Source organism: Hyphomicrobiales bacterium (assembly GCA_030688605.1).
Classification (GTDB): Bacteria; Pseudomonadota; Alphaproteobacteria; order Rhizobiales; family NORP267; genus JAUYJB01.
This window is the reverse complement of sequence record JAUYJB010000015.1, coordinates 1-54,850: the sequence shown is the minus strand read 5'-3', so window position 1 is coordinate 54,850 and position 54,850 is coordinate 1. Positions and strand designations below refer to the sequence as shown.

The following is a 54,850-nucleotide window of genomic DNA, read 5'->3' as shown; positions in this document are numbered from 1 at the left end:
GCCAACTCGCCGCGCGAGGCCATGTCGCGTCTGGAAGGCATGATCACCATGGGCGGCTATTCCCTGCCGTCAAGGACCATTCGGGAAATGATCGTCTCCTCCGTCGACGTGGTCATACAGGTGGAGCGTCTGCGCGACGGCAACCGGCGGATCACCCACATCTCGGAAGTGATCGGGCTGCAGGGCGACGTGATCACGATGCAGGATATCTTCGTCTACGACATTCTGGGCGAGGACGAGAATGCCCATCTCATCGGCCGTCACCGCTCGACCGGCATCGCCCGGCCGGCGTTCTGGGAGCGGGCGCGGTACTTCAACGAGGAGAAGAACCTCGCCGCGGCTCTGGACTCCGCGGAGGTGATGGACATAGACGGTGGAGGCAGGCGTGATTGATCAGTCCGCCCTTCAATACATCCTTGTCGCTTTGATCGCGCTTGCGGTCGGCGGCATCACCTATGTTTTCGCCGCGCCGTTTCTGTCCGGGGAGCGGCGCGCGACCAAGCGGGTACGCAGTGTCTCCGGCCACGCGGACGTGCAGGTCCAGCGCGGCAAAGGGGCGGACAGCGCAAGCCGGAGGAAGCTGGTTCAGGAGACTCTCAAGGAGATTGAAGGCAAGCGCAAAAACCTGAAGAAACGGCTCACCGTCAAGCAATCGATCGCGCAGGCCGGCTTCACGTTCAAGGTCCGCAGCTTCTACCTCGCAGGCTTGGCGCTGGGCCTGGTCGTGGCCCTAGGCCTAATCTTGGTGGCCGGCGGTTTGCTGCTGCCCGTCGCCGTCGCCTTCGTCGCCGGCTTCGGCCTGCCGCGCTGGTTCCTGTCATTCATGCGCAAGCGGCGCCAGAACAAGTTCCTGGAAGACTTCCCCAACGCCATCGACATCGTCGTGCGCGGCGTCAAGGCCGGTCTGCCGATCAACGACACGCTGCGCACCATCGCGGCGGAGTCCGCCGAACCGGTGCGCTCGGAATTCCGCGAAGTGATCGAAGCCCAGGCGTTCGGGCTTCCGATCGGCGAAGCGCTGGGGCGCTTAAATGAGCGGGTGCCGCTGCCCGAGGTCAATTTCCTGCACATCGTCATCACCATCCAGTCGCAATCCGGCGGCAACCTAGCCGAAGCGCTCGGCAACCTGTCGAAGGTGCTGCGCGACCGCAAGCGACTCAAGGGCAAGATCCAGGCGATGAGCCAGGAGGCCAAGGCCTCGGCGGCGATCATCGCCGCCCTGCCGATCGCCGTCATGGTCCTGGTTTACGTCACCACCCCGGGCTACATCTCGCTGCTCTGGCAAACCCAAATCGGCCAGGTCATGCTGGCCGCCTCGGCGTTCTGGATGACCTCCGGCGTGATGGTGATGCGCAAGATGATCAACTTCGATTTCTGACGGTGCCGGCGCCATGACTTCGATCGTTCGGTTTTTCGAGGAACTTAAGCTTCTGTATCAGCCCGAGCTGCTTTTCATCGGCTTCGTCGGAATTGCCGTGTTCGCCACCATCCTCACCTTGGCGCTACCGATGTTGCAGGGCGACAGGTTGCACGCGCGCATGAGAGCGGTGGCCTCGGAGCGCGTGGCGATGCGCAAGAAGGAGCGCGCCCGGATGTTCGAAGAAGCCGCGCGTCCCAGTTTGCGCCGCTCGCCGAAAAGCTTCATGAAGATCATCGTCGAGCAGTTCAATCTGCAAAGGCTGTTCGAGGCGGAAGACCTGCGCGAGAAGCTGCGCATGGCCGGCCTGCGCGGTCAGGCGCCGCTGGTCACGTTCCTGTTCTTCCGCCTGGTTATGCCGCTGATCCTGTTCCTGGCGGCGCTGTTCTATCTTTTCCTCGTCAACGACTTCAACCGGCCGCCGCTGGTGCGGCTGCTGATCGCGACGGGCGGCGGATATCTGGGATATTTCCTGCCCAACTTGTTCATCGTCAATCGCATCCAGAAACGTCAACTGTTGCTCTCGCGCGCGTTTCCCGATGCGCTTGATCTGCTGCTTATCTGCGTTGAGTCCGGCATGTCGATCGAAGCCGCGTTCGCCAGGGTGGCCGATGAAATCGGCACGCAATGCATCGAGCTCGCCGAGGAGCTGATGCTGACGACCGCCGAACTGTCCTATATTCAAGACCGCCGCCAGGCCTATGAGAATTTCGGCAAGCGCACCGGCCTTTCCGGCATCAAAGCGGTGGCGACGACCTTGATCCAGGCCGAGCGCTACGGCACGCCCTTGGGCCAGGCGTTGCGCGTCATGGCGCAGGAGAATCGCGACATGCGCATGCAGGCGGCGGAAAAGAAGGCGGCCGGCCTGCCGCCGAAGCTGACCGTGCCGATGATTCTGTTCTTCCTACCGGTCCTGTTTGTCGTCATTCTCGGCCCTGCCGCCATCCGCATGATGGAGACGTTCAGATGAAGGGGACGCTCTGAAGCGGTTCCCGGCCGCCCCGGTTGGATCTGGAGCGGTTCCCTATAACCAGGAACCGCTCTAGCGGCTCTTTTCCGTCTTGTTCCTGGCTTCCAGCTCCTGCAGCTTGGCCCAGTTCTTCGGCTGGCTGAGCAATTGCTTCAGATAGGTCGTGTTGCTCGACACGGTGGCCTCCGGCAGGGCCGCGCGCGCAACCTGTTCGGCGTCGTCGAATTTTCCCTGCAGGCCGAGGATAAGGGCGAGGTTTTCGGCGACCTCGCGGCTTGCTTGCGGCTGCTCGGCCGCCTTGCGCAACACCTCTTCGGCCTTGGGCAGGTTGCGGTCGAGCGCGTAGGACAGGCCGAGATTGTTCAAGACCGACGGCTCGTTCTGTACCAGGGCAAGCGCCCGGGCATACTCCTCGCGCGCCTTCTTGTGCTGGCGCAACTGGTCGAGCACGGCGCCGTGCGCCGACAACAGCTGCCAATCAGGCTCCCCCGCCGCCAGCGCCGTCACCAGGGCTTGCTCGGCGTCCTCGTGGCGGCCGGCCTCGGCGAGCCCCTTGCCGAGCTCGGCGAGCACCTCGCGGTCGCGTGGATATTGGACCTCCACCTGGCGCATGGCGAGGACCGCCTGGGGCGCCTTGCCCTGCGCCCGCAGCATCCGCGACAGGTTGATGGCGGCGCTCTTGTCGGCGGGGTTCTGGGCGAATTTCTTCGACCAATAGTCGGTGGCGCTCTGCAACTGCTCCGGGCCGGCGCTGGCATCCGGCAGCGACCCGCTGAAGTCGCTCTCGGCCATTTGGTTCTTTGAGGCGCAGCCGGCCATGATGAGCGCCAGCGTCACGGATGCCACCGCCACAAGCCGGCGCCTGCGGCCCCGCCACCGATGGGCCTCCGATAGGGGCATGTCGGCCTCCAAAATGTCAAAGCGGGGAAAGCCCGCTTTTCGTACCGCTGACCATGCTAGCCCATCCGTCAATAAATGATTAACCATAATCTTGCGTCATTCACCGCTTACCCAAGGACCGTTGCCCGTGCACCACGCATTGCTTTCTTCCACCAGCCGTGCCGCGACGGCGGCGATCGTTCCCGTGGCCAAGCGGCAATTGGCCGAAGCGCTCGACCGGCTCGATGCGGCGGCAGCCCAATGGGCGCGCGTCAACGGGTTTGCCGCCTCGCCGGGCGAGATCGCGCTGGTGCCGGCCCCCGACGGCCGCCTTGCCAAAGTGCTGTTCGGCCTCGGCGACGCAGGCGGCGCGGCCGACCCCTTCATCTACGGCACTCTGCCCAAGGCGCTGCCGGCCGGGCGCTACCGCTTCGCCCCTGCGCCGGAGCGTGGCGATCTTGCGGCGCTGGCCTGGGTGCTCGGCACCTATGCCTTCGGCCGCTACCGCAAAACGGACGCGCGCGAGGTACACCTGAAGCTTCCCGCCGGGGTCGACGGCACGGATGTCACGCGCATTGCCGAGAGCGTGTTCTTGGCCCGCGACCTGATCAACACGCCGGCCAACGATCTCGGGCCGGCCGAGCTGGAACAGGCCGCGCGCGAGCTCGCCAAGCAGTATCGGGCGCATGTCGCGGTCACCGCCGGCGCCAAGCTCGACGAACGCGGATTCACGCTGATCCGCGCGGTCGGCCAGGCGAGTACGCGTGTGCCGCGGCTCATCGACCTTAACTGGGGGGACCGGAAGCACCCCAAGGTGACGTTGGTCGGCAAGGGCGTGTGCTTCGACTCTGGCGGGCTCGACCTCAAGACGGCGACCGGCATGGCGCTGATGAAAAAGGATATGGGCGGGGCGGCCAATGCGCTGGCGCTTGCCCGCATGGTCATGGACGCCGGTCTGCCGGTGCGGCTGCGCGTGCTGGTGCCGGCGGTCGACAACGTCCTTTCCGGCGATGCCTTCCGTCCCGGCGACGTCTATCGCAGCCGCAAGGGGATCACCGTGGAAATCGGCAATACCGACGCGGAAGGCCGGCTGATCCTCGCCGACGCGCTGGCGCTCGCCGACGAGTCGGCCCCGGACCTGCTGATCGATTTGGCGACCCTGACCGGTGCGGCCAGGGTCGCGCTCGGCCCCGACCTGCCGCCCTTCTACACCGACGATGACGGACTTGCCGCCGACCTTGCGCGCCTAGCGACCGAGACCAACGATCCATTGTGGCGCATGCCGCTGTGGCCCGCCTATGCCGGAGAGCTCGACTCCGAGATCGCCGACGTCAATCACATCACCAAGAACGCCTTCGCCGGCTCGATCACCGCCGCGCTGTTCCTGAAGCGCTTCGTCGAGCGCGCGCGCTCTTGGCTGCATCTGGATATCTACGCCTGGACGCCGAAAGCCCGCCCGGCCCGGCCCGAGGGCGGCGAGGCGCAGGCCATCCGCGCGCTTTACGCCCTGTTCAAGGAGCGCTTTGCGCGCTGACCCCTTGGCTTTCGCGCCAGCAAGAAAGAGCTTAGAATGATACGCATCCGAAACGAGTTCTTGGAAGCAAGGAGATGGCCCTCGAGCTCTCATCGTTCCAGGCGCTCAGGCTCCTGCACGACGTCAACTTCGCGCTGGTGCACGACGACAAGCCGGACCTGACCCTGCGTCAACTCGCCATTCTGCTCGCCGTCTATCTCGACCCGCCGCCGCACACGGTGCGCGGGCTTGCCGCCAAGCTCGGCGTCGCCAAGCCGGTCATCACCCGCGCGCTCGACACCATGGCCGGGCTCGGCCTGGTGGCGCGGCGCCGCGACAATGCCGACCGCCGCAACGTGCTGGTCCAGCGCACCGTTGGCGGTGCGCTCTATCTCGAAAGTCTCGGCGATGTGCTGTCGCGGAACGCAAGGGCGTTGCCGGCGTGACAGCGCCCGATCCGCGCCTCAATGCCTATCGGGCCGATCTTGCCGCGAGCAGCCTGAAGGGCGTGGTCGAGGCGCCGCGCTATGCCGAGGGTGCGCTGCGTCAGGTCACCGCCTCTGCCGCCTGGCTCAGGCGGGCGCCGGGCGAGGACCAGCCGATCGACACGGAAATGCTGTTCGGCGAGACGGCGCGGGTATTCGACGAGCACGAGGGCTGGGCCTGGGTGCAGCTTTCCGGCGACGGCTATGTCGGCTATGTGCCGGCCGCAGCCCTCGGCGAGTTGCTCTATGAGCCGACGCACCGGGTCAGCGTCTTGCGCAGCCACGTCTATCCAACTGCCAATATCAAGGCGCCGCCCATCGCCGCCCTGCCGATGAATGCGCAAGTTGCGGTCGTTGGCGTCGAAGGCGGCTTTGCGCGTCTTGCCAGCGGCGGCCATTTTTACGCCGGGCATCTCGCCGCAATTGACGCGCCGGAAAGCGATTTTGTGACCGTCGCCGAACATTTTCTCGGCGCGCCCTATCTCTGGGGCGGCAAGACCGGTCTCGGCCTCGACTGCTCGGCGCTGGTACAAATTCCGCTCAACGCCGCCGGCCTTGCCTGTCCCCGCGACGGCGACATGCAGGAAGCGCGGCTGGGAACCCCGCTGCCCCTGTCTAACCCTGCGAAAGGGTTGCGCCGCGGCGACCTCGTCTTTTGGCCCGGCCATGTGGCGATCATGACCGACGGCAAGACATTGCTGCACGCCAGCGCCCATCACATGATGGTGGTACGTGAGGCCTTTGACGCGGCGCGCCGGAGGATCGCCGATGTCGGGCTTGAGATCGCCGCCGTCAAGCGCCTGGTCGTGCGGGCTCTAAAAAACGTCGAACAGGTAGAGCAGGATGATGACCGGGATCGGAATGCCGAGCAGCCATAGCAATATTCCGCGCATCACACGAACTCCTTGATTGGTGTGGCTGTCAACGCGGCTGCATGAACGGAGTTCCACTGCCGGGACCTCAATATCCGCGTTTGGAATCGACCAGGTTTTGCAGCGGCTTTCCCGCCTCGAACGCCTCGATCTGATCAGCGACATTGCGCGTCAGTACCTGCGGGTCGCTGAACGCGGCGACATGGGGCGTCACCACCACCCGCGGGTGGCGCCAGAATGGGCTGTTCTCGGGCAGCGGTTCGGTCTCGAATACGTCGAGGCTCGCCGCCTTCAATTCGCCGGCGTCAAGCGCCGCCAATATGTCGGCGCCGACCTGCAACTCGCCGCGTCCCGCATTGATCAGAACGACACCGCCCAGCGGCCCGTCGCGGCGCAGCCTGGCGAACAGGGCGCGGTTCAGAATGCCCCGTGTCTCTCGGGTCAAGGGCAATAGGCAGACGAGAATGTCGGTGCGGGCGAGAAAGCCATCGAGCTCCGCTTGCCCGGCGAAACAGGCGATGCCCTTCAGTGTCTTCTGTGTCCGGCTCCAGCCGGCGACATCGAAGCCGAGCCCTGAAAGTTTGCGTGCCGCGTCGCGACCCAGCTCGCCGAGCCCCATGACGCCGACCTTGACCGCCGAGGCCGGCGGCTGGTGCAGCGCCTTCCAGCGCCTTTGGCGCTGCAAGTCCTGATAGTCGAGATGCCGGCGATGATGCAGCAGCACGTGCAGAACGACATATTCACCCATGCGCATGGTGAGGTCCGGGTCAACGATGCGCACGATCGGAACGTCCGGCAGATCGGCGTCGCGGAGCGGGATGTGATCGACTCCGGCGCCGAGCGAGAAGACGATCTTCAGATTGGGCAGCGATTTCAACAGCCCCGGCTCCGGCTTCCAGACCAGGGCGTAGGCGATGTCGGCGGCCTTTCCGAGGTCGGGGAAGCTGCGGATGTCGCGCCCCGGCATCCGTGCCGCAAGATGCCTGGCCCAGGTCTCCGGCTCCCACCCCGTAACCGCAATAAGGATGCTCAACGCCGGCAACCGTTCTATTGCGAGACCACGCCCTCGGGCGCCGTCTCGATCTCGAATGCGGCGGCGATCAGCGCCTTGGTATAGTCGCTCTTCGGGTGCTCGAAGACCTCAATGGACGGCCCCTGCTCGACCGTCTTGCCGTGGCGCATGACGACGACCTCGTTGGAGAGCGCGCGGATCACCTTCAGATCGTGGCTGATGAACATGTAGGCGAGATTGTGCCGGCGCTGCAGCTCGCGCAAAAGGTCGACGATCTGCGCCTGGACGCTCATGTCGAGCGCGCTCGTCGGCTCGTCGAGCATGACGAAGCGCGGCTCCAGCACCATGGTCCGGGCGACGGCGATGCGCTGGCGCTGTCCGCCGGAGAACTCGTGCGGATAGCGGTCCATGGTCGCCGGATCGATGCCGACCTCCTCGAGCGCGCGGGAGACCCGCTCGCGCCGCTCTTCGTAGCTGAGGCCGTGGCCCTGGACGATGAGCCCCTCGCCGACGATCTGGGCGATCGAAAGCCGCGGGCTGAGCGAGCCGTAGGGGTCTTGGAAGACGATCTGCATCTCCTTGCGCAGCGGGCGCATGTCGCGGAAGGAATATTTCTCGATCGGTTTGCCGAGATAGGCGATCCGGCCCTCGCTCGAGATCAGCCGCAGCATGGCAAGCCCGAGCGTCGTCTTGCCGGAACCGGATTCGCCGACGACGCCCAGCGTTTGGCCTTGGCGCACGGTGACGTCGATGCCATCGACCGCCTTGATGTAACCGACGGTGCGGCGCAGGAACCCGCGCTTGATCGGGAACCAGACCTTCAAATCGTCGGCCGCCATGACCACCGGTGCGGTGGGATCGGCCGGCGGCGGCTTGCCCCTCGGCTCGGCGGCGAGCAGATGCTTGGTATAGGCGTGCCGCGGGCGCTGATACACCTTCCCCGTGTCTCCTTGCTCGACGATCTTGCCCTGGGTCATGACGCAGACCCGCTCGGCGACCTTGCGGACGATGCCGAGATCGTGGGTGATCAGCAGCATCGACATGCCGAGGTCGCGCTGCAGTTCCTTCAAGAGCTTGAGGATCTGCGCCTGCACCGTGACGTCGAGAGCGGTGGTCGGCTCGTCGGCGATCAAGAGGTCCGGCTCGTTGGCGAGCGCCATGGCGATCATCACCCGCTGGCGCTGGCCGCCGGAAAGCTGGTGCGGGTAGCTTTCGAGCCGCCGTTCCGGCTCCTGGATTCCGACCTGGTTGAGTAGCTCCAGGACCCGCGCGCGGGCGGCCTGATCGCTCATGCCGCGGTGCAATTTCAGGATCTCGCCGACCTGCCGCTCGACCGAGTGCAGCGGGTTGAGCGAGGTCATCGGCTCCTGAAAGATCATGGTGATGTCGTTGCCGCGCACCTCGCGCATGGTGCGCTCGCTGGCGCCCATCAGCTCCTGGCCCTTGAACAGGATCGAACCGGACGGATGTTCGGCCGCCGGATAGGGCAGCAGCTGCATCACCGAAAGGGCGGTGACCGACTTGCCGGAACCGGATTCGCCGACGAGGCCCACGGTCTCGCCGCGCTTGATGTCGAAGGACACCTTGTCGACGGCGAGCGTCTTGCGGCCGGCCGAGTGGAACAGCACCGACAGGTCGCGCACCTGAAGCAGTGTCTCGTGGCTCTTGGACTTGGCTGCGCTGCTCATCGGAAGATCTTTCGCGGGTCGAAGGCATCGCGCACCGCCTCGCCGACGAAGATCAGGAGGCTCAGCATGACGGCGATGACGAAAAAGCCGGTAATCCCGAGCCACGGCGCCTGCAGATTGTTCTTGCCCTGGGCCAACAGCTCGCCGAGCGAGGGCGAACCCGGCGGCAGGCCGAAGCCGAGGAAATCGAGCGAGGTGAGTGTGGTGATCGAGCCGTTGAGGATGAACGGCATGAAGGTCAGGGTCGCGACCATGGCGTTGGGCAACAGGTGCTTGAACATGATCGTGATATTGGAGCGGCCGAGCGCGCGGGCCGCGGCGATATATTCGAAATTGCGGCCGCGCAGGAACTCCGCCCGCACCACGCCGACCAGCGCCACCCAGGAGAACAGAAGCAGGATTCCGAGCAGGATCCAGAAGCTCGGCTCGACCACCGAGGCGATGATGATGAGCAGGTAGAGCGCGGGGATCGCCGTCCACACCTCGATGAAGCGTTGGAAAAGGAGGTCGGTCCAGCCGCCGAAATAGCCCTGCACGGCGCCGGCGACGACGCCGACGATCGAGGAGATGATGGTCAGGACCAGGCCGAACAGGACCGAGATGCGAAAGCCGTAGATCAGCCGGGCGGTGACATCGCGGCCCTGGTCGTCGGTGCCGAGCCAGTTCTCCGCCGAAGGCGGCGCCGGCGCCGGCACCGGCAGGTCGAGATTGATGGTGTCGTAGGAGTAGCGGATCGGCGGCCACAGGATCCAGCCGCCTTTCTCGGCGATCAGATCCTGGACGAACGGGTCGCGATAGTCGGCCTCGGTCTGGAACTCGCCGCCGAAGGCGGTCTCCGGATAGGCGTCGAGCACGGGGGTATAATATTCGCCCTCGAACTTGATCAGAAGCGGCTTGTCGTTGGCGATGAATTCGGCGAACAGGCTCGTCACGAACAGGATGAGGAAGATCCACAGCGACCAGTAGCCGCGCTTGTTGGAGTTGAAATTGTTCCAGCGGCGCTGATTGATCGGCGACAGCGAAAACAGCGACCGGCGCGGCGGCTGCAGCGTCGCCTGCTTGGCCAGATCCGGCTTTTCCAGGACCCGCGTCATCGCTCACACCTCCCGGCGCTCGAAATCGATGCGCGGATCGATCCAGGTATAGGTGAGATCGCTGATGAGATTGATGGCAAGGCCCATCAGTGAAAAGATGAACAGGTTGGCGAAGACCACCGGATAGTCGCGGTTGACGATCGATTCGAACGATAAGAGCCCGAGCCCGTCGAGCGAGAAGATCGTCTCGATTAGGAGCGAGCCGGCGAAGAAGGCGGCGATGAAGGCGCCCGGAAAGCCGGCGATGACGATAAGCATGGCGTTGCGGAAGACGTGGCCGTAGAGCACCTCGCGCTCGGCCAGTCCCTTGGCGCGGGCGGTCATCACATATTGCTTCTTGATCTCGTCGAGGAACGAGTTCTTGGTCAGCAACGTGGTCGTGGCGAAGGCGCCGAGCGCCATGGAGATGATCGGCAGCGTGAGGTGCCAGAAATAGTCGGGTACCTTCTGCCACCAGGCAAGCTCGCTGAAATTGTCGGAGACGAGGCCGCGCAGCGGGAACCAGTCGAGATAGCTGCCGCCGGCGAACAGCACGATCAGCAGCACCGCAAACAGGAAGCCCGGAATGGCGTAGCCGACGACGACCACGGCGGAGGTCCACATGTCGAAGCGCGATCCATCGCGCACCGCCTTGGCGATGCCGAGCGGGATCGAGATGCCGTAGGAGATGAACACCATCCACAGGCCGAGCGAGATCGACACCGGCAGCTTCTCGGCGATCAGCGACAGCACCGAGATGTCGCGGAAATAGCTCTCGCCGAAATCGAACCGGATATAGTTCCACATCATCAGCGCGAAGCGCTCATGGGCCGGCTTGTCGAAGCCGAACTGCTTCTCGAGGCTCTTGATGAATTCCGGGTCGAGCCCCTGGGCGCCTCTATATTTCGAGGTCACGCTCTCGCCGGCGCCGCCGGGCGCGCCCGCCCGTGCGCCGGCGCCGCCCACGTCGCCGCCCTCGCTGCCGGCAAAGCGCGCGGTCGCCGCCACGTCGGTGCCGGTGAGTTGGGCGATCACCCGCTCGACCGGGCCGCCGGGCGCGAACTGGATCAGCGCGAAGGAGACCAGCATGATCCCGAGGATGGTCGGGATCATCAGCAGCAAGCGCCTGAGAATATAGGCCGCCAAATCCTTCCTCTATTGTCCGACGCGTAATCGTTCGGCCTTTGCCTCGTCATACCACCATGTGTCGAGAACGCCACGGTCGTATTTGGGCTTGGTCGCCGGACGCGAGAACCTGTCCCAAAAGGCGATGGTGTGGCTCGCCTTGTACCAGTGCGGCACCCAATAGTGACCGGCGCGCAGCACCCGGTCGAGCGCGCGCGCGGCGACGGCAAGCTCCTTGCGGTTCTTGGCGGCGATGACCCGCTCGATGAGTTTGTCGACTGCCGGATCGGCGATGCCCGACAGGTTTAGGCTGCCGTCCACCGCCGCGGCCTGCGAGCCGAAATAGCTGCGCAGCTCGACGCCCGGCGTCGTGCTCATGACGTAGCGCTGGGTGGTCATGTCGAAATCGAAGCTTTTCATGCGCCGCTCGAACTGCGCCGGATCGACGATCCGCATCGAGGCGTCGATCCCGAGCAGCTTCAGATTTTTCACATAGGGCGCGTTGACGCGCTCGAAGGTCGGCTCGAACATCAGGATCTCAAGCCGCAGGGGCTCGCCCTCGGCGTTGACGCGCCTGCCGTTCTTGATGGTCCAGCCGGCGCCTTCGAGCAATCGTGCGGCCTGGCGAAGCAATCCGCGGTCCTGGCCGGAGCCGTCGCTCACCGGCGGAGACACGGCCTCTCCCAGCGCTTCCGTGCTCACCGGCGTGCCGAGCCCGTCTAAAAGGGCGCGCTCGTCGGCGGCCGGTGCGCCGGTCGCCTTCATCGCCGAATTCTCGAAATAGGACTGGGTGCGCTCGTAGAGTGAGTAGAACAGGTTCTTGTTGGTCCATTCGAAATCGAAGGCGAGCGCCAACGCCTCGCGCACGCTCCGGTCGGCGAGGACGGGCCGGCGGCTGTTGAGGAAAAAGCCCTGGGTGCCCGACGGCGTCTCGTCGGCGAGCGTCTCGCGCTTCACCCGCCCGTCGCGGACGGCCGGGAAATTATATTCCGTCGCCCAGACGCGGGAGGTGAACTCCTCGCGGAAATCGTAGGTGCCGGCTTTGAAAGCCTCCATCGCCGCCGTGCGGTCGCGGAAATATTCGTAGCGGATCTCGTCGAAATTCCAGCGCCCGCGATTGACCGGCAGGTCCTTGCCCCAATAGTCCGGGTTGCGGCGATAGGTGATGGTGCGGCCCTGCTTGACGTCGGCGACGACATAGGGACCGGAGCCGAGGGGAGGGTCCAGCGTCGTCTCGTCGAACGGGCGGTCCTGATAATAGAGGCGTGAAAAGATCGGCAGGGCGGCGACGGTGAGCGGCAGGTCGCGCACCTGATCGCCGGAGAAGGTGTAACGCAGCGAATGCGGCCCCAGCACCTCGACCGTTTCGACATCGCGCAGGGTCTGGCGGTAGATCGGGTGGCCCTTTTCCTTGAGCACGTCGAAGGAAAAGGCGACATCTTCCGCGGTCAGCGGCGAGCCGTCGGAAAAGCGCGCCTCGGGCCGCAGCGCGAAAGTGACGGAGTGACGGTCGTCGGCAAGGTCGGCGATTTCGGCGATCAGCCCATAGACGGCGTCGGGCTCGTCCTGGGCCCGGGCCATCAGCGTGTCGAAGGTCAGATCCATGCCCTGCGCCGCGTCGCCCTTGAGAATGAGGGCGTTGAGCGAGTTGAAGGTGGTCACGCCGCCCCAGCCGATGAGCGAGAAGGCGCCGCCCTTGAGCGCGTCGGGGTCGGCATAGGCGAAATGGGTGAAGTCGGCCGGATAGGCGAGGTCGCCGAAAGCCGACAGGCCATGGCGGGGCTCGGCGGCGGTGCCGGTCAGCGCCGGCAGAAGCAGGGCCGTCGCCCAGCCGATCGCTCTCAACCTTGCCTTCATCCTGACCATCGGCCTACTTCGCCGTCGCTACGGCCGCCGCCTTGGCTTCGTCCCACCACCAGATGGTCGGGAAGCCGATCGAATAATCGGGCATGGTGCCGGGCCTGCCGAAACGGTCCCAGCGGGCGATGCGGTCATAGGGGACGTGCCATTGCGGCACCACGTAATGATTCCACAACAGCACCCGGTCGAGCGCACGGCAGGCGGCGACCAATTCCTCGCGGTCCTTGGCGAAGATGATCTTGTCGATCAGGTGGTCGATCGCCTCATTCTTGATGCCGACCAGGTTGCGGCTGCCGTTGCGGTCGGCCGCCGCGCTGCCCCAGAAATCGCGCTGCTCGTTGCCGGGAGACAGCGACTGCTGCCAGTTGGCGACGACGATGTCGAAATCGAAGGTATCGAGCCGGCTTTGATACTGCGAGGCGTCGACGGTGCGTACGCCGGCCTTGATGCCGAGCCGGCCAAGGCTCTGGACATAGGGCAGCACGATGCGCTCGAAGGTCGGCGAGACGAGCAGAAACTCAACCTCCATCGGCGCGCCAGTCTCACTGTTGGCCAGAGCGCCGTCCCTGATCTCCCAGCCGGCCTCCGCCAACAGGTCACGCGCCATCCGCAGATTGGCGCGTTGCTCGCCCGGCGAGCCGTTGACCGGGTTCTCGTATTCCTCGGTGAAGACCTCTGGCGGGACCTGGTCCTTGATCGGGCTCAAGATTTCCAGCTCCTCGGGTCCCGGCAGGCCGGTTGCCGCCAGCTCGGAATTGGCGAAATAGGAGTTGGTACGCACATACTCGCCATAGAACAGGTTCTTGTTGGCCCATTCGAAGTCGAAGGCGAGATTGAAGGCGCGGCGCACCCGCGGATCCTGGAACTTGTCGCGGCGGATGTTGAAGGCGAAGGCCTGCATGGTCTCGGCATTCTCGAGGTGGAACTTCTCCAGCACCACGCGGCTTCTCTTGACCGCCGGGAAGTCGTAGGCCGTGGCCCAGTTCTTGGCGCTCGATTCCGGGCGCCAGTCATATTGGTCGCCCTTGAAGGCTTCGAGCGCAATCGTGTCGTCGCGGAAATATTCCAGGCGGATCTCGTCGAAATTGTTCTGCCCCACATTGACCGGCAGGTCCTTTCCCCAATAGTCATCGACGCGCGCAATCGCGATCGACCGGCCGGGCTTGACCTCGCCGACGCGGTAGGGACCGCTGCCGAGCGGCACTTCGAGGGTCGATTCTCCGACCTCACGCGGTGTTCCATCAGGGCGATTCGTGGTCCACCAGTGCTTGGGCAGGATCGGCAACTGCCCGGTGATCTGCGGCAGCTCGCGATTGCCGGCCTGGTCGAACGTGAAGGTCACCTCGCGCTCGCCGGTTTTTTCCGCCTTGACGATGTTCTTGTAATAGGCGGCATAGAAGGGATGCGACTTCTTGAGCGCCGCGAGCGAGAAGATCACGTCGTCGACGCCGACGGGAACGCCATCGTGCCAACGCGCCTCGGCGTTGAGACGATAGGTCACCGAGGAAAAGTCCTGCGGATAGGTGACGGCTTCGGCAAGCAGTTCATATTCGCTGCTCGGCTCATCGAGGCTCGGCGTCATCAGCGTCTCGTGGATCAGGCCGATGAGCCCCGCGGGCCGGCCCTTGAATGTGAACGGGTTGAGGCTGTCGAAGGTTCCGATGGTGTAAAGCCGCGCCGTGCCGCCTTTCGGCGCCTGCGGGTCGACATAGTCGAAATGGGCAAAGCCCGGCTCGTATTTGAGGCTTCCGAACAGCGACAGGCCACGGTGCCATTCCAAGTCCTGGGCCACGTCCTGCGCCATGTCCTGGGCCACGGTTTGGGCTACAGGGCCGGAAATCCCCGCGATGAGCGTCAGGCCACACAGGCAAGCCGCGACCGTCTTGGCCCCCCGTCGGCCGATTTCGCCGATAACTCCAATCCACACCATGGTTTTCCGCAATCCTTGTTTCGCTCCGCCGCAACCGGACGCGGCGCACGAAGGTTAGGTTCGAGCACCCCATTGACCGTCTTGTAGCCGCGTTCCCGTCATAATCACTCAGATGGCGTCAAACGCAAGACCGCCGGGGAAACGATCTCCGGCGGGCAGCGGCGCCGATTTTCAAGAAAATCCGCTATTGCGGCAGCGGCGGCGCGTCCGGGCTGATGCTCTTCAGATACAGAATGATGTCGGCCCGGTCGCCCGGTTTCCTGAGGCCGGCAAAGGCCATGGCGGTGCCGGGAAGGAATTTTTTCGGTGCCTCGAGAAAGCGGTCGAGCTCCTCGTAGGTCCATGAGCCGCCCTCACTCTTCATCGCTTGGGAATAGGCAAAACCCTGGTGGCTGGCCAGGTCGCGGCCGACGATGCCGTGCAGGTTCGGTCCGACCCGGTTCGCCCCGCCGGCATCGAAAGTGTGGCAGGTCGCGCATTTCTTAGCGACGGTTTCGCCCTTTTCGGCGCTGGCCGCGGCCAGGCGCTCGCCAATCGGCGCTACCGCCGCGGCCTCCGTGGGCTTTTGCGCAGGGGCCTCTTCGGCGGCCTCGATGGCGTAGCCCGGCGTTTCCGGCGCCTCGACGTCGAAGATCGTGTCGGAGACGACGCCGATACCGAGCATCAGCAAGAGGGCGAAGAGAACGGCGCCGATTATCTTGTTCAGTTCAAAGGCATCGAGCATGTCCGGCTCCGGCAACGGCTTGGACAACGCCAAGGCGCGCGGAGACTATTGATTTGCGCGGCACATGGCAACACGCGCGCTTAATGGCGGGAAGCCCATCGATATCGGCCTCGTTGACACGCCTCCGGACGGTGTCGATACTCGCGCCGCTTGACCGGACCCGGCGCAGTCTTGCCGGGTCTCGACGGTCTCTTGCCGGCGGAATGACCGCTTCTTGCCGGCAGGATGACCGGCTCTTGCCGGCAGGATGACCGGCTCTTGCCCGCTTCTGCCGGCACTTGACGGCGCGGGCGGCCCACCGACGGACGGATGACCATGGCGGACATGCAGAGAATCGCCTTTCAGGGCGAGCCGGGCGCCAATTCGCACATCGCCTGCCGCGAGGTGTTTCCCGACATGGAGGCGATGGCCTGCGCCACGTTCGAGGACGCGCTCGCCGCCGTTTCGGACGGCTCGGCGCAGCTCGGCATGATCCCGATCGAGAACTCGGTCGCCGGCCGGGTCGCCGACATCCATCACCTGCTGCCGGATTCCGGCCTGTTCATCGTCGGCGAGCATTTCCTGCGGGTGCGCCACTGCCTGCTCGGAATCAAGGGCGCGCGCCTGGCCGATCTGAAGGAAGTGCACAGCCACACCCAGGCGCTCGGCCAGTGCCGCGCCATCCTGCGCGAGCTCGGCCTCGAGGCGGTCCCGACCGCCGACACCGCGGGCGCCGCCCGCCGCGTCGCCGAGCGCGGCGACAAGAACCAGGGCGCCATCGCCACGCGCCTTGCCGCCGAAATCTACGGTCTTGCCGTGTTGAAGAGCGACATCGAGGACGAGGACCATAACACCACCCGCTTCATCATCGTGGCGCGGGAGCGCAAGGACCCGCCGGCGGGCGAGACCGACGTGATCACCTCATTCATCTTCCGGGTGCGCAACGTTCCCGCCGCGCTCTACAAGGCGATGGGCGGGTTTGCCACCAACGGCGTCAACATGACCAAGCTTGAGTCCTATCAGCTCGGCGGCACCTTCAACGCCACCCAGTTCTACGCCGACATCGAGGGGCATCCTTCCGAGCACGGGGTCAAGCTCGCCTTCGAAGAGCTCGAATTCTTCACCACCAAGTTCCGCGTTCTCGGCGCCTACAAGGCAAGCCCCCTGCGCCGCGGCCTCAGCCTTGGCGGCGACGGTTAGCGCGGTCTTGAAATGGGCCGTTTCGGCACGAGCGCCGTGGGTCGCACGACCCCCACCCCGACCCTCCCCCTTGCCGGGGGAGGGAGAGGCGCGCGGCGCGCGCCCGGCTTCCTCTCCCCCCTGCAAGGGGGGAGCCGCAGGGGGGTCAAGTCGAAGCCCGCTCGAACGCGACCGATCCCGCACTGACCCCGACCGCCGCTCCGCGCATGGCTTTCCCGCATCTCTTTACGCCCATCCGGGCAGGCCCGTTCAAGCTTGCCAACCGCATCGTCATGGGCTCGATGCACACCGGTCTCGAAGGGCGCGAGGACGGCTTGCGGCGGCTTGCCGCCTTCTATGCCGAGCGGGCGGCGGCCGGCGCGCCGCTGATCGTCACCGGCGGCTGGTCGCCGGACGAAGCCGGCCAGATCGGCGCGCAACCCAACCTGTTCGATAAGGCCGAAACCGCCACCGGCCACCGCATCGTCACCGGCGCGGTGCACGAGGCAGGCGGGCGCATCCTGTTGCAGCTTCTCCATGGCGGCCGCTACGCCACGCGCCCTGAGCTGGTGGCGCCGTCGGCGATCCGCGCGCCGATCAGCCGCCTGACCCCGCGCGCGCTCACCGGCGCCGAGGTCAGGGCGACCATCGCCGCCTTCGCCAACGCCGCCGCGCTTGCGCTTGAAGCCGGCTATGACGGCGTCGAGGTGATGGGCTCGGAAGGCTATCTGATCACCCAGTTTCTCGCCCCGTGCACCAACCGGCGCGAGGACGAATGGGGCGGGCCGCTCGAAAACCGGGCGCGTTTCGCAGTCGAGACGGTAAAGGCGGTGCGCGCCGCGCTCGGGCCCGAGCACATGCTGATGTATCGCATCTCGGTGCTCGATCTCGTCGAGGACGCGTTGGCGCAGGAGGAAATTCTCTGGCTTGCCCGCCGACTGGAGGCGGCGGGCGCAGATATCTTCGATACCGGCATCGGCTGGCACGAGGCGCGGATCCCGACCGTGGCCCAGGCCGTGCCGCGCGGCGCCTTCAGATGGACCGCGCGTGCCGTCAAGGAGGCGGTCACGGTTCCCGTCATCGCCACCAACCGCATCAATACGCCCGAGCTTGCCGATGAGATCATCGCCGCGGGCGACGCCGACATGGTTTCGCTCGCCCGGCCGTTCCTCGCCGATCCCGAATTCACCGCCAAGGCGGCGCGCGGCGAGGCGCACCGCATCAATAGCTGCATCGCCTGCAACCAGTCCTGCCTCGACCGGATTTTCGTCGGCAAGGTGGCGACCTGCCTGGTCAATCCGCGCGCCTGCCACGAGACCGAGATCGTGATCGGGCCGGCCGCGGCGCGGAAACGTATCGCCGTCGTCGGCGCGGGGCCGGCGGGGCTCGCGGCGGCGGTAACGCTCGCCGAGCGCGGCCATGCCGTCACCCTGTTCGAGCAAGCCGACCGCATCGGCGGCCAGCTCAATCTCGCCCGCAACGTGCCGGGAAAGGAGGAGTTCGACGAGACGCTGCGCTATTTTTCGCTGCGGCTCAAAGAGACCGGCGTGAACTTGCGCCTTTCGACGCGCGCCGACGCGGGCGCGCTCGAAGGCTTCGACGAGGCGGTGCTGGCGGCCGGCGTCAGCCCCCGCCGCGGCGTCGTCGAAGGCGAGGATCACCCGAGCGTGGCGAGCTATGCCGACATCCTGTCGGGAGCGCGGACGGCCGGCGAGCGGGTGGCGATCATCGGCGCCGGCGGCATCGGCTTCGACGTCGCCCTGTTCCTCACCGACCCCGGCGACCGCGCCCACCGCGACCCGGCCGCCTTCCGCCGCCATTGGGGCATCGGCGTCGAACGGGCGGCCCCTCGCCCGCCGCGCAAGGTCACCATGCTGCAACGGTCGCCCGGCCGCATGGGCGAGACCCTCGGCAAGACCACCGGCTGGGTGCACCGCATGGAGCTGAAGCGGGCTGGCGTCGCGCAGATCTCAGGCGTGACTTACGAGCGCATCGACGATGAAGGGCTGCACATCCGCGTCGACCGGGAGGCCCGGACCATCGCCGCCGACAGCATCGTGCTCTGCGCCGGCCAGGTCGAGCGCATCGAGCTTGCCGCGGCGCTGAATGGCGCCGGCATCCGCGTCCATGTCATCGGCGGCGCCAAGCGCGCGGTCGAGCTCGACGCCCAACGCGCCATCGACGAGGGGGTCAGGCTGGGCGCGGGGGTTTGATTGACTGGCGAACTACCTTGTCCGCTTTGGGGTTGAGGCCGGACGCAAGGAAGTGCGGCAGACCGCTGCCGGTTGGTGCCATGACAGGACATTTAAGCGCAAATTGCGCAAACGATCCGCCGCCGAGGCGGTCATCGGCCACATTAAGAATGAACGCCACAGGAAGCGCATCTATCTAAAGGTCGATACCGCGAAGCGACCAACCAAGCCGCGCGGTAGCGCAAAACGCATCGACTAACCTGTTACTCAGCTGCCACCCGGCATGGCGTGCGTAACGCGCCGGAAGCTTCTTCGGCTGCGCGCACCTAGGCGACACAAGGTCGCGTTTGCTATGTAGCGACCCAAGGTAATTCTAAATAAATAATAGTGAAAAATAGAAACTAAACGTACTCCATAAATATGAACTAGAATATAGTATACATCGACAATCTAAACATATATCTTATCAACGTTCAAAAACGTGTGGTCCAGAGTTCTCCCTAGGGCAATTGTATCCAGACCAATGCGTAAACATTTTCGAGCTCGTCAGATCTTCAATTTTGACGGAACATCGTGACCCATTTCTCCAATACAAATCAAATAAATCGTCTGTCAAACAGACCCAGCCGATTGGTCCATCCGCATCTTTATAATCTGAATTGATCCAACTAAGAGTACCATCTCCAGAAAAATGATAAAATGAATTTGTACCCAACAACTTCCACTCAACCCACTGTATATCGTCGCAGCCCTCTTTCGCATGGATAGAGGCGGCAGCAAACAATGTTGCTAGGACGGTGAGCGCCCCCAATATTGCCGACCTGTAATACATTCTGACCTCGCCCCATGCTTTAAATTAGCTCGAACCAGACTGCGGACCGTTAAAGGGAATTCCCAAATCGCTAGCGATTTGAATCAGATTCCCTGAACAAGGGATCCCTATTAGCCGGAATTCCCCGGATAAACCGGTATAGAGGGCTCAGATTGGAGCGTTTCGCCTTTTCTGGCAAGGCTGAAAATGTCGGTTAAGGGTCAGGAAGCGAAGTCGACGGCCAACGCGCAATTCGTCCGCTTTGCGGCCCTTAACAGTCGGACCCCACCGCCGCGCCGGATTTTGAAAAATGCGCGGCGAGCCACACGGTGGGCTCCCGATCGCTCGTCCAGATCACCCGATGGCGGCAATGGGCGGGAAGCAGCAGCCAGTCTCCCGGCTTAAGGCATCGCTCCTCCGCCTCGCCCTCGATGAGCAGCCGCGCGCCGCCGCTGAGCAGGGCGACCCATTCCGATTGCTCCTGATCGAGCCATGCGCCTTGCGGCGTCGCCTGGCCGGTCGAGACGATCCGCTCGATGCGCAGCCCGCGTGCTTCGGCCAAGGGCTCGAACATCTCATCGGATTGGCGTCCATCGGGCAGACCCGAAAAAAGATTTCCCGAATGCGGCATCAGAAAAGGACCTCCAAGATTGTACGGCGCCGAACGGGCGGCCCCTCGCCCGCCGCGCAAGGTCACCATGCTGCAACGCACGCCGGGGCCGATGGGAAGGAGCCTCGGCAAGACCACCGGCTGGGTCCACCGCATGGAGCTGAAGCGGGCCGGCGTGGCGCAGATTCCGGGCGCCCGATACGAGCGCATCGACGATGAAGGCCCGCACGTCCGGGTCGATGGGCAGGCCCGGACCATCGCCGCCGACACCATCGTGCTCTGCGCCGGCCAGGTCGAGCGCAATGCGCTTGCCGCGGCGGTGAAACCCGCCGGCGTGCCGGTCCACGTCATCGGCGGCGCCAAGCGCGCGGTCGAGCTCGACGCCCAGCGCGCCATCGACGAGGGGGTGCGGCTGGGGGCGCGGCTTTAGAGCGCTTTTCGTGAAACCGGGGTCACTCTAAGCGCTCTAACTTCTTTATTTTACGCGCATTTTTGTCCGAAAACCGGTTCCCACTTTTCGGAATGCGCTCTAGAGCATGTCCCCAAGGCCCCACACTCTTACGGACGGGGCAAGCGCCGGTCAACCGGCGCCGCCCTCAAAACTCGATTCCCGCCTGCGCCTTGACGCCGGAGCGGAACGGGTGCTTGACCATGGTCATGTCGGTGACGAGGTCGGCGGCTTCGATCAGCTTGTCCTTGGCGTTGCGGCCGGTGACGATGACATGCGTCCCTTGCGGGCGCTTCTTCAATGCCTCGACCACCTCATCCAGCGGCAGATAGCCGTAGCGCAGCACGATGTTGAGTTCGTCGAGCAGCACCATCTTGTAGCTCGCGTCGGCCAGCATCTCCTTGGCCTTGTCCCAGGCGGCGCGCGCCGCGGCGATGTCGCGCTGCCGGTCCTGGGTCTCCCAGGTAAAGCCCTCGCCCATCGCCTTGATGGTGACGAGGTCCGGGAAGCGCTCCAGCACCTTGCGCTCGCCGGTCTCCCAGGCGCCCTTGACGAATTGCACGATGCCCACCTTGAAGCCGTGGCCGAGCGCGCGCATGACCAGCCCGAAGGCAGCCGTCGACTTTCCCTTGCCCTTGCCGGTATGGACAATCAGCAGCCCCTTCTCGATCGTCTTGGTGGCCAGGATCTTGGCCCGCGCCTCCTTCTTGCGGCGCATTTTCTCGGCGTGCCTCGCATCGAGCTCGGCTTCCGTCATCTGTTCCTTCTTGTCGCCCATGTCACTCCCTCGCCCCGGCCAGCGCTTTCAATTCACGATAGGCGGCGTTTGATTTCGGCGTCCACAGGCCGCGGTCGATGGCCTCGAGGAACCGGTCGCTGATCTCTTCGAGCGCCGCCGGGTTGGCCTCGGCGATGAAGGCTCGCACCGCCAAATCGGCGATAAAGGCGTCATAGGCGAGCTCGAAATGGTGCGGGCGCACGGCGCCGGTGGTGGCGGCGAAGGCGAACATGTAATCGAGGGTCGCGGCGATTTCGAAGGCGCCCTTATAGCCGTGGCGCATGACGCCGGCGATCCATTTCGGGTTGACGACGCGGGCGCGCACCACCCGCCCGACCTCTTCTTCAAGGGTGCGGATCACCGGGCGCTCGGGCAGCGAATGGTCGTTGTGGTAGACGACGGGCCTGGCGCCCGAGACGTGCTCGACCGCCGCGCTCATGCCGCCCTCGAACTGGTAGTAGTCGTCGGAATCGAGCAAATCGTGCTCGCGATTGTCCTGGTTGTGGACGACCGCCTCGACGCCGGAAAGCCGCCGGCGAAAGCCTTGCGTGTCGCGCGCGCCGGCCGCACCCGCGCCATAGGCATGGCCGCCCCAGTCGATATAGGCGCGGGCGAGATCCTCGCGGCTCGCCCACAGCTTCTCGTCGATCAGCGCCTGCAGGCCTGCGCCATAGGTGCCGGGCTTCGAGCCGAACACCCGGTGGCCGGCGCGGTGTTGCGCTTCCTCCGCCGGGAGGCCTGCCGCCCGCAATTCCTCGGCTTCGGCGGCGACGCGCGCGGCGATCGGATTGTCCGCCTGCTCCTCGTCGAGCGCCGCGACGGCGCGCACGGCTGAATCGAACAGGTCGATCTGCATCGGAAAGGCATCTCTGAACAGGCCGGAGATGCGCAGGGTCACGTCGACGCGCGGCCTTGCCAGTTTCGCAAACGGAATGACGTTGAAGCCGGTCACCCGTCCGTTGGTCCGGTCCCATGCCGGCTCCGCCCCGATCAGCGCCAGGGCTTGCGCGATGTCATCGCCGCCGGTGCGCATGTTCGAGGTGCCCCAGACCGACAGGCCGAGGCTTTGCGGGTAGCGGCCATGTTCCTGGAAATGACGCTGAAGGAGCCGCTCGGCCGATTTCCGTCCGAGCCGCCAGGCCGAGGGCGTCGGCACGGCGCGGGTGTCGAGCGAATAGAAGTTGCGTCCGGTGGGCAGCACGTCGAGGCGGCCGCGGGTCGGCGCGCCCGCCGGCCCCGGTGCGACGAAGCGGCCGTCGAGACCGGCAAGAAGGCCGGCGATCTCGCGTTCGCCGCAGGCACGAAGCGCCGGGCGAATCGTCTGCTCGATTTCGCTCAAGACGGCGGCGGTCGCGCGCCATTCCGGGTCGAACCTGGCCGTGCCGGCGACGAGATCGGCCGCAAGCCGCTCCAGCCGCTCGACCGTGTCGCCGGAATTGCGCCAGGGATCGTCGATAAGGGGTTTCAGCGCGGCTGGGCTCGGCCCCTGCCAAGGGGTGCCGAGGTCACAATCGAGCGGGTCGAAATCGTCGAGCTTCAGGTCGGCGGAAAGCGCGCGGATGAGGGACCGGTCGCCCCCTTCGCCCATGGCGCGCGGAACGCGGGTCAGGGCAACGAGGATGTCGGTTTCCAGCCGCCCCTGCGGCGCCTCGCCGAGCACATGCAACCCGTCGCGGATCTGCGCCTCTTTCAATTCGCAGAGATAGGTGTCGAGCCGCGCCAGCGCGGTGTCCTCGTCAGCCGCGTCGCCCATTCCGGCGTCGACGTCGAGGCCGCTTGCCCGCGTCAGATCGAGGATCTCCGCGCGTAACAGCGCGCGCCGGCGCGGGTCGAGGCCGGAGGCGAGATAATATTCGTCGATCAGCGCCTCGAGGTCGCTGAGCGGCCCGTAGCTCTCCGCCCGGGTCAGCGGCGGGGTCAGATGATCGACGATGACGGCACTGGTGCGGCGCTTGGCCTGGCTGCCCTCGCCGGGGTCGTTGACGATGAAGGGATAGAGGTTGGGCAGCGCCCCGAGCGCGGCCTCCGGGTAGCACGATGCCGAGAGCGCCAGCGCCTTGCCCGGCAGCCATTCCAGATTGCCGTGCTTGCCGTTGTGGACGACCGCATGGGCGTCGAATGCGTGCCCCAGCCAGAAATAGAAGGCGAAGTAGCCGTGCGGCGGCACCAGCCCCGGATCGTGATAGGTCGATTTCGGGTCGATATTGTAGCCGCGCGCCGGCTGGATCGCGACCACGGCGTTGCCGCAACGCAGCACGGGCAGGCGGAAGGCGTCCTCCCGCATAAAGGGATCGTCCTCGGGCGCCCCCCAACGCGCCGTGACCGCGTCGCGCACCGCCTGGGGCAGTGATTCGAAATACCGGCGATAGTCGGCAAGCCGAAGCGCGGCATCGCTCCTGTTGTCGGCGCTGCCGAGGCGGTTGGTGACGCCTTGGGTCAGCGCGCGCATCAGCGCCTGGCCGTCTGCGGGAATCGCATCGACCGCATGGCCCGCCGCCTTCAGCGCCCGCAGGATATTGATCGTGCTCGCCGGCGTGTCGTAGCCGACGCCGTTGCCGATGCGCCCGTCGCGGTTGGGATAGTTGGCAAGAATGACGGCGAGGCGGCGATCCGCGGGCGCGGCTTCCTTGAGCCGCACCCAGGCCTTGGCGAGGTCGGCGACGAAGGCGATGCGGTCTGCTTCGGCCCGATAGGTCACGATATTCATTTCGGTCGCCGCGTGACGCACCGCATCCGCCTTGAACGAGACGGCGCGGGAAAGGATGCGACCGTCGAGCTCCGGCAGCACCACGTTCATCGCCAAATCGCGGGCCGAAAGGCCCTGACTGCCGTCGGCCCAGGCTTCGCGGCTCGAGCCCGAAAAGACGATCTGCAGCACCGGCGCGTCCGGGACGATCAGCGGATCGTCGCCCTGTCCTGCGACCGCGAAACCGGTGGCGTTGAGCACCAGGCTGGGCGGGGCGGCTTCGAACAGCCGCGCGAGCGTTGCCGCGCTCAACTCGTCCTTCAAGCTGCCGACGAACACCGGCAGCGGATTGAGGTCCCGTTCGCCGAGCGCCGCGATCAGCGCATCGAGCGGCTCCAGATTGCCGCCCTCGATCAGCGCCCGGTAGAAGACGAGCGCCACGATGGGCGCGCCCTGGCGCCATTCCGTGCGCAGCTCATCGAGCGCGGGCTCGGCGCAAGCCGGCCAATAGAGACCCGCTTTCAACAACGGCCTGGCCTCCGTCGGCGCTTCGCCACGGCCGATCAGATGGGCGCAGAGGCGCAGGAAATTTTCCGCGTTTTCCGGCCCGCCCTCGGCGAGATAGCCGCGCAGCGTCTCGACCGCGTCGGGGGGAAGCGTCGAGCGCGCCTGCAATTCCTCGTCGCGCACGGTGCCGCCGGGCAGCACCGCGAGCTTGACGTCGCGCTCGCGGCAGGTCGCCTCGATCCGTTCCAGGCCGTAGGCCCAATAGCCGGCGCCGCCGAGAAGCCGCAGCACGACGAGCATCGCGCTCGCCACGGGGCATTGCATGTAGAGATCGACGGACAGATTGTGTCCGAGCGACATGATGTTGGCGAGCCGCAGCGAGGGCGCCTCGGGCCCAAGCCCGTCATGGGCGCGGGCGAGTGCGGCCAGCTCGGAATCGGCGGCCGACAGCACGACGATGTCGGCCCGGGTCTGGGCGAGATCGACCGCCTCGGTCCCGTCGGCGATGACGCCCGACTGGGCGGCGAGGAGGTGCATGGCCTAGCTCTGCAAATCGCGCGTGATCGCGGCGCGGTCAAGGCCCTGCTCGCCGATCACCACCAGCGAAGAGGCGCGCGGTTCGTCGGGCCGCCACGGGCGGTCGAAATAGGCGGAAATGCGCGGGCCCACCGCCTGCACGACGAGGCGCGCCGGCGCGCCGTTGACGGCGACGAAGCCCTTCACGCGCAGAATGTCGTGGGCGCGGATGGCCTCGGCAATGCGGCCGAGAAGGTCGGTGCGGTCGCCGACCGGCCCGAAGGCAACGGAGAAGCTGTCGAAATCGTCGTGATCGTGCTCGCCCTCGCCGTTCATCTCGTGATGCGAATTGCGGGCGTTGAGGTCGGCCTCCGCCGCGGCGCCGAGGCCGAACGCGATGGCCGGATCGACGACCCCCTCGCGCGCGCGCACGAAATGCACGCCGGCGCGCACCGCCCCTCTCAAGTCCTCTTCAATGCCGGCAAGCGCTGCCTCTTCGACGAGGTCGGCTTTGTTCAGGAGGATCATGTCGGCACAGGCGAGCTGGTCTTCGAACAGCTCGGAAAGGGGGTTTTCATGCTCGAGCGCCGGGTCGGCGGCCCGTTGCGCCGCCACCGCCGCTTCGTCGTCGGCGAAGCGGCCCTCGGCGACGGCCGCGCTGTCGACCACCGCGATCACCCCGTCGACGCTGATCCTGGCGGATATCTCCGGCCAGTTGAAGGCCCGCACCAGCGGCTGCGGCAGCGCCAGCCCCGAGGTCTCGACGACGATGTGCTGCGGCGGCGCCTCGCGCTCCAGAAGCCGCGCCATGGCCGGCAGGAAATCGTCGGCCACCGTGCAGCAGATGCAGCCGTTCGCCAGCTCGACGATGTCGTCTTCCCGGCACAGCGGCTCGCCGCAGCCCTTGATCAGCTCGGCATCGACGCCGACATCGCCGAACTCGTTGATGATGAGCGCGATCCGCCGCCCACCGGCATTCTTTAGAAGATAGCGGATGACCGTGGTCTTGCCGGCGCCGAGAAACCCGGTGATCACGGTAGCCGGTATCTTCTGCGAGGCGTCCATCGGCCACCGCCCCTCAGCTCACCTTCAAGGTGCCGCCACGGCCGAGCAGCCAGCCGGTCGCGGTGCCGAGCACCAGCCAGAAGACCGCCGATGCGCCGATGGAGACAGCGGCAAAGGCGGCGGCAAGAGCGGCGGGCACCGCGCTCGCGTGGCTTTCCGGCTGCGGGGCGCCGACAAGGTGCGGCAGCGCGACGAGTGCGATCCCCAACGCCTTGAGCGCCATACTCCGGCCGAAGACGATGAGACCGCCTCCGGCGGCACTGGCCGCAACCGTCGCCACCCACCAGACCTGGCGGGCGAAAAGATCGCCCGCCAGCATGCCGGGAAGCTCGGGCGCCAGCCCCAGCGCGGGGGCGACCGAAACGGCGAGGAAACCGCCGAGCCCCCACACCGCGCCTGCCGGTGCGGAAACCGCGCGCCCGGAGACCAGGATCGCGGCGATCAGCAGCAGGGCAAAGCCCATGCCGGTGATGAGATTGGCGGCGAGCGTCAGCGCGTCGCGGGAAATGCTGCTTTCCGCCGGCTCGGCCGGTTCGTGGCCATGGGCGGGCGTTCCGGCGGCGGGTTTATGCGGCGCGGCGACCTCATGGGTCTCCGCCTCGAGGATGAGCGGAACCACCTTGGCGAAATGAACGGCGGACACGACGAGTCCGGCCAGGACTCCGGCGAAAATCGCCGCGTAAAGCACGCGCGTGATCATGGCATTTCCCTCGGTGTACCGACGAACGGGTGAGTTGACTCCCGGAAATCACATGCCCACATCGCCGACCCCGACAGCGCCCGACCCATACCGTCGTTCCCGAGAAATCGGGAACCCATTGGCCTGAGCCGCGGCCACTTCCCTATCCGCCCTCTTTCGGGATCAGCAAGCGGCATCGCCAATGGATCCCCGCCTGCGCGGGGACGACGAGGGAAGAGGACGCCCGATAACCCCTCCGCGCCGAGGAGAGGTATAATACCCCGAAGCCTCCCCATGGGACTTGCCCTCAGTGGCAGGGGAAGGTGAAGGCGTGGCGCGTGTCGTGGGCGGCGGCGTGAATGGCCTCAGGGCTGGCAAAGCCGACGCCGGCAATGAAGACGAGGCCGAGCAGGGCGGACACCAGCGCGGCTGCGTGGCGCTCGCCGATTCTTGCGATGGATAGACCGGGAATAAGTGTTCTGAGCATGACACCCTCCGTGTGCGCGTCCAAGGGACGATCCGGCCGAACGGGCATCGCGCCACGCTCTCGACCGCTGGCGGCAGGTCTCCTGGCTCACGGGTCGTTGGCGCTGCGCTAAGCCTTCCCGGTTTCCCAGTGGCACAACAAGGCGCAGACCTCGCCGTTCACAGTTGCGGGGGCAGCCACGGTCTTGGCCCCTGATGGGTACGCCGCACCGTGTTCCCTTTTGATCCCCTGGCCGTCCGGCCGACGGGAACCGCCTGATTGCAAGTGCTACACGATCAGGGGTGCAAGTCAATGGCGCGGCCCGCGGCAGGCGCGCTTGTGCAAGCTTCCACAGTGGACCGGGATAGCGAATCCGGGCTCAGGCCGACTTCGCGACCGTGACCGAAGAGTCGGTGGGCTCCGCCGGCGCCGTGAGTATGCCTGAACGGACCGGCAGTTCGTTGATATCCTTTTGCGGCATCGGTTTGCCGTAGAGATATCCCTGGACCTCCTCGCACCCCTCCTTCATCAATGCCTGCGCCTGCTCGATCGTCTCCACGCCTTCGGCGTTGATGTGAATGCTGAGCGCCCGCCTCAGTGCGATGATGGCGCGGACGATCGCCTGCGCGTCGCCGTCGCGATTGAGATCGCCGATGAAGGACCGGTCGATCTTGATCTTGTCGAACGGGAAGCGGCGCAGATAGCCGAGGCTCGAATAGCCGGTGCCGAAATCGTCCATCGCGATGTGGACGCCGAGTTGCCGCAGCGCATTGAGCACGTCGAGCGTTCGCGTCGTGTCGGCGATCGGCACCACCTCGGTGATTTCGAGCTCGAGGCGATTCGCCGGCAGGCCCGCGCCGCGGGCACGTCGCGAAGACTGGCCACGTTAGGGGCGACAAGTGCAGGAACAATGAATCGGAGGCCAAATGAAGCCCCGTTTGCCTCCACTGACGACGATTTCTGCAACTGGTGCTAATGAAGCATTAACGCCGATTGACCCGCCATTCGGCGGCTATGATTCAGCGTCCCCGGCCGATGGCGGTCCCGCGTGCAGGACGACGGCGCGGCGCGCCCAAGAGCCGTCAATCCGGACGCGGCGCGGTCTTGAGCGCCGCGACGGCCGCTTCCGCCAGCGTCTTCGCGCCCTCGGTGGTGCCGGCGATCGCCGCAAGATTGATGGCCGTTCCCTGCTCGATTCCCAAGGGCGACAGCAATATGACGCCTTCCCCGCGCCGCCCGGCGCCGTACAAGCGCTCGCCCACCAGATCGAGCGCCTGCGCGAAGGGCCTTGCGGCAAGCGCCAATCGGCTCAATTGCACGACCACGAGGCCCCTGCCGGCCCAGTTTCCGGTCAGGCGATTTGCCAGTGTCATCGGAATCGATACGCCGCCCCAGCGTCCATTGCATTCGATCCAGTGCAGGATGGCGGTCTCATAGTCGCGGCCGGCAATGACGGCATCGAAGCTGCAGCGCCCGAAATAGCCCAGAAGCTGGAATAGGCGGGCAAGCCGAAACGCCTCATCGGCGATGACCGGCGTCCAACGCTCGGGCAGCGACGCCGGCAGGGACCCGACGAACTCGGCCCGCCGCCCGGCAACGATCTGCTCGAACATGCCTTCGAGAACCGGTGGTCCGTCCGCGAGGGTCGGGATCCAGATCTGTATCGACGGGCTGGCAAGAACCGGCGCGTCCCACACCTCAACCAGCAGCGGGTATGCGCCGAGCCACCCGATTCCGCCCAGCACCCTGTGCAGATAGGCGCTCAGCGCCGGCATCGCCCGAGGCCTGATGTCGTCCGAATCCAGGCAGACATTGCCGGCCGACCCGGCGCTGTCGGGAATCTTGATCGCGACCCTGTCGGCGTCTTGCGCCAGGCGGGCCACGCAGGCGGCAAGCGCGGCGGGACCGTAGACTGAATGAAAGCGGGGCTGCGCCCGCGCTCCCAGGACCTCCGTGACCCGGTGCGAAAACCACACCTTGTCATTGACCCGGCGGGTGAGCCGCGGCGGCGGCCCGGCGACGCGGACGGGCGCGCCGCTGCGCTCCGCCAGCGCCCCGGCAAGCACCCAGGCGCTGCCCCTGCCGATATAGGGAAGGATCGTCAGCCCTCCGGCCCCGCTCGCCTTCGCCGCGATACGGTCGAACGCCTTCGCATCGCTGAGACACCTGGTCGCCAGGGGCGTGCGCTCGTCGCCGCCCGCCGCCGGCACGGTGAGGGCATCGATGGCTCCCAAGCCCAGCCCATGCTCGCGGTAATGCTCGAAGGCGGCGCTGCGGCTGCCGCTGATGAGCAGCATGTCTCCGTCGGCGGCCAGATGCGACAGCCGGTATTCGTACACCTGCGCGTTTTGCGGCCTCATCAGGGCCACTTCGCGGTGGTCGCCGATGAAGAGCGCTGCGCCCTCGCCCAAGCCCGCCTCGACGCCCGGCCCGAACACATCCGTGGACGAGAGCGTCGGCTCGTTCGCCAGCAAGTGGGCGGCGATGCCCTCAAGCCGTGCTGCTTCCGACGGCGCAACCGAGGCGGCAAAATTCGCCATGACCGGGACCGAGCCGCGCGTGGCGAGTACGGGGTCGGCCAGGTTGCTTTCCAAAAATCCCGCGAGACCGGTCATGCTCGGACCTCAATCCAGCGGCTGCCGGTAACCAAGCTTGGGTCTCATGGCTTTGGGTGACCTTGATCATGGTCAATTTCGAGCCCGCCTCCAGGCGATAGTCTCGTCACGGCTGCAACTTTCCGGGCCCACGTGCCGGCGCCTGCTTGGCAACGCACCATGTGCCGCCTTTACGGTTTCCATGCCAACGAGCCCACTCGGATCGAGTGCAGCCTGATCCATGCGCAAAACGCGCTGATGGCGCAGAGCATCCGCGACCGGGAAGGGCTGACCAACGGTCACGGCTGGGGCGTCGCCGGCTATCCGGACGGCATTCCATTCGTCGAAAAGCAGGCCTGGGCCGCCTATCACGGCGAGCATTTCAAGAAGACGGCAACACGGGTCTATGCGCGCACCGTCATCGCCCATGTGCGCCGCGCCACGGTCGGCCCGCCGGCCATCGAAAACACGCATCCTTTCGAGCATGGCCGCTGGCTGTTCGCCCATAACGGCACCGTCCCGAATTTCGACGCGATCCGCCGGTGGATGCTGGAAGCCATGGACCCACTCCACCGCAACGAGATTCGCGGCACCACGGACAGCGAGCATATCTTCCGTTATCTGCTTTCTCTCGAGATGCGGGCGCCGGAGCGGGCGTTGCGCGAGACGCTGCACGAGGGGCTTAGACAGATCGTCCTGTGGTCGATGGAGGTGGACCCCGACGCGAGGATCTCCTTGAACGTGCTGTGGACCGACGGCGACCATCTCGTCGGTTCGCGCCTCAACCGGACCCTCTGGTATCTGGAACGCAACGAAATCATCCATTGCCCCGTCTGCGGCCAGCCGCATGTGCATCACTCCTCCAAGCGGGACTATCGCGCCGTGGAGGTCGCTTCCGAGCCGATTACCGACGAGGCCTGGCTCGGCGTGCCCAATGGCACCGTGTTCAGCATCGACCCGGATATCTTCATGCACATCGAGCCGATGGCCCCGGAACTCCTGGAATGCGTTACCCCGGCGGCTGCCGACTAGGAACCGCTCCAGATGAAGGACGCCGACTGCGTTGAATTCCTGCGATGGGCATTGCCGCAGCTTGAGCTGCGTTGGCCGGGGTTCCGCAAGGTGCGCCGCCAGGTGTGCAAGCGCGTCGGCCGGAGGCTGAAGGAACTTGGGCTTGAGACCATCCGGCAATATCGCGAACGCTTGAACGCCGATCCCGAGGAATGGGCGGTGCTGGACGCGGCCTGCCGCATCACCGTCTCGCGCTTCTACCGCGACAGTCAGGTCTTCGCCGTTCTGCGGCGCGAAATCGTGCCGGCGCTGGCCCAGAACGCGTGCGCCGAGGCGCGCGCCGTGCGCTCCTGGTGCGCCGGGTGCGCCTCGGGCGAAGAGGTCTACACGCTGAGAATCCTGTGGGCGGCCGAAATTCAGGCAAGATTTCCCGAAATCGGGTTCGAGATCGTCGGCACGGACGCCGATCCGGTCATGATCCGCCGCGCGCGGCAGGGCTGCTATTCCCGCGGCAGCCTCGAGGACATGCCGCCCGAGTGGCTTTCCCGAGGGTTTACGCGCTCGAACGCAACCTATTGCGTAGCGGATGCCTATCGGCGGGACGTGGCTTTCCTGCTACAGGACATTCGCAGCGAGGCGCCGCCCGGCCCGTTCGATCTGGTCTTGTGCCGCAACCTCGCCTTCACTTATTTCATGCCGGCGCCGCAACGCGACACGCTTGACCGGATCGCGGCCGTGCTGCGGCCTCGGGGCTATCTGGTCGTCGGAGTGCGCGAAAGGCTGCCGCAAGGTGCTCGCGGGTACCGCGCGCTGACCGGCTGCCGGGAGATTTACCGGCGCGACGAAGCGGCGTGACGGACCGCAGGGCGGATCGTGCCGCCGAATGGAACCAGGACGGCTTCCGGGCTATTGACCCGCGTCAACCGAAACGACGACACTCCGCTCTATCCTGTTGAGCGGGGGAACCGAGCAAGGACGAGAAGATGGCACGTTCCCAGAGCCCCGCCCGGGCCTCCGGGCAGGCGTCCGAGGCGGCGGAAAAACTGCCGCCGGAGCGGCTGGTCCGCCGCTGCGACCTTTCCGGGCTTGAATTCAAGACGACGGCCGATCTCGACGAGGGCGACGGTCTGCTTGGCCAGGAGCGGGCGATCGAGGCGATCCGCTTTTCCACCGCCATCGACCGGCACGGCTTCAACCTGTTCGTCATCGGCCCGCCGGGCGCCGGCAAACGCACGGTCGTGCGCAAGTTCCTGGAGGACAAGGCGCGGAGGGATGAACCGCCTCTCGATTGGGTTTATGTCAATAATTTCGCCGAACCGCACAAGCCGCGCGCCATCTCCCTGCCGCCCGGCCGCGCCTTGGCGTTCCGCGATTCCATGGCCGAACTCATCGACGAGCTCGGCACGCTGCTGCCGGCCGCCTTCGAGAGCGAGGACTATCAGAACCGCCGCAACGCCATCGAGGAGCAGTTCCGGCACAAGCAGGAGGAGGCGTTCGAGGCGCTGCGCAAGGAGGCGGAGACCAATCAAGTCGCCATCCTGCGCACGCCGATGGGCTTCGCCATGGCGCCGGCGACGCCGGACGGCCAGGTCATGAAGCCGGACGTGTTCAACGAGCTGCCCGAGGACCGGCGCAAGGCATTCGAGACCGTGATCGAGGGCCTCCAGGAAAAGCTCGCCGCGATCCTCAAGTCGATCCCGAAATGGGACAAGGAGCGGCGGCTCGGCGTGCGCGAGCTGAACCGGGACGCCGCCAAGTCGGCGGTCGGTCAGTCGATCGAGGAGGTCCAAACGAATTTCAAGGACCTGCCGCAGGTCATCGAGCATCTCGAGGTCGTGCGCCAGGACCTGATCGACAATGCCGGCCTGTTCATCGCCAGCAGCGGCGAGGAGGAAAGCGGCATCGTCGCGATTGCCGGCATGGACGGCCGTTTCGACCGCTACCAGGTCAACGTCATCGTCGGCCAGGAGCCGGAGACCAGCGGCGCTCCCGTGGTCGAGGAGACCCACCCCTCGCTCCGCAACCTCCTCGGCCGCGTCGAGCACATGTCGCAGCAGGGCGCGCTGACGACGAACTTCAGCCTCATCAAGGGCGGAGCGTTGCATCGCGCGAACGGCGGCTATCTGCTCATCGATGTGCGCCAGCTGCTGATCGAGCCGCTGTCCTGGGTCGCGCTCAAACGAGCCTTGAAGACCAACTGCATCACCATCGAATCGATGGGCGAGTATCTCAGCCTCATCTCGACCATCTCGCTGGAGCCCGACCCGATCCCGCTCGGCGTCAAGCTGGTGCTGTTCGGCGACCGGCTGCTCTACTATCTGCTCGCCGAGTTCGACCCCGACGTGCGCGAGCTGTTCAAGGTGGTCGCCGACTTCGACGATTCGATGCCCTGGGCGCCGGAGACGGCGGGGCTCTATGCGCGGCTGATCGCCGGCGTGTGCCGGCGCGACGGGCTTTGCCCCTTCGACCGTGACGCCGTGGCCCGGGTCGTCGAGCGCTGCGGCCGCTTCGCCGAGGACAGCAAACGCCTGTCGCTGCTCGTCGACCCCATGGCCGACCTGATGCGCGAAGCCGACTTCCGCGCCCGCGAGGCCAAGCGCGACGTGGTGACGGCGACCGATGTCGATGCCGCCGTCGAGGCGCAGATCCGCCGCTCCAGCCGCCTCAAGGAGCGCGCCGAGGAGCATATTCTGCGCGGCATCGCCCTCGTCGACACCGAGGGCCAGGCGGTGGGCCAGGTGAACGGCCTCAGCGTGTTGCAGCTCGGCGGCTTTGCCTTCGGCCGGCCGAGCCGGATCACCGCCCGGGTCCGGCTCGGCGCCGGCAAGGTCGTCGACATCGAGCGCGAGGTCGAGCTCGGCGGCCCGATCCACTCCAAGGGGGTGCTGATCCTGTCCGGCTATCTGGCGGCGCAATATGCGCCGGAAGCGCCGATGTCGCTGGCGGCGACGCTTGTCTTCGAGCAATCCTATGGCGGGGTCGAGGGCGACAGCGCGTCCGCCGCCGAGCTCTTCGCGCTGATCTCGGCGCTCGCCGAAGTACCGCTGCGCCAGGATCTGGCGGTGACCGGCTCGATCAACCAGATGGGCCATGTTCAAGCCATCGGCGGGGTGAACGAGAAGATCGAAGGCCATTTCGACCTGTGCAAGGCGCGCGGGCTGACCGGCACCCAGGGGGTCATCATCCCGGATTCGAACGTCCAGCACCTGATGCTGCGCGACGACGTGATCGAGGCCTGCGCCGCCGGAAAGTTCGCCGTCTATTCCATCGCCACGGTCGATCAGGGCCTTGCGCTCCTGACCGGCATGCCGGCCGGCGTGCGCAGGGCCGACGGCGCGTTTCCGGACGGCTCCGTCAACCGCCGCGCCGAGGAGAGGCTCGTCGCCTTCGCCGAGGCGCGCAAGCGCTTCGGCGCTGCGGGGGAGGCGGCGGAGACGGAGAAGAAGCCATGAGAACGCCGCAGGTCGCCGCCGCCGAGGTCTTCCGCCGCATGATCATTGCGCTCGGCGCCGGCGGCGCCAGCGAGGAGGGCCTTGCCGCCGCGGCGGAGATCGCCGCCCTGATGGGACTCGAGATCGAGGGCCTGTTCATCGAGGACGAGGCGGTGCTCGGCCTTTCCGCGCTGCCGTTTTTACGCGAGATCGAGGCGGGCTCGCTTGCTTCGCGTCCGTTCGAACCGGCGAGGCTCGAAAGCGAGATGCGGCTTGCCGCCGGCGCCCGCCACAGGGCGCTTGCGGCAGCCGCGCGGCGGAGCCGGACCACGTTCCGTTTTCAGGCGGTGCGCGGCGAGATCGAGGCCATCGTCTCGCGCACCGTCGGCGCCACCGACATCATGGTCGTGATCGAGCCGCGGGGCGCGGCCGAGCGCACCAGCCACGCAGCGGTGACGATGCGCCGCGCGGCGATGCGCTCGCACGCTTCGGTTCTCTATGTGCCGGCGCCAGTGAGACGGCGCCGGGGCGCGGTCGCGGCCTTCGTGGGGCGCGACGGCGATCAGACCGAGCTCCTGCGCCTTGCCGCGCGCATCGCGGCAGCCAGCGATAACGATCTCGTCGTGCTGTCGACGGACCTCGCCGATGCCGGCCGTCAGCGGATCGCCAAGCTTGCCGGCGCGGCTGGCCTCGCCGCTGGCCGCGTCCGGCTGCTGCCGCTTGCAGACGACAGCCCGGGCGCTCTCGCTCGGGCATTGGAGAGCATCGAGCAGCGCCTCGTGGTGTTGAGCCGCGGCGCCCTCGGCCTCGATGACGAACGGGCCCTGACGGCGCTTGCGGCCCGATTGCGGGTCCCCATCCTGACGGTGGAGCGGCCCGAGAAGAGCGCCGAAGGCTGAAGCGGTGACCGGCCGGAGCGAAGAGCAAACCGGACTTTTGATCGTTGCCCATGGCGAGCGCGGCGGCAGCACGGAAAACCGCCTGGCCCATGCGCTCGCAGAGCGGATGCGGTCAGGCGGGCGCTACGCCCAGGTCGAAGTCGGTTTCCTCCGCGCGCGGCCGCGCGTCGAGCAGGCGGCGGCCCGGTTCGCGGCAAAGCGGTTTGCCGTCTATCCGCTGTTCATGAGCGACGGCTATTATGTCCGCGAGGCGATCCCCGAACGGCTCGGCGGTTCGGCCCGCCGAGGGCAGGCGACCATTCTCGATCCCCTCGGCGTCGACCCGAAGCTTCCGGCCCTGGTGGCGAGGCTGGCGCGTCAGACTGCGGACCGGGCGGGAAAGGAGAGTGCCGCGGCCCATCTCCTTCTCGTCGCGCACGGTTCCTCGAAGAGCGGTGAATCCGCCGAGGCCGCGCGCGCCATTGCGGAAAAGGTCGCGGCGATCGCCGATTTCGCCTCGGTTGACGTCGCCTTTCTCGAGGAGGAGCCGTTTCTCGACCATGTGCTGCCCCGCGCGCCGGGGGCGGCGGTGGTCGTCGGCCTGTTCGCCGGCGATGGGCTGCACGCCGGCGAGGACCTGCCGGCGGCGGTGGCCAGGAGCGGCCGCCGCGACATCGCGCTTTGCCCTTCGATCGCGTCGGAGCCGGCGCTTCTCGACCTGATCGAGCGGGCGCTTGTCGGACCATGAAAAAACCGGCCCCGAAAGCGTGGGGCCGGTATTGCCGGAGGCGAGGGAGGAACAAATTCCGTTCTCAGTGGTGCTCGTGCAACCAGCAGTTTTTGACCTTCTTCCAGACCGGGCCGGCCGGCGTCCAGATCTTCTTCCACTTCTTCGTGCAGTGCTTGTGCAATGCCGGGCCGAAGAAGGGGTCGCCGAAATAACCCGGCGTGCCGATGCCGACCGAAAAGCCGTCGCCGTGAATGCCGAGGCTGAAGCCGACATGGCTGGCGCTGGCGGGGGTGGCGGTGGGCGCGATGGCCGCGACCGACAGGGCGGCGGCGGTGGCCAGGGTGATGATGGTCTTCCTCATGGTTCAACTCCTTTGGGGTGCGGGTTCGAAGTGCGAAGACAATGGTGAGACGCCGAAAGCGCCGAGCCGGTTCAAACGGGTCCGATCTTTTTTCGTGATTGCACCGCAACCCATTGATTAAGTTGATTGTTTGAAACGGAACGAAATCTGTTGCATGAGGTAGCGGGGAGGATTTCTGGCATGAGCCAGGGTCGCGAGGAGCGGGAGTCGGAGCGCCGGCGCGCGGCGCTGCGCGACCTCGAGCGCGCCGGCGAGCAGTCCGAGGTGGTCTTTTCGAGTTCGGTGAAGCGGGTGGTCGCGCGTGCGTGGGATCACTTCACCGCCGCCGACGCCGACAGCACCGAACGCATCGAGGTCTGGGGACGGCGCATCGGCCGCGCGCTATCGCTCATTGCGGTGCTCGTGCTCGCATATTATCTCGCCGTCACCTATCTCTAGCTTTCGCGGAAGATACCGCCGCGACTTGGGATTTCGGGTCTCGCTGCTTGACCTGCGGTCGCTTTGGAGCTTTGTCGTTACCCCGGGGGGCCCGAGGGAGAAGATCATGGCGGTCAGCCGATGGGTTCAAATGACCGACTGGGGAAGTCTCGAGGCGCCGAGCCTGGAGGAATTGGAGCGTCTGGCCCGGCAGGCCTATGCGGCGCTGCCGCAGGAGTTTCGCAACCTGTGCGATGCCCTGCTCATTCGGGTTGAGGAATTTCCCACAGCCGAGGTGCTCGACGAGCTCGACGTTGAATCCGAATTCGACCTGCTCGGGCTGTTCGCCGGCATCGGCCTTGCCCACAAGGGCAGCGTCTTCTCCGGCGAGATGCCGAACATGATCCGCCTCTACCGGCGGCCGATCCTCGACTATTGGGCCGAGCACGAGGAGTCCCTGGGCAGTGTCGTCACCCATGTGCTGGTGCACGAGATCGGCCATCATTTCGGCCTCTCCGACGACGACATGGAGCGCATCGAGCTCGCGGCGGGCTAGAGCATGTTCCGCAAAAGTGGGAACCGGTTTTGCGAAAAGAACATGCTCAATCAAAGGGATAAAAGCGAAATCCGATTCAGTTCGAACGGAATTCGCTCTTGACCCTTGACCCCGGCGCTGCCGATCGGCCATGACAAGGGGCCGTGAGGCCGTTTCGGCTGGAGAACTTGCGGAATGGAAAAATTCACCACGCTTTCCGGCGTCGCCGCGCCGCTCGACATGATCAATGTCGACACCGACATGATCATTCCCAAGCAGTATCTGAAGACCATCGCCCGCACCGGCCTCGGCAAGGGCCTGTTCACCGAGATGCGCTATCATGACGACGGCTCGGAGAATCCCGATTTCGTCCTCAACAAACCCGCCTACCGCAACGCCAAGATCCTGATCGCCGGCGAGAATTTCGGCTGCGGCTCGAGCCGCGAGCACGCCGCCTGGGCGCTTCTGGACTTCGGCATCCGCTGCGTCGTCGCGCCGTCCTTCGCCGACATCTTCCATTCCAACAGCGCCAAGAACGGCATGCTGCTCGTCACCCTGCCGCGGCGGGAGATCGACAAGCTCTTGGACGACGCCGCGCGCGGCGCCAACGCGACGCTCACCGTCGATCTGGAAAGCCAGGAAATCCGCGGGCCCGACGGCGGCGTCATCGCCTTCGACATCGACCCGTTCACGAAGCACTGCCTCATCAACGGCCTCGACGATATCGGCCTGACCCTGGACAAGGCGCAGGCGATCGAGGCGCACGAGAGGAAGCTGCGCGAAACACGGCCTTGGCTGTGAGTAAGGATGGCCTCAAATGAGTTACCCGGAGTTTGTTGTTCCCGTCGGCGCGCTGATCGTCGCGCTGCTGATGCTGGCCGGCGGCGGTTATCTCGTCTACCGCAACTCCAAGCCGGGCTGGAGCTCCTATACGCTGCAGGCCTTCGGCCTCGTCATGTTCGTGCCGACGGTGTTCCTTCTCGCCGTCTACGGCCTGCTTTCCAAGGAGATCATCGCCACGCTGCTCGGCGGCATCGCCGGCTATATCTTCGGCCGCGGCGGCAGCTCGGCCAAGGACTGAGCCCGGCGGCGCTTTCAGATGAAGGTCCCCGTCGGCGCCCAAGGCCCGAACCCGTCCCTTGCCAGGACCGCTTGAAGCGACTAGTCGGCTGATTCAGTCAGATTGAAGGGTATAGATGCTTGAGTTTAGTGCGAGCGTCTTTGGTGGTGAAGTGCCAGTCGGACTTGGTGTGATGGGCATTGCGATCGTGCTCCCAGGCGGCGATTTCCTCGATGAGGGTTTGTTTATCGGGAATGCGGCGGTCGAGACATTGGGAGGAGAGGACGCCGAGTTCGGACTCCGCGAGATTGAGCCAAGAACCGTGCTTTGGGGTGTAGTGCCATTCGAAGCGTTCAACCAGGCGCCTGGCTTCGGCGGCTGGAAAGGCCTCGTAGAGTGACGCCTTGCTGTGGATGTTGAGATTGTCCTGGACCAGAACGATGGTTTTGGCGTCTGGGAAGTGGACATCGGCCAAGTCTTTCAAGACGCGAGCGTAGTCCACGGCGGTGTGGCGATCGGTGACCTCGACATGGCGCCAGCCTTCGAGCGGGGCGAATAGCATGAACAGGTTGGCGGTGCCGTTGCGCTGGTACTCGTAATCGAACCGGGCCGGACGCCCCGGTTTCATCGCGATCGGCGTCCGCGTTTCGGCGATCAGTTGCTTCGAGGTCTCGTCCAGGCAGACCAGCGGGCGGTCGGGATCATGGGGCCGCGTGTAGACGGCGAGTACGTCTTCCATCGCCGCTACGAAGGCGCTGTTGGCCTTCGGCGGGATGACCCAGCACTGGCGGCGATGGGGCTTGAGCGTGTTTTTTTGAGCGTGCGTCCGATCGTCGAGTCGCTCGCGCGCTCGACGATGCCGAGTTCCACGACCTTGTTCTCCAACAGTCGCAAGGTCCAGCGCGCGCGTCCCTTGGGAGGCTTGGAGCAGGCCAGGGCGATCAGCTTGGCTTCCTTCTCACCGTCGAAGATGCGCGCCACCGCCGGCGTTGTGCGCTGTTTGCGGCTCAGAACCGCCGCAAAACCCTCTTCCACCAGTTGCTTGCGCACCCGGTAGACCATGGAGGCGCTGGTATCGAGAGCCGTGATGATCCGAGCGTCACTCCAGCCTTCGCCGGCGTCCGTGACATCGGCCTTCAACAGGATGCGCGCCTTCAGCAGCCGCTGCGCGGGCCCCTTGCCTTTTCGGATCAGCGCCTGGAGTTGCTCGCGTTCCTCCGCGCTCAGCCGCACCACATATTTCTTTACCGCAATGTCCTTTCCAGCCATGTTCGCCTCCGTCGCTCGAACCGCGACCAAAGCGAATCATCAAATCCTTTCAAATTGGTTGAAGCGGGCGACTAGCAATCCTCCGCTTGCTAGGAGGGAACGGACCAACGGGGACGGGCACATGGCGACCTACGATCTTCTTCTTCTTCCCGGCGACGGCATCGGCCCGGAGGTCATGGCCGAGGTCGAGCGCATCGTCGCCTGGCTCAACGCCGCAGGCCCCGACAGGTTCAAGACCGAGGAGGATCTGGTCGGAGGTGCCGCCTACGACGCGCACGGCAAGGCGATCTCCGACGAGGCGATGGCCAAGGCGCTTGCCGCCGACGCCGTCATCTTCGGCGCCGTCGGCGGGCCGAAATGGAACGACGTGCCCTATGACGCGCGCCCCGAGGCCGGTCTTCTGCGGCTCAGAAAGGACCTCGAGCTGTTCGCCAATCTGCGGCCGGCGATCTGCTATCCGGCCCTCGCCGACGGCTCGTCGCTGAAGCGGGAAATCGTCGAGGGGCTCGACATACTGATCATCCGCGAGTTGACGGGCGGCGTCTATTTCGGCGAGCCGAAGGAGATCCGCGACCTCGGCAACGGCCAGAAGCGCGCCGTCGACACCCAGGTCTACGATACCTACGAGATCGAGCGCATCGCGCGGGTCGCCTTCGACCTCGCCCGGACCCGCGGCAATCTGGTGCACTCGGTGGAAAAGCGCAACGTCATGAAGACCGGCGTGCTGTGGCACGAGGTGGTCAGCCGCGTGCACGCGGCCGAATACCCTGACGTCAGGCTGGAGCACATGCTCGCCGACAATTGCGCCATGCAGCTCGTGCGCAACCCGAAGCAGTTCGACGTGATGGTCACCGACAACCTGTTCGGCGACGTGCTCTCCGACATCGCCGCCATGTTGACCGGCTCGCTGGGCATGCTGCCGTCGGCCTCCCTCGGCGCGCCGGACGCCAAGACCGGCCGCAGGCGAGCGATGTACGAGCCGGTGCACGGCTCGGCCCCCGACATCGCCGGCCAGGGCCTCGCCAACCCGATCGCCATGATCGCCTCCTTCGCCATGGCGCTCAGATATTCCTTCGGCAAGGGCAAAACCGCCGACCTGATCGAAAAGGCCATCGCCAAGGCGCTCGAGGAGAGCCTGCGCACGAGCGACATCATGCAACAGGGCTGCAAGAAGGTTTCCACCGCCGAAATGGGCGCGGCCATCCTCAAGGCGATGGAAAAGGCCGCAGGCTGATGGACGGCCCCGGCGTCCCTCTTTTGCGGCGGGCGGCAATACGGTATCCTGCGATCGCGTATTAGGGGAGGATCGGCCCATGCGCCGGCTCATCACGTCCTTGGGGCTCGGCTGCTTCATGCTCATTGTCCCGTCGGGCGCGGCCCTTGCGGGCTGCGCGGAATCAATCGGCCTGCTTGCCAAGCAAGTCACGCTGATCGGCGACGCCAGTGCACTCGCCGCCGATCCGAACACCCCGCTCGGGCCGGGCGACACGCTGATCACGCTCGAAAAACCGGCACTGAAATCGCGCACGGCCGAGGCCTTCGACGTGTTCGAAACGCCGCAACCCGCTGCGGGAGACAAGGCGGATTGGGGATTTTCGGCCAATCTGGCGCGCGCCCGTGAATCGCTCGACAATGCGCGCACGGCGCTCGACCGTGGCGATACCCCCGCCTGCGAGGAGGCAATCACGGTGGGCCTCGCGGCGGCTCACCGGGCGCGGGCTTGGCTTACGAGGGGTGCCGGCTCCTCCTAGAGCGGCTTTAGAGGAAGGCGATCCATCGCCCGGCAAGCAGCGCCGTAATCCAGATCGCCATCGACAGCGCTGCCGAAAATTTGAGCCCCGGCGCGACATTTCCGCCTGTGATCGCCGTCCGCCAGGCGGGGGTGAACCGGATGGCGAGCGCATGGATCGCACCGAGCGCGACCAGCGATATCTTGGTCAGGAAGGCCGGGTTGCCGGCATATTCAAGCGGCTGCACCGAAAACAGGAAAAAACCCGTGGCGATGGCGAATGTCAGCCCGGTGGCGGAAATCGCCGTCATCAGGCGGATGAATGGGCCGGCCGCCACGCCCTGAAACAGACCGAGCAGTCTAAGATCGGCGGGAAGGATCCCGCCGATCAGAAGCGTCAGGGAGAAAATGTGCCCGGCGTTGACGAACGGGTAGATGTAGACGGAGCGACGAACGAGCGCCGCCACGTCCCAATCGTGCAGCGCCGTCAGCCATTCCGTCAGCATTGCCGCCCCGAGCCTCAGATGCTCGGGACGCGATCGGGATAGACGTCGTAGGTCTTGCCGTTCACGACGACGCGCGCCGCCTTCATGCGCAGCTGGCCGTGATCGCGCGCCCGGAAGCCGATCAACGTCGCTTCGTCGCCGATTTTGGCCGCGTCCTCGTTGAAGCCGGCGCGCAACGAGCGCGACAGCGGCGCGAGATCCACGTCCCAGACCCCGTCCCCGGCGCGCACCTTCAGCGTGACGTGCGGGTTGCCGATATAGATGTGCTCGATGACGCCCGTCAGCTTGAACGGCTCGTCCTCGGTCCAGGCCCAGCCGTGGTGGGCGGCGGCGGCGGGGGCAAGCAGCGCGAGGGCTAAGCCTGACAGGATGACCCGGCGGCTCAGGTGGTGAATGCGCATGTCAGGTCCTCCTTCGACCGGCGACGGCTTCCGGCGCCATTGACAGACGCAATATAATGCGCCCGGAGCGGCGACCAAATCACGCTTTGGCGAGCGGGAGCAGCCGGTGCCGAGGCAAGCGGCAGGGTGCGCCGGCCGCGCGCGACATTTAGTCTGGCTTGACATTTCCGGAACGATGAGGCTCTAGGAAGCCGCGCAACACGCCGCACCCCGAGGAGAATTCGTCATGGGTTACAAGGTCGCCGTGGTCGGCGCGACCGGCAATGTCGGCCGCGAGATGCTGAACATCCTGGCCGAGCGGAAATTCCCCGCCGACGAGGTCCATGCCGTCGCCTCGCGCCGTTCGCTCGGCACCGAGGTCTCCTTCGGCGAGCGGAGGCTGAAGTGCCGCGACCTGGAGCAGTTCGACTTCTCGGGCGTCGATTTCTGTCTGATGTCGGCCGGCGGCGCGATCTCGAAGGAATGGTCGCCCAGGATCGGCAAGGCCGGATGCCTGGTGATCGACAATTCATCGGCCTGGCGCTACGACCCCGACGTTCCGCTGGTGGTGCCCGAGGTCAATCCTGACGCCGTCGCCGGCTTCCCCAAGAAGAACATCATCGCCAATCCGAACTGCTCAACCGCCCAGCTCGTGGTGGCGCTGAAGCCGCTGCACGATTTGGCCAGGATCAAGCGCGTGGTGGTCGCCACCTACCAGTCGGTCTCCGGCGCCGGCAAGGAGGCGATGGACGAATTGTGGACGCAGACCCGCGGCATCTTCGTCACCGACATGCCGGAAGCGAAGAAGTTCACCAAGCAGATCGCCTTCAACGTCATTCCCCATATCGACGTGTTCATGGAGGACGGGTCGACCAGGGAAGAGTGGAAGATGGTCGCCGAGACCCACAAGATCCTGGACCCCAAGATCAAGCTCACCGCGACCTGCGTGCGGGTGCCGGTCTTTGTCGGCCATTCGGAGGCCGTCAATATCGAGTTCGAGAAGCCGATCACCGCGGACAAGGCGCGCGACGTATTGCGCGAGGCGCCGGGCTGTCTCGTCATCGACAAGCGCGAGAATGGCGGCTATGTGACGCCGGTCGAATGCGTCGGCGACTATGCCACCTTCATCTCCCGCATCCGCGAGGACGAGACCGTCAAGCACGGCCTGAACATCTGGGTCGTCTCCGACAATCTGCGCAAGGGCGCGGCGCTCAACACGGTGCAGATCGCCGAGACCGTCGTCAATCGCGGCCTGATCAAGCAGAAGGCGGCGTAAGGCACGCTTCGCGCCGGCCCAGCCGGTGCATGCGCACCCGGGCAACGGCGCGCAACAAGGCGTCCTGGCTCTCGATGAGCGCCAGCTCGTCGAGCCCGGCGCGCACCGTGCGCCGCAGAATCTCGCGCAGGCTCGCCGAAGCGCTCTCCAACGCATCCTCCGCGCGCGCGACCTGAGACGAGATGTTCACCGGCGTGGCCATCGGTCGCCGTCCCTTCTCGTGCCAAGAATGGTGACACAGGGCTCTACCCTCGATTAGTTTGCATCGCAACAATTGATGGGAGAGGAGCGATGAGCGACGAGATCAGGCCGCGGCGCAGCACCCTCTACATGCCGGGCTCCAACGCAAGGGCCCTGGAAAAGGCAAAGACGCTTGCCGCCGACGCGCTGATCCTCGATCTGGAGGACGCGGTCGCGCCCGCGGCCAAGGCCGCCGCCCGCGACCAGGTCAAGGCGGCGGTCGCCGCCGGCGGCTACCGCCCGCGCGAGGTGGTCATCCGCATCAACGCCCTGTCGACGGAATGGGGCCGCGACGACCTTGACGCCGCCCTTGCCGCCGGGCCCGACGCCATCCTGGTTCCCAAGGTATCGAGCGCCGGCGAGCTTGACCGCATCCGCGCCGCCTTCGCCGCCGCCGGCTCGGACGGGCGCGTGGCCTTGTGGATCATGATGGAGACGCCGCTTGCCATTCTCAACGCCGCCACGATCGCGGCTGGCGCCGCCGATCGCGATGCGCGGCTTGCCTGCCTCGTCATGGGCACCAACGATCTTGCCAAGGAGACCGGCGCGAGCCTCGGCCACGGCCGCTTCGCCATGGTCCCCTGGCTTGCGACCTGCGTCGCGGCGGCGCGAGCCAACGGCCTTGCCATCCTCGACGGGGTCTATAACGACATCCGCGACGCGGAGGGCTTCGCGGCCGAATGCGCGCAGGGCGCAGCCCTCGGCATGGACGGCAAGACGCTGATCCACCCCTCCCAGGTGCCGCCGGCCAACGAGATCTTCGCCCCGGCTCCGGCGGAAATCGAGCGGGCGCGGGCGATCATCGCCGCCTTTTCCCGGCCGGAAAATGAAGGCAAGGGGGCAATCGAGCTTGACGGGCGCATGGTCGAGCTTCTGCATCTGGAGACCGCGCGCCGGACCATGGCGCTTGCCGCCGCGATCGCGGCCACCCTCTAGAGCGGGATGAGGAAAAGCGGGAACCGGTTTTCCGCCCGCATCCTGCTCTATCTTATTAGAATCGATCACGTTTTATGATTTTGGATCGATTCGATCCGAAATCACCGTGATCCACAGCGCTTCCCGGTCCAAAGGAACCGCTCTAGGTCTCGTCGTTGCCGGCGTCGATGCCGCCGCCGAGGAGCCCGGTGACGTCGTCGTCTTCCTCCTCGTCGTCCTCGAGAAAGGTATCGTCGTCGTCGGTGTCGAGCGCTTCGTCTTCGATCTCGAACTTGTCTTCCTCGACCGCCTCGCCGGCCCGCTTCGCGGGCGCCTGTTCTTTTTCGGCCTCCTCGAGGGAGACTATTTCGGGCTTTTCCTTGGCCGGGGCTTTCTTGACCGGGACGGGTACCGGCTTTGCCGGCGCCGGTTGCGGGCTGACGCGTTCGACCGGCGGTTGGTAGACCGTGCTGCACTTCGGACAGACGATCGGCGTCCGGCCGAAATCATAAAACTTTGTGCCGCAGCTGGCGCAAGTCCGTTTGGTGCCGAGTTGGGGTTTCGCCACGACGGGGGTCTCGTCCTGTTCTGGTTTCATCCAAATTGGTCGCCGTCATCGCCACGATGGCGGCGGGCTGTCAAAACTTAGAAAGCCTATTTCGCGGCCATGGCCGCATGTCAAGCCCTTCGATCATGACGGCGGCGCCCGGCATGTGTTAGGAGAGGCCGGCGCGCGCCGTAGAGCCGCGTTTCAGGGCAGACTTATGATCCACTCGACGACGCCGACACCCCTTCGTGCAAGCCCCGGTTCGGCGTTGAGGGGATCGCTCCGCGTGCCCGGCGACAAATCGATCTCGCATCGCGCCGTCATGATCGCCGGCCTCGCCCGGGGCGAGACGCGGATCGAAGGGTTGCTCGAATCAGACGACGTCATGGCCAGCGTCGCGGCGATGCGCGCGCTCGGCGCCGGCATCGCGCGCGCCGGCGACGGCCTCTGGTCGGTGCGCGGATGCGGCAATGGCGCGCTGCTCGATCCCGACGGTCCGCTCGACCTCGGCAATTCGGGAACCGGCGCCAGGTTGCTCATGGGCCTCGTTGCCGGCCAGGGGCTGCGGGCCGCCTTCACCGGCGATGCCTCGCTGCGCAAGCGGCCGATGGGCCGCGTGCTCGCGCCGCTGCACTTGATGGGCGCACGCGTCCTCGAGGGCGCCGAGGGCCAATGTCTGCCGCTGACCCTGGAGGGCACGGCGCCGGCGATCCCGATCCGTTACCGCCTGCCCGTCGCCTCGGCCCAGGTCAAGTCGGCGATCCTTCTTGCCGGCGTCAATGCGATCGGCACCACCAGCGTCATCGAACCGGCCGCAACGCGCGACCATACCGAGCGCATGTTGCGCCATTTCGGCGCCGAGGTTTCGATCGAGGCGGGCGAGGACGGGCGCCATATCGGCGTCGCCGGCGAGGCCGATCTCGTCGGTTGCAATGTGCGCGTACCGGGGGATCCGAGCTCGGCCGCGTTCCCGCTCGTGGCGGCCCTCCTTGTCGGCGGATCGCGGGTGACCGTCGAAGCGGTGATGGTCAACCCAACGCGGGCGGGGCTGTTTGCGACCCTGCGGGAAATGGGCGCCGAGCTCGAATTCCGCAACGAGCGCGAGGAAGGCGGCGAGCCGGTTGCCGACATAAGCGCGGCGTCAAGCCGGCTCAGGGGCGTCGAGGTGCCGGCCGGACGCGCGCCCACCATGATCGATGAATATCCGGTTCTAGCCGTCGCCGCCGCCTTCGCCGAGGGCGACACAGTGATGCGGGGCCTCGGCGAATTGCGGGTCAAGGAGAGCGACCGCTTACAGGCGATCCTCGACGCGCTGGCCGCAAACGGCGTCGAGGCGCGGGCCGAGGGCGACGATCTGATCGTCCGCGGCAGTGGCGGCCGGGTGCCGGGAGGGGGCCTCGTCGCAACCCATATGGACCACCGCATCGCCATGGCCTTTCTGGTCATGGGACTTGCCTCGGAGCGGCCGGTCGACATCGACGATGCGGCCATGATCGCGACCAGCTTTCCGCGGTTCCAGGCGCTGATGGCAAGCCTCGGCGCCGGCGTCGCCGCGATCGGCGGGGCGACGGTCGAATGATTATCGCCATCGATGGCCCGGCGGCCTCCGGCAAGGGCACGCTTGCGCGCCGCCTTGCCGCCCATTACGGGCTCAACTATCTCGACACCGGCCTGCTGTACCGCGCGGTCGCCCACGCGCTGATCTCGCGCGGCCTCAGCCCGGCTGACGAGGAGGCGGCGTGCGCCGCGGCCCGCGACCTCGATCCGGCGGCGCTCGACGAACCGGCGCTGCGCGGGCGCGGCGTCGGGGCGGCGGCGTCCATCGTCGCCGCGATCCCGGGCGTCCGCGACCTCTTGCGCGCCTTCCAGCGGCGGTTTGCCGCTTCTCCCCCGGGGGCGGTCATGGACGGGCGCGACATCGGCACCGTGGTGTGCCCCGACGCCGACGTAAAGCTTTATGTGACCGCAAGCCCGGAGGAACGCGCGCGGCGGCGCTGGAAAGAATTGACGCAGAGCGGGGAGGATGCCGTGCTGGCCGACATCCTGGCCGACCTCGAGCACCGCGACGCGCGCGATCGCGAGCGTGCCGTGGCGCCGCTCAGGCGCGCCACCGATGCGCACTTGCTCGACACCACGGAATTGGATATAGAGGCCGCGTTTCGTGCGGCCGTCGAGCTGATCGACGGTTCCCTATCGGCCTGACCGGGCATGGCGCAATTGCCTGCCCCGAAAGTGTCGTTCGTGTTGTGCCCCATGCGGCCTTTCCGACCGCCGGAGGCGGAGCGGGCAAGACCGGACCAGCGCGAAAAGCAGGATCAGGGCCCTTGAGCTGCGAGTGCGCCGCCTGTCGGCAACGGACCGACGGCCGCCGCGGGGAAATTCGCAACTCGGGCCGCGTAGGATAATTTTGGACAAGGCGCCCCCCGCACCGGCAAGGAGTATTCATGGCCCAAGCCTCAGTCGACACGTTGAACCCGACCCGGGAGGATTTTACCGCGCTGCTAGAGGAATCGTTTCAGTCCGCCGGACTTGAAGAAGGCAGCGTGATCAAAGGCCGAGTGGTGGCCATCGAAAAGGATCTGGCCGTCATCGATGTCGGTCTCAAGACTGAAGGCCGCGTGCCGCTGAAGGAGTTCACCGGTCACGGCAAGGGCGAGGAAATTACCGTCGGGAGCGAGGTCGAAGTCTATCTCGAACGGGTCGAGAACGCGCTCGGCGAGGCGGTGCTGTCGCGCGACAAGGCGCGCCGCGAGGAGGCCTGGGAACGGCTCGAGAAGAGCTACAAGGAAAACGAGAAGGTCGAGGGCCAGATCTTCAATCAAGTCAAGGGCGGCTACACCGTCGATCTGGAAGGCGCGGTCGCCTTCCTGCCGCGCAGCCAGGTCGACATCCGGCCGGTGCGCGATATCGGGCCGCTGATGAACACGCCGCAGCCGTTCCAGATCCTCAAGATGGACCGCCGCCGCGGCAACATCGTCGTCTCGCGCCGCTCGGTGCTGGAGGAGACGCACGCCGAACGCCGGCACGAGATCGTTCAGAACTTGCAGGAGGGCCAGGTCGTCGAGGGGGTGGTGAAGAACATCACCGATTACGGCGCCTTCGTCGATCTCGGCGGCATCGACGGCCTGTTGCACGTCACCGACATCGCTTGGCGGCGTATCAGCCATCCCGCCGACGTGCTGTCGGTCGGCCAGACGGTCAAGGTTCAGATCATCAAGGTCAACCAGGAGACGCACCGCATCAGCCTCGGCATGAAGCAGCTCGAGGCCGATCCGTGGGAGGGCATCGAGACGAAATACCCGGTCGGCACCAAGTTCACGGGCCGGGTCACCAACATCACCGACTATGGCGCCTTCGTCGAGCTGGAACCGGGGATCGAGGGCCTGATCCACGTTTCCGAGATGAGCTGGACCAAGAAGAACGTTCACCCCGGCAAGATCGTCTCCACCTCCCAGGAGGTCGAGGTAATGGTGCTCGAGGTCGACCCGGTCAAGCGGCGCATCTCGCTCGGCCTCAAGCAGACCATGGACAATCCGTGGACGACCTTCGCGGACCGGTTTCCGAAGGGCACCACCATCGAGGGCGAGATCAAGAACATCACCGAGTTCGGCCTGTTCATCGGCCTGGAGGGCGATGTTGACGGCATGGTGCACCTGTCCGATCTCGACTGGAACCGGCCGGGCGAGGAGGCGATTCGGGACTATAAGAAGGGCGATGTGGTCAAGGCCGCCGTGCTCGACGTCGATACCGAGAAGGAGCGCATCAGTCTCGGCATCAAGCAGCTCGGCGGCGATCCGTTCAGCAAGGCGTCGGGCGAGTTCAAGAAGGGGGCGACCGTCACCTGCGAGGTCATGGAGGTCAAGGACAACGGGCTCGAGGTCAAGATCGCCGACACCGAACTTGTCGCCTTCATCCGCCGCTCCGACCTCTCGCGCGAGCGCTCCGAACAGCGCCCGGAGCGTTTTGCGGTCGGCCAGAAGGTCGACGCCAAGATCACCCAGTTCGACAAGAAGAGCCGCAAGATCTCCGCCTCGATCAAGGCGCTCGAGATCGCCGAGGAAAAGGAGGCGGTGGCCCAGTACGGCTCCGTCGATTCCGGCGCCTCGCTCGGCGACATTCTCGGCGCCGCGCTCAACAAGGCGCAGAAGGGCAGCGCCGCGAAAGGCGGCGCGGCGAAGGCCGAGGTAGACGAGGACGCCGCCGACAAGGCCGGGGCGGCCGAGGACGAGTAGCGGCCGGTCCGCGCCGCCGGCAAGCGGAAGAACCGCATGAGCCTGGACGCCGATGCACTCGTCGATCGACGCCGTCTCAGCCGGCGGGCAAGCTTCTGGCGCGTCGTCGCCTTCCTGCTCGCGCTGGCCGCGATCTTCCTTGCCGCCGTTCTGATCGGCGGCGAGGAGCTTCTCGACCGCCGCCCGCATATCGCCCGCATCACCATCGACGGACTGATCACCGATGACCGCAAGCAGCAGGAGCTGATCGAGCGCGCCAGCAAGGATGACCGCGTCAAGGCGCTGATCCTGGCGATCAATTCCCCGGGCGGCACGACCGCGGGGTCGGAAGCCTACTATCAGGCGATCCGGGCGGCCGGAGGCCGCAAGCCGGTGGTCGCGGTGCTCGGCACGCTAGCGACCTCGGGCGGCTATATCGTCGCCATCGCCACTGATCGCATCTTCGCCCGCGGCAATACCATCACCGGCTCCATCGGCGTCATCTTCCAGTGGGCGCAGATCCGCGAGGCGCTGGAAACGCTCGGCGTTCAGGTCGAGGAGGTCAAGAGCGCGCCGCTCAAGGCCGAGCCGTCGCCGTTCGCCGAGACATCGGAGGAAGCGCTCGCCGTGATGCGCGACATGGTCGCCGATTCCTATCGATGGTTCCTTGATCTCGTCGCCGAGCGGCGCCAGCTGGAGGCCGCCGAAGCCCGCCGCCTCGGCGATGGCCGGGTCTATACCGGCCGCCAGGCGCTCGGTGCCGGCCTGATCGACGAGGTCGGCGGCGAGAGCGAAGCCATCGGCTGGCTGTTCGAAAACTACGGCATCGATCCCAAGATCAAGGTCCAGGACTGGGAGCGGGAAAGCGAGTTCGGGGCTCTTAGCCTGCTCGATGGCGTCGCCTTGCGCCTGGCGCGGCTCGTCGGACTTGACCCGTTGGCAGCGATGCAACTCCTCGGAGAAATCGATGCGGCTCAACGACTTCGCCTTGACGGGCTGATTTCAGTTTGGCAGGCTCCAGGGGAGAAGGCGGACTAACCGTCGGCTGCCACAGGCATTTTGCCTGTCAGGGGAGGCACGCAATGATCAAGTCCCAACTTGTCCAGCGCATGGTTCGCGCAAATCCGCACCTGTTCCAACGGGACGTGGAGAATATCGTCAATACCATCATCCACGAGATTACGACGGCGTTGGCCTCCGGCAACAGGGTCGAGCTGCGCGGCTTCGGCGCCTTTTCCGTGAAAAACCGGCCCGCGCGCATGGGTCGCAATCCGCGCACCGGGGCCACCGTCTATGTCAGCGAGAAATACGTCCCGTTCTTCAAATCGGGCAAGGAAATGCGCGAGCGGCTGAACAGGGGCGGCGCCGGTTGACGGTATTGGCCGATCGCCGAAGGGCCGGTGAGAACCCGGGCGGAGCGGTCGCACGATGATCAAGAAGATCGTCTACATCGTTGTCCTCGGCCCGATCGCGCTGATCGTCATCGCGTTTTGCGTCGCCAACCGCCAGCTTGTCGACTTTTCCTACGATCCGCTGGGCGGCGCCGACCCGACCATGACTCTGCGGCTGCCCTTGTTCGTGCTGATCCTTGCCGGCATCCTGATCGGCATTGTGGCCGGCGGCTTCGCCGCCTGGCTGCGCCAGGGCAAGTGGCGCCGGTCGGCGCGGGTCAACGCCCATGAAGCGGCGCGCTGGCAGCGCGAAGCCCAGGAGCTGCGCCAGCGGCTCGAAGAAAGCGCCCGGCGCGCGCTGCCCGGAGCAAGCGCCGAGCCGCCGCTGTCCTGACAGGCGCGGATCCTCGACCCGGCTACTTGAGCATTGACGCGCCGGGCCATATGTCTTGGCGGCTGGAGCGGTTCCCTATGACCAGGAGCCGCTCTGGACGCCAGCCTAAGCAAAGTGGATCGATGACGCCCAAGATCAAGATCTGCGGCCTGTCGACGCCGGAAATGGTCGACGCCGCCCTGGCCGCCGGGGCCGATTGCCTGGGTTTCGTGTTCTACGAGCCGAGCCCGCGCCATATCGCCTACGAGACGGCCGCCCGGCTCAATGCGCGCGTCGCCGGCAGGGCGCAGAAGGTGGCGCTGACCGTCGATGCCGACGATGCCCGCCTTGCCGCGATCGCCAAGAGCCTCGATCCCGACTGGTACCAGCTGCACGGGCGCGAGAGCCCGCGACGGGTGCGGGAGATCCGCGCCCGCTTCGGCCGGCCGGTGATCAAGGCGATCCACATCGCCCGCGCCGAGGACGCGGCCGCTGCCGCCGGCTACGTTGACGCCGCCGACATGCTGCTTTACGACGCCAAGGCGCCGGACGGCATGGTGGGCGCGCTTCCCGGCGGCAACGGGGTCCTGTTCGACTGGACGCTGATCGGCGGCGAGCGGCCGCTGCCGGTGATGCTCTCCGGCGGGCTTAGCCCCGACAATGTCGCCGAAGCGATCCGGATCGTGCGGCCCGACGCCGTCGACGTCTCCTCCGGCGTCGAGCGCAGGCCCGGCGAGAAGGACCCGGAACGCATCGCTCTGTTCGTCGAACGGGCCCGGTCCGTGCAGTGAAAGAGGCGTTTGCGAAGAGGGCGTCCGGTGAGCCGTAACATCGTCAATACCTACCGCGCCGGTCCCGACGAGCGGGGCCGTTTCGGCATCTATGGCGGCCGCTTCGTCGCCGAGACGCTGATGCCGCTGATCCTCGACCTGGAGGCGGCCTACGAAGCGGCCAAGGCCGATCCCGCCTTCAAGGCCGAGCTCGAGCATCTCAACGCCCATTATGCCGGCCGGCCGAGCCCGCTCTATTTCGCCGAGCGCCTGACCGCTCACTTCACCGGCGCCAAGGTCTATTTCAAGCGCGACGAGCTGAACCACACCGGCAGCCACAAGATCAACAATTGCCTCGGCCAGATCCTGCTCGCCCTGCGCATGGGCAAGAAGCGCATCATCGCCGAGACCGGCGCCGGTCAGCACGGCGTCGCCGTGGCGACGGTTGCGGCGCGCTTCGGCCTGCCCTGCGTCGTCTATATGGGCGCCGTCGACATCGAGCGGCAGAAGCCGAACGTGTTCCGCATGAAGCTGTTGGGCGCCGAGGTGCGCCCGGTCACCTCCGGGTCGAGCACGCTGAAGGACGCCATGAACGAGGCGCTGAGGGACTGGGTCGCCCATGTCGAGGAGACCTTCTACATCATCGGCACGGTGGCCGGCCCGCATCCCTATCCGGCGATGGTGCGCGACTTCCAGTCGGTGATAGGCACCGAGACGCGGGCGCAGATCATGGAGGCCGAGGGGCGCCTGCCCGATACGCTCGTTGCCTGCATCGGCGGCGGGTCGAACGCCATGGGCCTGTTCCACCCCTTCCTCGACGAGCCGAAGGTGGAAATTTTCGGCGTCGAGGCCGGCGGCAAGGGGATCGAGACCGGCGCGCACGCCGCCTCCTTGACCGGCGGTAGCCCCGGCGTGCTGCACGGCAACCGCACCTATCTGCTGCAGGACGCGGACGGCCAGATCAGGGAGGCGCATTCGATCTCGGCCGGCCTCGACTATCCCGGCATCGGGCCGGAGCATTCCTGGCTCAAGGATATGGGCCGGGTGAATTATGTCTCGGTCACCGACGATGAGGCGCTTGCCGCCTTCAAGCTGTGCACCGAGCTTGAAGGCATCATCCCGGCGCTGGAGCCGGCCCACGCGCTTGCCCATGTCGCCCGCATCGCGCCGGAGCGTGAGGCCGACCACATCATCGTCATGAATCTGTGCGGCCGCGGCGACAAGGACGTGTTCACCGTCGCCGAGCATCTCGGCGTGGAGCTTTAAGGCGATGACCTCGCGGCTTGCTCGGCACGTCCCCTCCCCCCTTGCGGGGGAGGGTTAGGGAGGGGGGTATGCCGCACCGTCAGGTCGCCGACATCCGGCGCGCCCATGCCAAGCGTATGCGCAGCACAATGAGCGACGCGGAACGCGCCCTTTGGCAGCGGCTTCGTGCCCATCGGTTCCGCGGCTTGGGTTTCCGCCGGCAGGTTCCCGTCGGTCCGTATATCGCCGACTTCGTCTGCCAAGAGGCCCGGCTCGTGATTGAACTTGACGGTGGTCAACACGGAGTAGCCGGCGAAGTTTTGCACGACCGCCGAAGAACGGCTTGGCTTGCGGGACGGGGTTACAGAATCTTGCGCTTCTGGAATGATGAGGTCTTGAAGAACATGGACGGTGTGCTTCGCCGAATCGAGGAAGAGTTGCGGGACACACCCCCCTCCCGGTCCACCGCTTCGCGGCGGCCCGACCTCCCCCTCAAGGGGGGAGGTGTTTGGAAAAACCGGCGATGAGTGAGACCCGCATCGACCGGCGCTTCGCGGCGCTGAAAGCCCAAGGCCGCGCCGGCCTCGTGACTTTCGTCTCGGCCGGCGACCCGGACTACGAAACATCGCTGGAGCTTATCAAGGCGCTGCCCGGCGCCGGCGCCGACGCGATCGAGCTCGGCATGCCGTTCACCGACCCGATGGCCGACGGCCCGGCCATCCAGGCCGCCTCGCAGCGGGCGCTGAAGGCCGGCCAGACCATGGTCAAGACGCTTAAGATGGTGCGCGCCTTCCGCGCCGGCGATGCCGAGACCCCGATCGTGCTGATGGGCTATTACAACCCGATCTACATTTACGGCAACGAGCGCTTTCTCGCCGACGCCCTTGCCGCCGGCGTCGACGGGCTGATCGTCGTCGACCTGCCGCCGGAGGAGGACGACGAGCTGTGCCTGCCGGCTCTCAAGGCAGGCCTCAATTTCATCCGCCTGGCGACGCCGACGACCGACGACAAGCGGCTCACCAAGGTGCTGACCAACACTTCCGGCTTCGTCTATTACGTCTCGATCACCGGCATCACCGGCACCGCCGCGCCCGACCCGTCGGCGGTGTCCGCCGCGGTCGCGCGCATCAAGCAGCACACCGATCTGCCGGTCGCCGTCGGCTTCGGCGTCACCGGCGCGGCGCAGGCGCGGGCGATCGCCGACGGCGGCGCCGATGGCGTCGTCATCGGCTCGGCGCTGGTCGGCGCCATCAAGGCGAGCCTTGATGCAAACGGCCGCGCGACGGACAAGACCGTTGAAGGCGTTCTTGCACTCGTCGGCGATCTTGCCGCCGGGCTCGGCGCCGCCGTCAAGCCCAAGGCCGGAGCGAAACCGCGGCCCGCCAGGGCGCCCCGCGCCTAGAGCGGTTCATGGTTATAGGGAACCATTTGACCGGGATGATTTTGCGCCGTGGCCAGGCGCGGCTCGCCGGGCGATGCGGGTCGCATCGGCCAACAGCCGCAACACCGCCACGGCG

54 protein-coding genes and 1 riboswitch are annotated in these 54,850 nt (G+C 66.1%); of the genes, 32 read left to right on the top strand and 22 right to left on the bottom strand.

Annotated features, from left to right (window positions below):
• The 3 genes from Q8P46_02205 to Q8P46_02195 all read left to right on the top strand — a co-directional run.
• On the top strand, positions 1-393 hold a 393-nt coding region (locus Q8P46_02205), incomplete at its 5' end, for a CpaF family protein (protein ID MDP2618985.1).
• Positions 386-1,378, top strand: coding sequence for a type II secretion system F family protein (locus Q8P46_02200; protein MDP2618984.1), 993 nt, complete (start codon positions 386-388; stop codon positions 1,376-1,378). The genes Q8P46_02205 and Q8P46_02200, both read left to right, overlap by 8 nt.
• 13 nt (positions 1,379-1,391) lie before the next feature.
• Entirely contained in the window at positions 1,392-2,387 is a 996-nt protein-coding gene (locus tag Q8P46_02195) for a type II secretion system F family protein (GenBank protein ID MDP2618983.1), read from the top strand.
• 72 nt (positions 2,388-2,459) lie between these two features.
• Here Q8P46_02195 and Q8P46_02190 read toward each other — a convergent pair whose 3' ends face one another.
• A complete protein-coding gene (locus tag Q8P46_02190) occupies positions 2,460-3,239 on the bottom strand; it encodes a pilus assembly protein TadD (GenBank protein MDP2618982.1) in 780 nt (259 codons plus the stop codon).
• A gap of 232 nt (positions 3,240-3,471) precedes the next feature.
• Here Q8P46_02190 and Q8P46_02185 point away from each other — a divergent pair, with 232 nt between their 5' ends.
• The 3 genes from Q8P46_02185 to Q8P46_02175 all read left to right on the top strand — a co-directional run bounded on the left by Q8P46_02185 (position 3,472) and on the right by Q8P46_02175 (position 6,142).
• On the top strand, positions 3,472-4,800 hold the full coding sequence (locus tag Q8P46_02185; GenBank protein MDP2618981.1) for a leucyl aminopeptidase family protein: 1,329 nt from the start codon (positions 3,472-3,474) through the stop codon (positions 4,798-4,800).
• 74 nt (positions 4,801-4,874) lie between these two features.
• Positions 4,875-5,225: a helix-turn-helix domain-containing protein gene (locus Q8P46_02180; protein MDP2618980.1), complete on the top strand. Its 351-nt coding sequence runs from the start codon at positions 4,875-4,877 to the stop codon at positions 5,223-5,225.
• Positions 5,222-6,142, top strand: coding sequence for an NlpC/P60 family protein (locus Q8P46_02175; GenBank protein ID MDP2618979.1), 921 nt, complete (start codon positions 5,222-5,224; stop codon positions 6,140-6,142). The genes Q8P46_02180 and Q8P46_02175 overlap by 4 nt, the downstream gene beginning before the upstream one ends.
• An 82-nt stretch (positions 6,143-6,224) precedes the next feature.
• Here the strand turns inward: Q8P46_02175 and Q8P46_02170 are convergent, their stop codons facing one another.
• The 7 genes from Q8P46_02170 to Q8P46_02140 form a co-directional block, all read right to left on the bottom strand.
• Positions 6,225-7,169 (bottom strand): glyoxylate/hydroxypyruvate reductase A, encoded by a 945-nt coding sequence (locus Q8P46_02170; GenBank protein MDP2618978.1) that lies wholly within the window; start codon positions 7,167-7,169, stop codon positions 6,225-6,227.
• A 14-nt stretch (positions 7,170-7,183) separates the two neighbouring features.
• Positions 7,184-8,836 carry an ABC transporter ATP-binding protein gene (locus Q8P46_02165; GenBank protein ID MDP2618977.1) on the bottom strand — a complete coding sequence of 551 codons (1,653 nt, stop codon included), beginning with the start codon at positions 8,834-8,836 and terminating at the stop codon, positions 7,184-7,186.
• Positions 8,833-9,930, bottom strand: coding sequence for an ABC transporter permease (locus Q8P46_02160; protein MDP2618976.1), 1,098 nt, complete (start codon positions 9,928-9,930; stop codon positions 8,833-8,835). The genes Q8P46_02165 and Q8P46_02160 overlap by 4 nt, the downstream gene beginning before the upstream one ends.
• A gap of 3 nt (positions 9,931-9,933) precedes the next feature.
• Positions 9,934-11,055, bottom strand: coding sequence for a microcin C ABC transporter permease YejB (locus Q8P46_02155; GenBank protein ID MDP2618975.1), 1,122 nt, complete (start codon positions 11,053-11,055; stop codon positions 9,934-9,936).
• A 9-nt stretch (positions 11,056-11,064) separates the two neighbouring features.
• Entirely contained in the window at positions 11,065-12,900 is a 1,836-nt protein-coding gene (locus tag Q8P46_02150) for an extracellular solute-binding protein (protein MDP2618974.1), read from the bottom strand.
• Between the two features lie 4 nt (positions 12,901-12,904).
• The gene (locus Q8P46_02145; protein ID MDP2618973.1) at positions 12,905-14,824 is read right to left on the bottom strand and encodes an extracellular solute-binding protein; all 1,920 of its coding nucleotides are present in this window, start codon (positions 14,822-14,824) and stop codon (positions 12,905-12,907) included.
• Between the two features lie 184 nt (positions 14,825-15,008).
• Positions 15,009-15,548, bottom strand: a complete 540-nt coding sequence (locus Q8P46_02140) for a cytochrome c family protein (protein MDP2618972.1) — start codon at positions 15,546-15,548, stop codon at positions 15,009-15,011.
• A 315-nt stretch (positions 15,549-15,863) separates the two neighbouring features.
• Here Q8P46_02140 and Q8P46_02135 point away from each other — a divergent pair, with 315 nt between their 5' ends.
• Both Q8P46_02135 and Q8P46_02130 read left to right on the top strand, forming a co-directional pair.
• Positions 15,864-16,727, top strand: coding sequence for a prephenate dehydratase (locus Q8P46_02135; protein ID MDP2618971.1), 864 nt, complete (start codon positions 15,864-15,866; stop codon positions 16,725-16,727).
• Between the two features lie 206 nt (positions 16,728-16,933).
• Entirely contained in the window at positions 16,934-18,919 is a 1,986-nt protein-coding gene (locus Q8P46_02130; protein MDP2618970.1) for an NADPH-dependent 2,4-dienoyl-CoA reductase, read from the top strand.
• A gap of 1,061 nt (positions 18,920-19,980) precedes the next feature.
• Here Q8P46_02130 and Q8P46_02125 read toward each other — a convergent pair.
• The gene (locus Q8P46_02125; protein MDP2618969.1) at positions 19,981-20,283 is read right to left on the bottom strand and encodes a cupin domain-containing protein; all 303 of its coding nucleotides are present in this window, start codon (positions 20,281-20,283) and stop codon (positions 19,981-19,983) included.
• Between the two features lie 76 nt (positions 20,284-20,359).
• On the opposite strand from Q8P46_02125, the gene Q8P46_02120 reads away from it, so the two are divergent.
• Positions 20,360-20,749 carry an FAD-dependent oxidoreductase gene (locus tag Q8P46_02120; protein MDP2618968.1) on the top strand — a complete coding sequence of 130 codons (390 nt, stop codon included), beginning with the start codon at positions 20,360-20,362 and terminating at the stop codon, positions 20,747-20,749.
• A gap of 166 nt (positions 20,750-20,915) precedes the next feature.
• On the opposite strand, the gene cobO is transcribed toward Q8P46_02120, so the two are convergent.
• From cobO to Q8P46_02085, 7 genes are all read right to left on the bottom strand, one after another.
• On the bottom strand, positions 20,916-21,545 hold the full coding sequence (cobO, locus tag Q8P46_02115; GenBank protein MDP2618967.1) for a cob(I)yrinic acid a,c-diamide adenosyltransferase: 630 nt from the start codon (positions 21,543-21,545) through the stop codon (positions 20,916-20,918).
• A gap of 1 nt (position 21,546) precedes the next feature.
• On the bottom strand, positions 21,547-25,275 hold the full coding sequence (gene cobN / locus Q8P46_02110; GenBank protein MDP2618966.1) for a cobaltochelatase subunit CobN: 3,729 nt from the start codon (positions 25,273-25,275) through the stop codon (positions 21,547-21,549).
• A gap of 3 nt (positions 25,276-25,278) precedes the next feature.
• Positions 25,279-26,319 carry a cobalamin biosynthesis protein CobW gene (gene cobW / locus Q8P46_02105; protein ID MDP2618965.1) on the bottom strand — a complete coding sequence of 347 codons (1,041 nt, stop codon included), beginning with the start codon at positions 26,317-26,319 and terminating at the stop codon, positions 25,279-25,281.
• Positions 26,320-26,332: 13 nt separating this feature from the next.
• A complete protein-coding gene (locus Q8P46_02100) occupies positions 26,333-27,019 on the bottom strand; it encodes a CbtA family protein (GenBank protein MDP2618964.1) in 687 nt (228 codons plus the stop codon).
• A gap of 286 nt (positions 27,020-27,305) precedes the next feature.
• On the bottom strand, positions 27,306-27,485 hold the full coding sequence (locus Q8P46_02095; GenBank protein MDP2618963.1) for a CbtB-domain containing protein: 180 nt from the start codon (positions 27,483-27,485) through the stop codon (positions 27,306-27,308).
• Between the two features lie 54 nt (positions 27,486-27,539).
• Positions 27,540-27,755: riboswitch (cobalamin riboswitch) on the bottom strand.
• Between the two features lie 88 nt (positions 27,756-27,843).
• Positions 27,844-28,314 carry an EAL domain-containing protein gene (locus tag Q8P46_02090; GenBank protein MDP2618962.1) on the bottom strand — a complete coding sequence of 157 codons (471 nt, stop codon included), beginning with the start codon at positions 28,312-28,314 and terminating at the stop codon, positions 27,844-27,846.
• 232 nt (positions 28,315-28,546) lie between these two features.
• Entirely contained in the window at positions 28,547-30,079 is a 1,533-nt protein-coding gene (locus Q8P46_02085; protein ID MDP2618961.1) for a hypothetical protein, read from the bottom strand.
• A 159-nt stretch (positions 30,080-30,238) separates the two neighbouring features.
• On the opposite strand from Q8P46_02085, the gene Q8P46_02080 reads away from it, so the two are divergent.
• The 5 genes from Q8P46_02080 to Q8P46_02060 all read left to right on the top strand — a co-directional run bounded on the left by Q8P46_02080 (position 30,239) and on the right by Q8P46_02060 (position 36,126).
• Positions 30,239-31,090 (top strand): class II glutamine amidotransferase, encoded by an 852-nt coding sequence (locus Q8P46_02080; GenBank protein MDP2618960.1) that lies wholly within the window; start codon positions 30,239-30,241, stop codon positions 31,088-31,090.
• A gap of 12 nt (positions 31,091-31,102) precedes the next feature.
• Positions 31,103-31,924 (top strand): CheR family methyltransferase, encoded by an 822-nt coding sequence (locus Q8P46_02075; protein MDP2618959.1) that lies wholly within the window; start codon positions 31,103-31,105, stop codon positions 31,922-31,924.
• Between the two features lie 128 nt (positions 31,925-32,052).
• Positions 32,053-34,521: an AAA family ATPase gene (locus Q8P46_02070; GenBank protein MDP2618958.1), complete on the top strand. Its 2,469-nt coding sequence runs from the start codon at positions 32,053-32,055 to the stop codon at positions 34,519-34,521.
• Positions 34,518-35,399 (top strand): hypothetical protein, encoded by an 882-nt coding sequence (locus Q8P46_02065; protein ID MDP2618957.1) that lies wholly within the window; start codon positions 34,518-34,520, stop codon positions 35,397-35,399. Before Q8P46_02070 ends, Q8P46_02065 begins: the two co-directional genes overlap by 4 nt.
• A 4-nt stretch (positions 35,400-35,403) precedes the next feature.
• The gene (locus tag Q8P46_02060; protein ID MDP2618956.1) at positions 35,404-36,126 is read left to right on the top strand and encodes a CbiX/SirB N-terminal domain-containing protein; all 723 of its coding nucleotides are present in this window, start codon (positions 35,404-35,406) and stop codon (positions 36,124-36,126) included.
• A gap of 64 nt (positions 36,127-36,190) precedes the next feature.
• Here the strand turns inward: Q8P46_02060 and Q8P46_02055 are convergent, their stop codons facing one another.
• Positions 36,191-36,469, bottom strand: coding sequence for a hypothetical protein (locus Q8P46_02055; GenBank protein ID MDP2618955.1), 279 nt, complete (start codon positions 36,467-36,469; stop codon positions 36,191-36,193).
• Between the two features lie 180 nt (positions 36,470-36,649).
• On the opposite strand from Q8P46_02055, the gene Q8P46_02050 reads away from it, so the two are divergent.
• The 4 genes from Q8P46_02050 to Q8P46_02035 all read left to right on the top strand — a co-directional run bounded on the left by Q8P46_02050 (position 36,650) and on the right by Q8P46_02035 (position 38,502).
• A complete protein-coding gene (locus Q8P46_02050; GenBank protein MDP2618954.1) occupies positions 36,650-36,907 on the top strand; it encodes a hypothetical protein in 258 nt (85 codons plus the stop codon).
• Between the two features lie 106 nt (positions 36,908-37,013).
• Positions 37,014-37,442, top strand: a complete 429-nt coding sequence (locus tag Q8P46_02045; GenBank protein MDP2618953.1) for a metallopeptidase family protein — start codon at positions 37,014-37,016, stop codon at positions 37,440-37,442.
• A gap of 174 nt (positions 37,443-37,616) precedes the next feature.
• Entirely contained in the window at positions 37,617-38,222 is a 606-nt protein-coding gene (gene leuD, locus Q8P46_02040; GenBank protein MDP2618952.1) for a 3-isopropylmalate dehydratase small subunit, read from the top strand.
• A 16-nt stretch (positions 38,223-38,238) separates the two neighbouring features.
• Positions 38,239-38,502: a hypothetical protein gene (locus Q8P46_02035; GenBank protein MDP2618951.1), complete on the top strand. Its 264-nt coding sequence runs from the start codon at positions 38,239-38,241 to the stop codon at positions 38,500-38,502.
• Positions 38,503-38,599: 97 nt separating this feature from the next.
• Here the strand turns inward: Q8P46_02035 and Q8P46_02030 are convergent.
• Positions 38,600-39,750, bottom strand: a protein-coding gene (locus tag Q8P46_02030; protein MDP2618950.1) for an IS630 family transposase whose coding sequence is annotated in 2 segments (ribosomal slippage) — positions 38,600-39,297 and positions 39,297-39,750 — 1,152 coding nt in all. Because the reading frame shifts where the segments join, the coding sequence is not laid out codon by codon here.
• Positions 39,751-39,871: 121 nt separating this feature from the next.
• Between Q8P46_02030 and leuB the strand changes: the two genes are divergently transcribed.
• Both leuB and Q8P46_02020 read left to right on the top strand, forming a co-directional pair.
• Positions 39,872-40,984 carry a 3-isopropylmalate dehydrogenase gene (gene leuB, locus Q8P46_02025; protein ID MDP2618949.1) on the top strand — a complete coding sequence of 371 codons (1,113 nt, stop codon included), beginning with the start codon at positions 39,872-39,874 and terminating at the stop codon, positions 40,982-40,984.
• A 79-nt stretch (positions 40,985-41,063) separates the two neighbouring features.
• Positions 41,064-41,501, top strand: coding sequence for a hypothetical protein (locus Q8P46_02020; protein MDP2618948.1), 438 nt, complete (start codon positions 41,064-41,066; stop codon positions 41,499-41,501).
• Between the two features lie 7 nt (positions 41,502-41,508).
• Here Q8P46_02020 and Q8P46_02015 read toward each other — a convergent pair whose 3' ends face one another.
• Positions 41,509-41,985: a DUF2214 domain-containing protein gene (locus Q8P46_02015; GenBank protein ID MDP2618947.1), complete on the bottom strand. Its 477-nt coding sequence runs from the start codon at positions 41,983-41,985 to the stop codon at positions 41,509-41,511.
• 14 nt (positions 41,986-41,999) lie between these two features.
• Complete coding sequence (locus Q8P46_02010) at positions 42,000-42,386, bottom strand: DUF6152 family protein (GenBank protein MDP2618946.1); 387 nt, start codon at positions 42,384-42,386, stop codon at positions 42,000-42,002.
• A 226-nt stretch (positions 42,387-42,612) separates the two neighbouring features.
• On the opposite strand from Q8P46_02010, the gene Q8P46_02005 reads away from it, so the two are divergent.
• Complete coding sequence (locus Q8P46_02005) at positions 42,613-43,641, top strand: aspartate-semialdehyde dehydrogenase (protein ID MDP2618945.1); 1,029 nt, start codon at positions 42,613-42,615, stop codon at positions 43,639-43,641.
• Here Q8P46_02005 and Q8P46_02000 read toward each other — a convergent pair.
• The gene (locus Q8P46_02000; protein ID MDP2618944.1) at positions 43,622-43,843 is read right to left on the bottom strand and encodes a hypothetical protein; all 222 of its coding nucleotides are present in this window, start codon (positions 43,841-43,843) and stop codon (positions 43,622-43,624) included. The two genes, Q8P46_02005 and Q8P46_02000, sit on opposite strands and share 20 nt — an antisense overlap.
• An 89-nt stretch (positions 43,844-43,932) precedes the next feature.
• On the opposite strand from Q8P46_02000, the gene Q8P46_01995 reads away from it, so the two are divergent.
• Positions 43,933-44,817, top strand: coding sequence for a CoA ester lyase (locus tag Q8P46_01995; GenBank protein ID MDP2618943.1), 885 nt, complete (start codon positions 43,933-43,935; stop codon positions 44,815-44,817).
• A gap of 142 nt (positions 44,818-44,959) precedes the next feature.
• On the opposite strand, the gene Q8P46_01990 is transcribed toward Q8P46_01995, so the two are convergent.
• A complete protein-coding gene (locus tag Q8P46_01990) occupies positions 44,960-45,394 on the bottom strand; it encodes a TIGR02300 family protein (protein ID MDP2618942.1) in 435 nt (144 codons plus the stop codon).
• Between the two features lie 166 nt (positions 45,395-45,560).
• Between Q8P46_01990 and aroA the strand changes: the two genes are divergently transcribed.
• The 10 genes from aroA (at position 45,561) to trpA (ending at position 54,735) form a co-directional block, all read left to right on the top strand.
• Positions 45,561-46,922 (top strand): 3-phosphoshikimate 1-carboxyvinyltransferase, encoded by a 1,362-nt coding sequence (gene aroA / locus Q8P46_01985; GenBank protein MDP2618941.1) that lies wholly within the window; start codon positions 45,561-45,563, stop codon positions 46,920-46,922.
• Positions 46,919-47,545: a (d)CMP kinase gene (cmk, locus tag Q8P46_01980; protein MDP2618940.1), complete on the top strand. Its 627-nt coding sequence runs from the start codon at positions 46,919-46,921 to the stop codon at positions 47,543-47,545. Before aroA ends, cmk begins: the two co-directional genes overlap by 4 nt.
• Before the next feature lie 242 nt (positions 47,546-47,787).
• The gene (rpsA, locus tag Q8P46_01975) at positions 47,788-49,575 is read left to right on the top strand and encodes a 30S ribosomal protein S1 (protein ID MDP2618939.1); all 1,788 of its coding nucleotides are present in this window, start codon (positions 47,788-47,790) and stop codon (positions 49,573-49,575) included.
• A 36-nt stretch (positions 49,576-49,611) separates the two neighbouring features.
• Entirely contained in the window at positions 49,612-50,592 is a 981-nt protein-coding gene (sppA, locus tag Q8P46_01970; GenBank protein ID MDP2618938.1) for a signal peptide peptidase SppA, read from the top strand.
• A gap of 44 nt (positions 50,593-50,636) precedes the next feature.
• Entirely contained in the window at positions 50,637-50,927 is a 291-nt protein-coding gene (locus Q8P46_01965) for an integration host factor subunit beta (GenBank protein MDP2618937.1), read from the top strand.
• Between the two features lie 55 nt (positions 50,928-50,982).
• On the top strand, positions 50,983-51,339 hold the full coding sequence (locus Q8P46_01960; protein MDP2618936.1) for a LapA family protein: 357 nt from the start codon (positions 50,983-50,985) through the stop codon (positions 51,337-51,339).
• Positions 51,340-51,461: 122 nt separating this feature from the next.
• Complete coding sequence (locus Q8P46_01955) at positions 51,462-52,109, top strand: phosphoribosylanthranilate isomerase (protein ID MDP2618935.1); 648 nt, start codon at positions 51,462-51,464, stop codon at positions 52,107-52,109.
• A gap of 27 nt (positions 52,110-52,136) precedes the next feature.
• Positions 52,137-53,354: a tryptophan synthase subunit beta gene (trpB, locus tag Q8P46_01950; protein ID MDP2618934.1), complete on the top strand. Its 1,218-nt coding sequence runs from the start codon at positions 52,137-52,139 to the stop codon at positions 53,352-53,354.
• Positions 53,355-53,422: 68 nt separating this feature from the next.
• The gene (locus tag Q8P46_01945; GenBank protein ID MDP2618933.1) at positions 53,423-53,860 is read left to right on the top strand and encodes an endonuclease domain-containing protein; all 438 of its coding nucleotides are present in this window, start codon (positions 53,423-53,425) and stop codon (positions 53,858-53,860) included.
• A complete protein-coding gene (gene trpA, locus Q8P46_01940) occupies positions 53,857-54,735 on the top strand; it encodes a tryptophan synthase subunit alpha (GenBank protein MDP2618932.1) in 879 nt (292 codons plus the stop codon). The genes Q8P46_01945 and trpA overlap by 4 nt, the downstream gene beginning before the upstream one ends.
• The last annotated feature ends 115 nt before the right edge of the window (positions 54,736-54,850 follow it).

What these genes read in the sequence shown, in the direction of transcription:
- Q8P46_02195 (MDP2618983.1), top strand. Translation starts at nt 1,392, where the DNA reads ATGACTTCGATCGTTCGGTTTTTCGAGGAACTTAAGCTTCTGTATCAG.
- Q8P46_02180 (MDP2618980.1), top strand. Translation starts at nt 4,875, where the DNA reads ATGGCCCTCGAGCTCTCATCGTTCCAGGCGCTCAGGCTCCTGCACGAC.
- Q8P46_02165 (MDP2618977.1), bottom strand. Translation starts at nt 8,836, where the DNA reads ATGAGCAGCGCAGCCAAGTCCAAGAGCCACGAGACACTGCTTCAGGTG.
- Q8P46_02160 (MDP2618976.1), bottom strand. Translation starts at nt 9,930, where the DNA reads ATGACGCGGGTCCTGGAAAAGCCGGATCTGGCCAAGCAGGCGACGCTG.
- Q8P46_02150 (MDP2618974.1), bottom strand. Translation starts at nt 12,900, where the DNA reads ATGGTCAGGATGAAGGCAAGGTTGAGAGCGATCGGCTGGGCGACGGCC.
- Q8P46_02145 (MDP2618973.1), bottom strand. Translation starts at nt 14,824, where the DNA reads ATGGTGTGGATTGGAGTTATCGGCGAAATCGGCCGACGGGGGGCCAAG.
- Q8P46_02140 (MDP2618972.1), bottom strand. Translation starts at nt 15,548, where the DNA reads ATGCTCGATGCCTTTGAACTGAACAAGATAATCGGCGCCGTTCTCTTC.
- Q8P46_02135 (MDP2618971.1), top strand. Translation starts at nt 15,864, where the DNA reads ATGGCGGACATGCAGAGAATCGCCTTTCAGGGCGAGCCGGGCGCCAAT.
- Q8P46_02130 (MDP2618970.1), top strand. Translation starts at nt 16,934, where the DNA reads ATGGCTTTCCCGCATCTCTTTACGCCCATCCGGGCAGGCCCGTTCAAG.
- Q8P46_02125 (MDP2618969.1), bottom strand. Translation starts at nt 20,283, where the DNA reads ATGTTCGAGCCCTTGGCCGAAGCACGCGGGCTGCGCATCGAGCGGATC.
- cobO (MDP2618967.1), bottom strand. Translation starts at nt 21,545, where the DNA reads ATGGGCGACAAGAAGGAACAGATGACGGAAGCCGAGCTCGATGCGAGG.
- cobN (MDP2618966.1), bottom strand. Translation starts at nt 25,275, where the DNA reads ATGCACCTCCTCGCCGCCCAGTCGGGCGTCATCGCCGACGGGACCGAG.
- cobW (MDP2618965.1), bottom strand. Translation starts at nt 26,319, where the DNA reads ATGGACGCCTCGCAGAAGATACCGGCTACCGTGATCACCGGGTTTCTC.
- Q8P46_02100 (MDP2618964.1), bottom strand. Translation starts at nt 27,019, where the DNA reads ATGATCACGCGCGTGCTTTACGCGGCGATTTTCGCCGGAGTCCTGGCC.
- Q8P46_02095 (MDP2618963.1), bottom strand. Translation starts at nt 27,485, where the DNA reads ATGCTCAGAACACTTATTCCCGGTCTATCCATCGCAAGAATCGGCGAG.
- Q8P46_02085 (MDP2618961.1), bottom strand. Translation starts at nt 30,079, where the DNA reads ATGACCGGTCTCGCGGGATTTTTGGAAAGCAACCTGGCCGACCCCGTA.
- Q8P46_02080 (MDP2618960.1), top strand. Translation starts at nt 30,239, where the DNA reads ATGTGCCGCCTTTACGGTTTCCATGCCAACGAGCCCACTCGGATCGAG.
- Q8P46_02075 (MDP2618959.1), top strand. Translation starts at nt 31,103, where the DNA reads ATGAAGGACGCCGACTGCGTTGAATTCCTGCGATGGGCATTGCCGCAG.
- Q8P46_02070 (MDP2618958.1), top strand. Translation starts at nt 32,053, where the DNA reads ATGGCACGTTCCCAGAGCCCCGCCCGGGCCTCCGGGCAGGCGTCCGAG.
- Q8P46_02065 (MDP2618957.1), top strand. Translation starts at nt 34,518, where the DNA reads ATGAGAACGCCGCAGGTCGCCGCCGCCGAGGTCTTCCGCCGCATGATC.
- Q8P46_02055 (MDP2618955.1), bottom strand. Translation starts at nt 36,469, where the DNA reads ATGAGGAAGACCATCATCACCCTGGCCACCGCCGCCGCCCTGTCGGTC.
- Q8P46_02050 (MDP2618954.1), top strand. Translation starts at nt 36,650, where the DNA reads ATGAGCCAGGGTCGCGAGGAGCGGGAGTCGGAGCGCCGGCGCGCGGCG.
- Q8P46_02045 (MDP2618953.1), top strand. Translation starts at nt 37,014, where the DNA reads ATGGCGGTCAGCCGATGGGTTCAAATGACCGACTGGGGAAGTCTCGAG.
- leuD (MDP2618952.1), top strand. Translation starts at nt 37,617, where the DNA reads ATGGAAAAATTCACCACGCTTTCCGGCGTCGCCGCGCCGCTCGACATG.
- Q8P46_02035 (MDP2618951.1), top strand. Translation starts at nt 38,239, where the DNA reads ATGAGTTACCCGGAGTTTGTTGTTCCCGTCGGCGCGCTGATCGTCGCG.
- leuB (MDP2618949.1), top strand. Translation starts at nt 39,872, where the DNA reads ATGGCGACCTACGATCTTCTTCTTCTTCCCGGCGACGGCATCGGCCCG.
- Q8P46_02020 (MDP2618948.1), top strand. Translation starts at nt 41,064, where the DNA reads ATGCGCCGGCTCATCACGTCCTTGGGGCTCGGCTGCTTCATGCTCATT.
- Q8P46_02015 (MDP2618947.1), bottom strand. Translation starts at nt 41,985, where the DNA reads ATGCTGACGGAATGGCTGACGGCGCTGCACGATTGGGACGTGGCGGCG.
- Q8P46_02010 (MDP2618946.1), bottom strand. Translation starts at nt 42,386, where the DNA reads ATGCGCATTCACCACCTGAGCCGCCGGGTCATCCTGTCAGGCTTAGCC.
- Q8P46_02005 (MDP2618945.1), top strand. Translation starts at nt 42,613, where the DNA reads ATGGGTTACAAGGTCGCCGTGGTCGGCGCGACCGGCAATGTCGGCCGC.
- Q8P46_02000 (MDP2618944.1), bottom strand. Translation starts at nt 43,843, where the DNA reads ATGGCCACGCCGGTGAACATCTCGTCTCAGGTCGCGCGCGCGGAGGAT.
- Q8P46_01995 (MDP2618943.1), top strand. Translation starts at nt 43,933, where the DNA reads ATGAGCGACGAGATCAGGCCGCGGCGCAGCACCCTCTACATGCCGGGC.
- Q8P46_01990 (MDP2618942.1), bottom strand. Translation starts at nt 45,394, where the DNA reads ATGAAACCAGAACAGGACGAGACCCCCGTCGTGGCGAAACCCCAACTC.
- aroA (MDP2618941.1), top strand. Translation starts at nt 45,561, where the DNA reads ATGATCCACTCGACGACGCCGACACCCCTTCGTGCAAGCCCCGGTTCG.
- cmk (MDP2618940.1), top strand. Translation starts at nt 46,919, where the DNA reads ATGATTATCGCCATCGATGGCCCGGCGGCCTCCGGCAAGGGCACGCTT.
- rpsA (MDP2618939.1), top strand. Translation starts at nt 47,788, where the DNA reads ATGGCCCAAGCCTCAGTCGACACGTTGAACCCGACCCGGGAGGATTTT.
- sppA (MDP2618938.1), top strand. Translation starts at nt 49,612, where the DNA reads ATGAGCCTGGACGCCGATGCACTCGTCGATCGACGCCGTCTCAGCCGG.
- Q8P46_01965 (MDP2618937.1), top strand. Translation starts at nt 50,637, where the DNA reads ATGATCAAGTCCCAACTTGTCCAGCGCATGGTTCGCGCAAATCCGCAC.
- Q8P46_01960 (MDP2618936.1), top strand. Translation starts at nt 50,983, where the DNA reads ATGATCAAGAAGATCGTCTACATCGTTGTCCTCGGCCCGATCGCGCTG.
- Q8P46_01955 (MDP2618935.1), top strand. Translation starts at nt 51,462, where the DNA reads ATGACGCCCAAGATCAAGATCTGCGGCCTGTCGACGCCGGAAATGGTC.
- Q8P46_01945 (MDP2618933.1), top strand. Translation starts at nt 53,423, where the DNA reads ATGCCGCACCGTCAGGTCGCCGACATCCGGCGCGCCCATGCCAAGCGT.
- trpA (MDP2618932.1), top strand. Translation starts at nt 53,857, where the DNA reads ATGAGTGAGACCCGCATCGACCGGCGCTTCGCGGCGCTGAAAGCCCAA.